The 57671-nt window shown below is 38.8% G+C and carries 57 protein-coding genes and 1 tRNA gene (1 of these 58 running past the window's edge); 26 read left to right on the forward strand and 32 right to left on the reverse strand.

Features of this window, described 5'->3' with window-relative positions; all coding sequences use genetic code 11:
• Positions 1–229: 229 nt before the first annotated feature.
• Both TH67_RS09485 and TH67_RS09490 read right to left on the reverse strand, forming a co-directional pair.
• Entirely contained in the window at positions 230–574 is a 345-nt protein-coding gene (locus TH67_RS09485) for a hypothetical protein (RefSeq protein WP_072595345.1), read from the reverse strand.
• A gap of 3 nt (positions 575–577) precedes the next feature.
• Complete coding sequence (locus TH67_RS09490; protein WP_072595346.1) at positions 578–1900, reverse strand: NFACT RNA binding domain-containing protein; 1323 nt, start codon at positions 1898–1900, stop codon at positions 578–580.
• Between the two features lie 233 nt (positions 1901–2133).
• On the opposite strand from TH67_RS09490, the gene TH67_RS09495 reads away from it, so the two are divergent.
• From TH67_RS09495 to TH67_RS09505, 3 genes are all read left to right on the forward strand, one after another.
• Positions 2134–4245: a TonB-dependent siderophore receptor gene (locus tag TH67_RS09495; RefSeq protein ID WP_072595347.1), complete on the forward strand. Its 2112-nt coding sequence runs from the start codon at positions 2134–2136 to the stop codon at positions 4243–4245.
• An 83-nt stretch (positions 4246–4328) separates the two neighbouring features.
• Complete coding sequence (gene leuC, locus TH67_RS09500) at positions 4329–5594, forward strand: 3-isopropylmalate dehydratase large subunit (protein WP_072595348.1); 1266 nt, start codon at positions 4329–4331, stop codon at positions 5592–5594.
• Between the two features lie 195 nt (positions 5595–5789).
• Positions 5790–6071: a hypothetical protein gene (locus TH67_RS09505; protein ID WP_072595349.1), complete on the forward strand. Its 282-nt coding sequence runs from the start codon at positions 5790–5792 to the stop codon at positions 6069–6071.
• 65 nt (positions 6072–6136) lie between these two features.
• Here the strand turns inward: TH67_RS09505 and TH67_RS09510 are convergent, their stop codons facing one another.
• Positions 6137–6373 (reverse strand): SemiSWEET family transporter, encoded by a 237-nt coding sequence (locus TH67_RS09510; RefSeq protein WP_072595350.1) that lies wholly within the window; start codon positions 6371–6373, stop codon positions 6137–6139.
• A gap of 148 nt (positions 6374–6521) precedes the next feature.
• Between TH67_RS09510 and TH67_RS09515 the strand changes: the two genes are divergently transcribed.
• From TH67_RS09515 to TH67_RS09545, 7 genes are all read left to right on the forward strand, one after another.
• A complete protein-coding gene (locus tag TH67_RS09515) occupies positions 6522–7010 on the forward strand; it encodes a DUF7832 domain-containing protein (protein ID WP_072595351.1) in 489 nt (162 codons plus the stop codon).
• Positions 7011–7114: 104 nt separating this feature from the next.
• Positions 7115–7690 (forward strand): molybdenum cofactor guanylyltransferase, encoded by a 576-nt coding sequence (locus tag TH67_RS09520; RefSeq protein ID WP_072595352.1) that lies wholly within the window; start codon positions 7115–7117, stop codon positions 7688–7690.
• The gene (locus tag TH67_RS09525) at positions 7683–8648 is read left to right on the forward strand and encodes a phospholipase A (RefSeq protein ID WP_072595413.1); all 966 of its coding nucleotides are present in this window, start codon (positions 7683–7685) and stop codon (positions 8646–8648) included. The genes TH67_RS09520 and TH67_RS09525 overlap by 8 nt, the downstream gene beginning before the upstream one ends.
• 166 nt (positions 8649–8814) lie before the next feature.
• A complete protein-coding gene (locus TH67_RS09530) occupies positions 8815–10209 on the forward strand; it encodes a GntP family permease (RefSeq protein ID WP_072595353.1) in 1395 nt (464 codons plus the stop codon).
• Positions 10206–11339: a glycerate kinase family protein gene (locus TH67_RS09535; protein WP_072595354.1), complete on the forward strand. Its 1134-nt coding sequence runs from the start codon at positions 10206–10208 to the stop codon at positions 11337–11339. Before TH67_RS09530 ends, TH67_RS09535 begins: the two co-directional genes overlap by 4 nt.
• Positions 11340–11531: 192 nt before the next feature.
• Entirely contained in the window at positions 11532–12269 is a 738-nt protein-coding gene (locus TH67_RS09540) for a 4Fe-4S dicluster domain-containing protein (protein WP_072595355.1), read from the forward strand.
• Between the two features lie 13 nt (positions 12270–12282).
• Positions 12283–15273 (forward strand): molybdopterin dinucleotide binding domain-containing protein, encoded by a 2991-nt coding sequence (locus tag TH67_RS09545; protein WP_072595356.1) that lies wholly within the window; start codon positions 12283–12285, stop codon positions 15271–15273.
• Positions 15274–15497: 224 nt separating this feature from the next.
• Here the strand turns inward: TH67_RS09545 and TH67_RS09550 are convergent, their stop codons facing one another.
• The 11 genes from TH67_RS09550 to TH67_RS09600 all read right to left on the reverse strand — a co-directional run bounded on the left by TH67_RS09550 (position 15498) and on the right by TH67_RS09600 (position 24270).
• Positions 15498–16559 (reverse strand): tyrosine-type recombinase/integrase, encoded by a 1062-nt coding sequence (locus TH67_RS09550; protein WP_072595357.1) that lies wholly within the window; start codon positions 16557–16559, stop codon positions 15498–15500.
• A gap of 68 nt (positions 16560–16627) precedes the next feature.
• A complete protein-coding gene (locus tag TH67_RS09555) occupies positions 16628–17488 on the reverse strand; it encodes an AMIN domain-containing protein (protein ID WP_072595358.1) in 861 nt (286 codons plus the stop codon).
• 5 nt (positions 17489–17493) lie between these two features.
• Positions 17494–17784 carry a septum formation initiator gene (locus TH67_RS09560; RefSeq protein WP_072595359.1) on the reverse strand — a complete coding sequence of 97 codons (291 nt, stop codon included), beginning with the start codon at positions 17782–17784 and terminating at the stop codon, positions 17494–17496.
• Entirely contained in the window at positions 17781–19031 is a 1251-nt protein-coding gene (eno, locus tag TH67_RS09565; protein ID WP_072595360.1) for a phosphopyruvate hydratase, read from the reverse strand. Before eno ends, TH67_RS09560 begins: the two co-directional genes overlap by 4 nt.
• On the reverse strand, positions 19031–20128 hold the full coding sequence (recA, locus tag TH67_RS09570; protein ID WP_072595361.1) for a recombinase RecA: 1098 nt from the start codon (positions 20126–20128) through the stop codon (positions 19031–19033). Before recA ends, eno begins: the two co-directional genes overlap by 1 nt.
• Before the next feature lie 62 nt (positions 20129–20190).
• Positions 20191–20679 carry an addiction module antitoxin gene (locus TH67_RS09575; protein WP_072595362.1) on the reverse strand — a complete coding sequence of 163 codons (489 nt, stop codon included), beginning with the start codon at positions 20677–20679 and terminating at the stop codon, positions 20191–20193.
• A gap of 8 nt (positions 20680–20687) precedes the next feature.
• Positions 20688–21485, reverse strand: a complete 798-nt coding sequence (locus TH67_RS09580; RefSeq protein ID WP_072595363.1) for a UDP-N-acetylmuramate dehydrogenase — start codon at positions 21483–21485, stop codon at positions 20688–20690.
• Complete coding sequence (gene fliQ, locus TH67_RS09585) at positions 21482–21751, reverse strand: flagellar biosynthesis protein FliQ (RefSeq protein WP_223154533.1); 270 nt, start codon at positions 21749–21751, stop codon at positions 21482–21484. The genes TH67_RS09580 and fliQ overlap by 4 nt, the downstream gene beginning before the upstream one ends.
• Positions 21748–22620, reverse strand: a complete 873-nt coding sequence (locus TH67_RS09590; protein WP_072595365.1) for a menaquinone biosynthesis family protein — start codon at positions 22618–22620, stop codon at positions 21748–21750. The genes fliQ and TH67_RS09590 overlap by 4 nt, the downstream gene beginning before the upstream one ends.
• A 55-nt stretch (positions 22621–22675) precedes the next feature.
• Complete coding sequence (locus TH67_RS09595) at positions 22676–23173, reverse strand: chemotaxis protein (RefSeq protein ID WP_072595366.1); 498 nt, start codon at positions 23171–23173, stop codon at positions 22676–22678.
• 8 nt (positions 23174–23181) lie between these two features.
• Positions 23182–24270: a nicotinate phosphoribosyltransferase gene (locus tag TH67_RS09600; RefSeq protein ID WP_072595367.1), complete on the reverse strand. Its 1089-nt coding sequence runs from the start codon at positions 24268–24270 to the stop codon at positions 23182–23184.
• Positions 24271–24394: 124 nt separating this feature from the next.
• On the opposite strand from TH67_RS09600, the gene modA (TH67_RS09605) reads away from it, so the two are divergent.
• On the forward strand, positions 24395–25093 hold the full coding sequence (gene modA / locus TH67_RS09605) for a molybdate ABC transporter substrate-binding protein (protein WP_072595368.1): 699 nt from the start codon (positions 24395–24397) through the stop codon (positions 25091–25093).
• Between the two features lie 8 nt (positions 25094–25101).
• Positions 25102–25761: a molybdate ABC transporter permease subunit gene (locus TH67_RS09610; protein ID WP_072595369.1), complete on the forward strand. Its 660-nt coding sequence runs from the start codon at positions 25102–25104 to the stop codon at positions 25759–25761.
• 6 nt (positions 25762–25767) lie between these two features.
• On the opposite strand, the gene TH67_RS10425 is transcribed toward TH67_RS09610, so the two are convergent.
• Positions 25768–25865: transfer RNA gene (locus TH67_RS10425), tRNA-Sec, on the reverse strand.
• A 76-nt stretch (positions 25866–25941) separates the two neighbouring features.
• Here TH67_RS10425 and TH67_RS09615 point away from each other — a divergent pair.
• Positions 25942–26517 (forward strand): BON domain-containing protein, encoded by a 576-nt coding sequence (locus TH67_RS09615; protein ID WP_072595370.1) that lies wholly within the window; start codon positions 25942–25944, stop codon positions 26515–26517.
• 7 nt (positions 26518–26524) lie between these two features.
• On the opposite strand, the gene TH67_RS09620 is transcribed toward TH67_RS09615, so the two are convergent.
• From TH67_RS09620 to TH67_RS09630, 3 genes are read right to left on the reverse strand one after another with little or no spacing between them, the layout of a single operon-like run.
• Positions 26525–28969, reverse strand: a complete 2445-nt coding sequence (locus tag TH67_RS09620; RefSeq protein WP_072595371.1) for an efflux RND transporter permease subunit — start codon at positions 28967–28969, stop codon at positions 26525–26527.
• On the reverse strand, positions 28969–29571 hold the full coding sequence (locus TH67_RS09625; protein ID WP_072595372.1) for a Tgt2/MlaC family protein: 603 nt from the start codon (positions 29569–29571) through the stop codon (positions 28969–28971). The genes TH67_RS09620 and TH67_RS09625 overlap by 1 nt, the downstream gene beginning before the upstream one ends.
• A 2-nt stretch (positions 29572–29573) precedes the next feature.
• Positions 29574–30284: an MlaA family lipoprotein gene (locus tag TH67_RS09630; protein ID WP_072595373.1), complete on the reverse strand. Its 711-nt coding sequence runs from the start codon at positions 30282–30284 to the stop codon at positions 29574–29576.
• Positions 30285–30449: 165 nt separating this feature from the next.
• Here TH67_RS09630 and TH67_RS09635 point away from each other — a divergent pair, with 165 nt between their 5' ends.
• Genes TH67_RS09635 through TH67_RS09665 form a run of 7 tightly spaced genes read left to right on the forward strand, consistent with a single transcriptional unit; the run spans position 30450 to position 36018 of the window.
• Positions 30450–31232, forward strand: coding sequence for a TOBE domain-containing protein (locus TH67_RS09635; protein ID WP_072595374.1), 783 nt, complete (start codon positions 30450–30452; stop codon positions 31230–31232).
• Positions 31233–31988: a molybdate ABC transporter substrate-binding protein gene (modA, locus tag TH67_RS09640; RefSeq protein ID WP_072595375.1), complete on the forward strand. Its 756-nt coding sequence runs from the start codon at positions 31233–31235 to the stop codon at positions 31986–31988.
• The gene (locus TH67_RS09645) at positions 31985–32380 is read left to right on the forward strand and encodes a TOBE domain-containing protein (RefSeq protein WP_072595376.1); all 396 of its coding nucleotides are present in this window, start codon (positions 31985–31987) and stop codon (positions 32378–32380) included. The genes modA (TH67_RS09640) and TH67_RS09645 overlap by 4 nt, the downstream gene beginning before the upstream one ends.
• The gene (locus TH67_RS09650; protein WP_072595377.1) at positions 32377–33234 is read left to right on the forward strand and encodes a sulfate/molybdate ABC transporter ATP-binding protein; all 858 of its coding nucleotides are present in this window, start codon (positions 32377–32379) and stop codon (positions 33232–33234) included. The genes TH67_RS09645 and TH67_RS09650 overlap by 4 nt, the downstream gene beginning before the upstream one ends.
• The gene (modB, locus tag TH67_RS09655; RefSeq protein ID WP_072595378.1) at positions 33231–33908 is read left to right on the forward strand and encodes a molybdate ABC transporter permease subunit; all 678 of its coding nucleotides are present in this window, start codon (positions 33231–33233) and stop codon (positions 33906–33908) included. The genes TH67_RS09650 and modB overlap by 4 nt, the downstream gene beginning before the upstream one ends.
• 47 nt (positions 33909–33955) lie before the next feature.
• Positions 33956–34453: a redoxin family protein gene (locus tag TH67_RS09660; RefSeq protein WP_072595379.1), complete on the forward strand. Its 498-nt coding sequence runs from the start codon at positions 33956–33958 to the stop codon at positions 34451–34453.
• 8 nt (positions 34454–34461) lie between these two features.
• Positions 34462–36018, forward strand: a complete 1557-nt coding sequence (locus tag TH67_RS09665; protein WP_072595380.1) for a class I SAM-dependent methyltransferase — start codon at positions 34462–34464, stop codon at positions 36016–36018.
• On the opposite strand, the gene TH67_RS09670 is transcribed toward TH67_RS09665, so the two are convergent.
• Genes TH67_RS09670 through TH67_RS09680 form a run of 3 tightly spaced genes read right to left on the reverse strand, consistent with a single transcriptional unit; the run spans position 36015 to position 39267 of the window.
• Entirely contained in the window at positions 36015–36827 is an 813-nt protein-coding gene (locus TH67_RS09670; protein WP_072595381.1) for a 3'(2'),5'-bisphosphate nucleotidase CysQ family protein, read from the reverse strand. The genes TH67_RS09665 and TH67_RS09670 overlap by 4 nt on opposite strands.
• Positions 36824–38101, reverse strand: a complete 1278-nt coding sequence (locus TH67_RS09675; protein ID WP_072595382.1) for a citrate synthase — start codon at positions 38099–38101, stop codon at positions 36824–36826. The genes TH67_RS09670 and TH67_RS09675 overlap by 4 nt, the downstream gene beginning before the upstream one ends.
• A gap of 2 nt (positions 38102–38103) precedes the next feature.
• Entirely contained in the window at positions 38104–39267 is a 1164-nt protein-coding gene (locus TH67_RS09680) for a cation:proton antiporter (protein WP_072595383.1), read from the reverse strand.
• 117 nt (positions 39268–39384) lie between these two features.
• On the opposite strand from TH67_RS09680, the gene TH67_RS09685 reads away from it, so the two are divergent.
• Positions 39385–39867 carry a hypothetical protein gene (locus TH67_RS09685; protein ID WP_072595414.1) on the forward strand — a complete coding sequence of 161 codons (483 nt, stop codon included), beginning with the start codon at positions 39385–39387 and terminating at the stop codon, positions 39865–39867.
• Between the two features lie 81 nt (positions 39868–39948).
• Here the strand turns inward: TH67_RS09685 and crcB are convergent, their stop codons facing one another.
• The 3 genes from crcB to topA form a co-directional block, all read right to left on the reverse strand.
• On the reverse strand, positions 39949–40302 hold the full coding sequence (gene crcB / locus TH67_RS09690; RefSeq protein ID WP_072595384.1) for a fluoride efflux transporter CrcB: 354 nt from the start codon (positions 40300–40302) through the stop codon (positions 39949–39951).
• Positions 40302–41141: a biotin synthase gene (locus TH67_RS09695; protein WP_072595385.1), complete on the reverse strand. Its 840-nt coding sequence runs from the start codon at positions 41139–41141 to the stop codon at positions 40302–40304. Before TH67_RS09695 ends, crcB begins: the two co-directional genes overlap by 1 nt.
• A 596-nt stretch (positions 41142–41737) precedes the next feature.
• On the reverse strand, positions 41738–43852 hold the full coding sequence (gene topA, locus TH67_RS09700; RefSeq protein WP_072595386.1) for a type I DNA topoisomerase: 2115 nt from the start codon (positions 43850–43852) through the stop codon (positions 41738–41740).
• Between the two features lie 191 nt (positions 43853–44043).
• Here topA and TH67_RS09705 point away from each other — a divergent pair, with 191 nt between their 5' ends.
• Complete coding sequence (locus tag TH67_RS09705; protein ID WP_072595387.1) at positions 44044–45549, forward strand: flagellin B; 1506 nt, start codon at positions 44044–44046, stop codon at positions 45547–45549.
• Positions 45550–45862: 313 nt separating this feature from the next.
• Here TH67_RS09705 and TH67_RS09710 read toward each other — a convergent pair whose 3' ends face one another.
• The 8 genes from TH67_RS09710 to dcd form a co-directional block, all read right to left on the reverse strand.
• On the reverse strand, positions 45863–47884 hold the full coding sequence (locus tag TH67_RS09710; RefSeq protein WP_072595388.1) for a motility associated factor glycosyltransferase family protein: 2022 nt from the start codon (positions 47882–47884) through the stop codon (positions 45863–45865).
• A complete protein-coding gene (gene pseI, locus TH67_RS09715) occupies positions 47881–48912 on the reverse strand; it encodes a pseudaminic acid synthase (RefSeq protein WP_072595389.1) in 1032 nt (343 codons plus the stop codon). The genes TH67_RS09710 and pseI overlap by 4 nt, the downstream gene beginning before the upstream one ends.
• A 3-nt stretch (positions 48913–48915) precedes the next feature.
• Positions 48916–49374, reverse strand: coding sequence for a UDP-4-amino-4,6-dideoxy-N-acetyl-beta-L-altrosamine N-acetyltransferase (pseH, locus tag TH67_RS09720; protein WP_072595390.1), 459 nt, complete (start codon positions 49372–49374; stop codon positions 48916–48918).
• On the reverse strand, positions 49359–50231 hold the full coding sequence (gene pseG / locus TH67_RS09725) for a UDP-2,4-diacetamido-2,4,6-trideoxy-beta-L-altropyranose hydrolase (RefSeq protein ID WP_072595391.1): 873 nt from the start codon (positions 50229–50231) through the stop codon (positions 49359–49361). The genes pseH and pseG overlap by 16 nt, the downstream gene beginning before the upstream one ends.
• On the reverse strand, positions 50232–50909 hold the full coding sequence (gene pseF, locus TH67_RS09730) for a pseudaminic acid cytidylyltransferase (RefSeq protein WP_072595392.1): 678 nt from the start codon (positions 50907–50909) through the stop codon (positions 50232–50234). It abuts the gene before it with no gap.
• Positions 50910–50912: 3 nt separating this feature from the next.
• Positions 50913–52025 (reverse strand): UDP-4-amino-4,6-dideoxy-N-acetyl-beta-L-altrosamine transaminase, encoded by a 1113-nt coding sequence (gene pseC / locus TH67_RS09735; RefSeq protein WP_072595393.1) that lies wholly within the window; start codon positions 52023–52025, stop codon positions 50913–50915.
• Positions 52022–53017, reverse strand: coding sequence for a UDP-N-acetylglucosamine 4,6-dehydratase (inverting) (gene pseB / locus TH67_RS09740; RefSeq protein WP_072595394.1), 996 nt, complete (start codon positions 53015–53017; stop codon positions 52022–52024). The genes pseC and pseB overlap by 4 nt, the downstream gene beginning before the upstream one ends.
• Positions 53018–53234: 217 nt before the next feature.
• On the reverse strand, positions 53235–53795 hold the full coding sequence (gene dcd / locus TH67_RS09745; RefSeq protein ID WP_021091674.1) for a dCTP deaminase: 561 nt from the start codon (positions 53793–53795) through the stop codon (positions 53235–53237).
• 118 nt (positions 53796–53913) lie between these two features.
• Here dcd and TH67_RS09750 point away from each other — a divergent pair, with 118 nt between their 5' ends.
• The 4 genes from TH67_RS09750 to TH67_RS09765 form a co-directional block, all read left to right on the forward strand.
• Entirely contained in the window at positions 53914–54756 is an 843-nt protein-coding gene (locus TH67_RS09750) for a DUF3737 family protein (protein ID WP_072595395.1), read from the forward strand.
• A 109-nt stretch (positions 54757–54865) separates the two neighbouring features.
• Positions 54866–55318 (forward strand): acetyl-CoA carboxylase biotin carboxyl carrier protein, encoded by a 453-nt coding sequence (accB, locus tag TH67_RS09755; RefSeq protein ID WP_072595396.1) that lies wholly within the window; start codon positions 54866–54868, stop codon positions 55316–55318.
• Positions 55318–56649 carry an acetyl-CoA carboxylase biotin carboxylase subunit gene (locus TH67_RS09760; RefSeq protein WP_072595397.1) on the forward strand — a complete coding sequence of 444 codons (1332 nt, stop codon included), beginning with the start codon at positions 55318–55320 and terminating at the stop codon, positions 56647–56649. Before accB ends, TH67_RS09760 begins: the two co-directional genes overlap by 1 nt.
• A gap of 77 nt (positions 56650–56726) precedes the next feature.
• Positions 56727–57671, forward strand: the 5' portion of a protein-coding gene (locus TH67_RS09765) for an MATE family efflux transporter (protein WP_072595398.1). It continues 414 nt past the right edge of the window; only the first 945 of its 1359 coding nucleotides appear in the window; the start codon lies at positions 56727–56729; its stop codon lies beyond the right edge, outside the window.

Here is a 57671-nt window from a genome sequence, read left to right on the forward strand (position 1 = left end):
AAGTAATACTTCTTAAACTATCCTCTAAAGCTTCTTGTGCTTTTAGGAGGTGGTTGGTTAAGAGTCCCTCGATCTTGCCACCAAGCGGGCAGGCTTTAGGTGAGTCAGAGTGGATCTTAAAAAGTTTTTCTTTATCATTTACTGCGTTAAAAATTTGAAGGAGGGTTAGGTGTTGGGGAGTATCACTGACTTGAGATGTGGTGTTTGTTGGGCTTGGAGTGTTTAGGCATTAAATAGTTATGTCAAGCATATGATGTTCGCTAGGCACTATTTCCTCATTATCTGCTATATCGTCCAAATCTTCCTCGTCACTATCTCTTGAATTTTGTTTTTCGCTCTCAAACTCACTTGCCTCTTCTTCATTTTTTTGGCGTTCATGTTCCTTTTCGGGGTCTATTTTATAAGACTCTTCCATCGGACGAACCTCTTTGATCTCTTCACTTTGCTGCGAGGCAAGCTCAGCTGCCATCAAAGATTGCATATCAAATCTAGCTTGTTGATTTGCATGCACTTGCGATACTACTGGGGCATTTTGATTTATAAAGTTACTATTTCCTAAAGGTGTTACAGCCATTTTTTAGCCTTTATTTATGATGATAGTTTTATAGTTCGTATAAGTGACATTTGCTCCGTTTTCACGTTTTAAATTTTCACGCTTAGTATAGTCTACCTCATATCTACCGGCTCCCTTTACACTAAATTCCACGCAAAATTTAGCTGCCATCTCTAGCACATCTTCTGGCACTTTGCTCTTGTTTGTCTTGATGATGACGTGAGCGCTTGGGGCGTCTTTTAGATGAAGCCAGATGTCATCTTTTTTAGCAAGATCAAGTAAATTTATATTGCCTTTTTCGTTTCTACCAACTAGTATTTTAAATTCTCTAACGTAAAAAATTTCAGCATTTTCACTCACATCTTTTACATGACGTTCTCTTTGTTTTGCCTTGTTTTTTGGGCTTAAAATTTCAAGCTCATAAAGACTGCTCGCTTTTTTTAAAAGAGATTTTAGTCCTTTAAAAAACTCGATTTTTTCTTTTAAATTTCTCTTTTCTATATCTACACCAACGGCTTTTGCGCGAAGCTTTTTTGATCTTGCGTAAAATTCATTTGCACTATTTTTTGGTGTATCGCTAAGAGTTAGTTTTATCTCGTTGCCATCAAAATCTTTCAGACAAATTTCTCTCTCATAGCCCTTAAAATTCCCCAGATTTGCAAGCAAAAGCGATCCTAAATTCGCAGCTTCTTCACTCTTTCTCATTAGCTCATCTTTGTCTTCAAGTGAGTTTAAAATTTCGCTCATGCTACCTATCTTTTTTTGTACGCTTGCAAGCTTCGCCTCTTTTAAGCTAGCTATCCTGGACTCATTTACTCTAGCTGCTTCGCTTTTAAAAAATGCCTCAAAGTCAGTTATGGGCTCGCACATTTTTTCATTGATAGTGATAGCTGGAAGCTCTCTTAAAACTTCGCTAGTTTCTATCTTTCGGTAGCTATTATCGATGTGTCTTAACGCCTCGATTATCACGTTGTTTTCGTCAGTTATCACAGCATTTGTAAAGCGCCCAGTGAATTCAAGATAGAGGATAAAATTTTCACTTTTATATGCGCCACTTTGCGTGCAGATAAATTTTAAAATTCTATTATCTTTTAAGCACTCAACGTTTTTTATATGCGAGGCGTTAAAGCGCTTTTTTAGGACATTATCAAAAGGTGCTTGATAAATTTTTGCTTCTTTTAACTCGTCATCTTTGTAGATAGCAGAGTTTGATTTGTTTAGATCAAAGATGATCTTCTCACCATTAAATTCGATTAAAATAGCCATATCATTAATGCGTTTTGCTTGGTTTATCTTTGTAAAATTTGATAAATAACTTGCTATTTGAACTAAATGTGCGTACTTCATGTGGGGATTATATCAGAAATGTTGCAAAAATGTTTTAATAAAAGCTTTATCGCTAGCTATGACAAGAATAGTAAAAATCTGTTTTCTGATCTATGTTTAATTTTCCAAATGTTTTATTTGTAATGTTATTAAAATATAAATTTTTCGTAAATTTTTTTCATAAAAATTTAAAATATATTTTTATATAATGATAACTATTTTTATAATATTAAATTTTCTTTAAGGGATGATAAATGAATAAATTTCGCACTAGTGCGGTGCTTTGTTTTGCTATTTCTGCTTTAAATGCTACTGATGTAAGCTTAGATGGAATTAACATTGAAGATAGCGCAGATGACGGTTACAGAGCCACAACGAGTGAGGTTGGTAAAACCAATACGCCTATCTTAGAGATCCCGCAGACGGTAAACGTCGTAACCCAGCAGCAACTAAAGGATAAAAAGCCAGAGACTCTAGCTGAGAGCCTTCAAAACGTAAGCGGCGTTAGCTACGGAAACACCACGGGCGGCATCTTTGACTCGATCATAAAAAGAGGATTTGGTGGCGGACGCGACGGCTCGATCATGCGAAACGGGGTGCCCGCTAGCGTCATGCATAGCTTTAACAAAACCGTAGAAAGCGTCGAAGTGCTAAAAGGCCCCTCTAGCTTGCTCTACGGCGCGCAAGAGCCAGGCGGCATCATAAATATGGTCACTAAAAAGCCAAAATACGACTTCTCAAACGAAATTTGGGCAGGCATCGGCAACCGCAACTACTGGAATACAGGCTTTGACACCACAGGACCTATTGCGGAGAGCGGGTTTGCATATAGATTTATATTTGATACTATGCAAAAGGACTACTGGAGAGAGTTTGGCGAATATAAAAACGTTCTCTTTGCACCCTCACTTTCGTATAAAGGCGATGATTACCGCATAAATTTGGCTTATGCGCACACACGCTCGACCGATCCGATTGACCGAGGCATGTATCTCATTCCAAGCACTGGCAAGCTACTACCCATAGATAAGAAAAGACGCCTTGACGAGCCATTTAATAAGCTAAAAACAAAGCTTGACACGCTAGATGTAAATTTTGAGAAAAATCTCGGCGAAAACTGGCTACTAAAGGGCGCTTATGCATTTTCTCGCTCAAAGCACGAGTATGGCCACATCAGGCTAATGAATGTATTAAATAATGGCACAGCAACTAGGCGAAACGAATATTACGACGGATTTATCCACCGCACACATGCTGGATCACTAAATTTAAACGGCTATGTTAAAACAGGTGAGATAGAACACAACTTGCTCTTTGGCATCGACGCAAAGGAATACTACCGCTATAGACCAGGTGGCCTAAAAGATACGGGTAACCACTTAAGCATAAACATATATCATCCTATCTATGGAAGAGTAGGACTACCAACTGCCAGGGAGTCAAGCATCCAGTACCAAAAGCTAAAAACTATCGGATTTTACGCACAAGATAGCATAAATTTAACTGAAAACTTAATCTACTCTTTAGGAACTAGGTATGAATACTACGACCAAGTAGCTCGCGGCACAACTAGTGGACCAAATAGCACAGATCAGCAAGATGGCAAATTTACGTGGCAAACTGGGCTTTTATATCTACTAACGCCTCAGTGGTCGGTCTATACCAACTACGCACAAAGTTTCAATCCGCAAATGGCTATGAAAGGCGATATCGGCGATATAAAGCCTGAAGAGGGCAAAAGTGTCGAGCTGGGAACTAAATTTCAAAACGATAGCATAACGGCTAGCGCGGCGGTTTTTAATATCAATAAGAAAAACATCATGCGCACCGTAAATAGCGTAAGTACGCCAGTGGGCGAGGCGCGCTCGAGAGGATTTGAGTTTGACTTTAACGGCCGCGTGACGCAAGGGCTAAGCGTGGGCGCTAGCTACGCATTCACAAAAACTGAGGTGCGAAAGGATAGCGGAGCGTTTGCCGTGCTAGTGGGCAAACCGCTAGAAGCAACGCCAAAGCACCAAGCTAGTCTCTTTGCCAACTACGACTTTAGCCACCTAGGCGCAAAAGGCCTAAGGATCGGTGGCGGAGCGAGGTACTTTGGCTCGTGGTACACCTATTACATGAAGACAGATTTATCTGCAGTACCAGCAGGAACGGCATTTAAGATGGATAGTGCAGTTGTTTATGATGCTTTCATCAGCTACGATACCAAGATCGCGGGCTACGAGACGAATTTTTCATTTAACGTTAAAAACTTAACCGACAAGCTTTATTATACGTCCTCATCTACTGGTACGGATGCTAATATCATACCGATACAACCAGGCTATGCTCGTCAGTTTATGCTAACAGCTAGCGTTAAATTCTAAATTTACTAGGCCTTTTGGCTTAGTAAATTTTCTTTAAATTTAGCAATTTTCGTTAAAATCGCCTCAAAATTTAAAGGAAATTTATGAAACAAACTATCACCGAGAAAATATTTTCAGATCACGTTGGCAAAGAGGTAAGCGCAGGAGAGATCATCGAAAGTAAGATCGATATGATCATAGGCAACGACATCACGACACCTATTTCGATCAAGCAGTTTGAGCGAAGCGGCGCTAAAAAGCTAGCCAACCCAGACGGCTTTGCCATCGTTATGGATCACTACATCCCGACAAAAGATATCTTAAGCGCCAACCAAGCCAAAATTTCACGCGAATTTGCCTATAAACACGACCTTAAAAACTATTTTGATGAAAAAGATATGGGCATCGAGCACGCGCTTTTGCCTGAAAAGGGGCTAGTCATCCCAGGTGACGTCATCATCGGCGCAGACAGCCACACCTGTACACACGGCGCTCTTGGAGCATTTAGCACCGGCATGGGTAGCACCGACCTAGCTTATGCGATGATTACTGGTAAAAACTGGTTTAAAGTGCCTGAAAGCATCAAGGTCATATTTAAAGGTAAGCTTGATAAGCACGTCTACGGCAAGGATCTCATCCTTGAGATCATCCGCCAAATAGGCGTTGATGGTGCACTTTACAAGGCGCTTGAGTTTAGCGGTGAGGTGATAGAGGGCCTTAGTATGGATGATAGATTTTCAATGTGCAACATGGCGATCGAGGCTGGTGCAAAGAGCGGTATCATCGCGGTTGATGAGATCACAAAAGAGTTTTTGAAAGATAAAAATTTACGCGATAAACCAAAATTTTTCTACTCAGACGAGAGCGCAAAATACGACAAAATTTTAGAGATCGATGTGACCAATCTTGATCCAGTCATCGCATATCCATTTTTACCAAGCAACGGCAAGAGCGTAAGACAAGCGGTTCGTGACGATTTAGCCATTGATCAAGCATTTATCGGTTCATGTACGAATGGCCGTCTAAGCGACCTACGTATCGCAGCACAAATTTTAAAAGGCAAAAAAGTATCCCGTAAAACAAGGCTCATCATCACTCCAGCGACGCAAAAGATCGCAAGGGCTGCCGAAAAAGAGGGACTAATCGATATTTTCATTGATGCAGGAGCGGTCGTGAGCAATCCAACATGTGGCGCTTGTCTTGGCGGATATATGGGAATTTTAGGCGCAAATGAGCGCTGTATCTCAACAACAAATAGAAATTTTGTCGGACGTATGGGCGATAGAACGAGTGAAATTTATCTAGCTAACTCAGCAGTTGTGGCGGCTTCAGCCATAGCAGGTAAAATCGCCGATCCAAGGGACTTATAAAAAATAATATGGATAGTTTGATATCTGACTTATTGAAAATTGTACTTGGTGCAGTCTTAACAATGTGTGCGCAATGGGTGTATGCTAATCTAAACACGAAAAAAAGAGAAAAATAAACTCAGGCGACAAAAGCTAGAGGAAGCGTTTATTATAGTTGGGGATATTTTAGGGGGAATACATTACAAAGTAGCTTTGTTGATAAATCCAAATTTAAATATAGAAAATCCAAAATTTGAAATTGGTAAATTACACCCGCTTATCAGTTTTTACGCACCAGAACTGCAAGAGGACTATAAGGATTTTATGTCCACGTATCAAGAATTCGGTCCGCTTATCCTAAACAAATTCAGAACTTTAGATAGTGATGACAAAAGAATAGAGGCAACAACTGAGGAGCTAGTGCAAATGATCTTTTCGCTAAGCTCAAAAGGCAATATAATTAAAGAAAAGTTAGCCAAAATAGCGCAAACACTATAAATTAGTTGTTGCGGCGAAGCAAATAATGTTTTATTGTAAAATCGCCACAATAACTAAATGGTGCATTAAAACGCTGTTATTGTAGCCAAAAGACCAAAGATTATGCCTGGAAAGTTTGCGGCAGAAAGTGGATAGTCTTTTTTAGCTTTTAATAGGCCGTAACTTGTCCATATTGTGCAGTTTAGCGCAGCCGCTAGTGGCTGTATAAAAGGCGTTTTGTTACCGTTAAGGTTGCCCATTATTTGTGGGATGTATGAAAAGTACATAACAACTGATAGGCATGTGCCGATCCAGCCTAAAATTTGTAGATTTTTTCGCTCATTGCTTCTCCTTAAATAAAAGCGCCATTATATCTTTTTTTAATCATAGCAAGCAAATGGATAAAATGGCCATGATTTTTACTGCGATTAAGATGGTTTTAGTAAAATTGAGCATTTTAAAAGGATAAAAATGCCAGATATAGTATATGACAAAGCAAAATGGCACTGGGGTGCGAAAGATGCGCCGACTGATATACCGCATGAAAACGGTGCGACACACATTGCATTTTTCTTTCGCTGGTGCATGGAACACAAATTTTATTCAAAGGAATTTGCGGCAGATTTTGCGGATGATATAGCACAGATGGATGAAAATTTTAACTATCGTCAGTATCTTTTTGACGCTATGGACGGCGTACTTGGAAGCGCGGAGCTAAATACTGCTGGTAAAGCCTTTGCAAAAGCTTACTATACGACTGATCGGACAAAATTTGCCAAAATGTATGGTTGGTATTTGCAGGATTATACGGATTTTGTTTCGAAAAAATTTGGTGAAAAATACTTTGATAACGCCTATTTTTATATAGAAAACTCACAAGAAAACTATGCCTTGATCAAAGCTATCATTGATCGTCGCTACGAAGAATTTTTAACAATGAAAAGGGCAAGGCAGGCTTAAATTTTACAAGTAGCATAAACAAAAATAAATTTTTATCGCATATTTTTGGTAGATCAAAGCCGCTTTTAGCTAAATTTAGCCTCATAACTTTCTTAAGGGAAAAGATGCAAACTTGCGTGATTTTAGCAGGTGGCAAAAGCTCACGTATGGGGCAAGATAAGACACTTTTGCCATTTGGTGGTTTTAAGACGCTTACTCATTATGAGGTTGCGAAATTTAGCAAAGCTTTTGACGAAGTTTATGTAAGCTCAAAATTTGAGAAATTTAGCCCGCCACTAAAGCTTATAAAAGATGAAAATAGCGATAGCTATTCGCCAATGCTCGCACTTTACTCCATTCTTAAAAATTTTGATCATAGCATTTTTGTGATACCAGCTGATATGCCATTTTTTGATCTTTCTAGCCTTAAAGAGCTTGCTAAATTTAAAGATGAATTTGATATGGTTGTGGCCAGTGATAATGAGCACATTCACTCGCTTTGTGGTTTTTTTAGCCCAAGGCTTGTCACTTTGGCTCATGAGTTTTATTTAAAAAATGAGCATAAAATCGGACTTTTGAGAAAAAGCTGTAAATGCAAAGTCGTAAATTTTAAAGATAGTGAGCAGTTTTTTAATGTAAATTTCCCTGACGAATACGAAATGGCAAAGAAAATCCAAGAAAAGAAGATAAATGATGAGTAAAATTTTATTATTTTTAAGCCTTGGTCTTAGTTTTTTGATGGCAAGTGGGCTGGATGATTTTAAAAGAGCACAAGAGTTGGAGCAAAGTGGCGACATAAAGGCTGCGATGCAAATTTATAAAGAGCTAGCCAAAGGCTCTTTAAACGAGCAAGAAGCGATACAAAATGTGCAAGCAAGTGAGCCAGTACCAAGAGAGGCAAAGCTAAAGCAAGCCGATCTTTTAAGAGAAGATAAAAGTGGTAAAAATTTACAAAATGCGCTTGGTATCGAGCTTTATAAATTTAACTACCTTTTGCCAGTAACTTATGCCAAAAATGCGCCAAACGATGAGCGAAAGAGCATTGAAACTAAGTTTCAAATAAGCCTTGCAAAGCCGTTATTTTATGACCTGTTTGGATTTAGAGAGAGCCTTGTGGCAGCCTACACGCAGACATCTTGGTGGCAGATAACAAGAACTTCAGCGCCATTTCGTGAAACGAACTATCAGCCAGAAATTTTTCTAAATTTTGCTTCGCCAAAATATTTGGATCAAATAGGTGTTAAAAACCTAAAATTTGGACTTTTGCATGAGTCAAATGGACGAGATGGTAGCAATTCAAGAAGCTGGAATAGAGCTTATGTGCAAAGTGATTTTGTTTTTGGCAAGCTTAGCATTTCGCCAAGAGCTTGGATGGTAGTAGGCAATAAGGGCGATAATAAAGATATATTAAAATACATCGGGCATGGCGATGTAAGGCTTAGCTACAACCTTAATGATCACATTTTTAGCCTAATGCTAAGAAATAACTTACATTTTGATAAAACAAATAAGGGTGCTGCTGAAATTTCATATATGTTTCCTATCTTCTCAACCGGAGTTTATGGCTATTTGCAGTATTTTACGGGATATGGCGAGAGTTTGATTGATTATAATAGGCATACTGATAAATTTGGTCTTGGTTTTGTTATTTTAAAATAAGCTAAAAATTTTGAACTTATAAAATGGCTAAATTTAGGCAAATAATTATAAATTTACTCAAATATGTCAAAAAAATTTAATTAATCAAAAAACTTAAAAATATTAGAAAAAATACAAGCAAATTTTGCTAAAATCTTAAGCAAAATCTCAGAGCAAAGGAGTTTTTATGAGCGGAATCTCACTAATTGTCTGTTTTGTTGTAGCTATCATACTTATGATCGTTATGATCTCTAAGCTAAAAGTGCATCCATTTTTGGCACTTATGAGCATATCTTTGGTTCTTGCGATCGTCGCAGGCATCGATCTGTCCAAGATCCCAGCGATGATAGGTGTCGGCTTTAGTGGCACATTTAAGAGTATCGGTATCGTTATTATCTTTGGAACGATAATCGGCACTGTGCTTGAAAAAACGGGAGCTGCACTAAAGCTAGCTGATATGGTCGTAAAGCTAGTCGGACAAAAGCGTCCAGAGCTTGCTATGCTCATCATGGGCTGGGTTGTTGGCATTCCGGTATTTTGTGATAGCGGATTTGTCGTTTTAAACTCTATTCGCGAGGCACTTTATAAGAAAATTTCAGCAAGCCCAGTCGCGATGTCAGTCGCACTTAGTGGCGGCCTATACGCATCTCACGTCTTTATCCCGCCAACTCCTGGCCCAATAGCAGCCGCAGGAACACTTGGTCTTGGCGGAAATTTACTCCTTGTCATCATCATGGGAACAGTCGTTTCAGTGCCTGTGTTGATAGCTGTTTATTTCTTTTCAAAGAGTGTTGGCAAAAGTGTGACTATCAGCGACAAAGATGCTGACGCTACCATCACAGCTACCTACGAAGAGCTTTTAAAGAAATTTGGCACGCTACCTAGTGGATTTTTGAGCCTTGCACCTATCATCATGCCTATCATTTTTATGGCGATTGGTTCTATTGTCGATGTTTTAGCAAAACAAGGCATGTTTGATAAAACGGCACTCTTGCCAAAGATACTTTTATTTTTAGGAAATCCTATCATTGCTCTTGCAATCGGCGTGATCTTTTGCGTATTTTTATTAGTTGAAGCCAGAAAGATAAGAGAATTTGACCACATCACGAACGAATCTTTAAAGATCGCTGGACCGATACTCTTTATCACAGCAGCTGGCGGTGTTTTGGGTAATGTCATCACTGAGGCCGGCTTTGTAAATTTCATAAAAGAAAACGCAACCGCCATAAAAGCGATAGGAATTTTCTTCCCATTCATCATCTCAGCCGTACTAAAAACCGCTCAAGGAAGCTCGACCGTGGCTATCATCACGACAGCATCTATCATGGGTGCGTTTAGTGCCGACAACTCACTCATGCAAACACTTGGCTTTACGACCGAGCTTTCAGCTGCACTTTGCGTCATGGCAATAGCATCTGGTGCGATGTGCGTATCTCACGCAAATGACAGCTACTTCTGGGTTGTGACAAATTTTAGCAAGATGAGCGCAGAACAAGGATATCGCACACAAACAGCTATGACGTTTATAATGGGCATCGTTGGTATAATTAGCGTTTACATATTATCTTTGGTGCTTTTATGAGAATTTTAGTTGCGATTGATTCATTAAAAGGCTCGCTTAGCTCGCTTGAGGCGGGCCTTGCTGTAAAAGAAGGACTAGAAGAGATTGGCTGTGAGGTCGTTGTCAAGCCTATCGCAGATGGTGGCGAGGGTAGTGTAGAGGCGATGGCTGATGCACTTGGTGCAAAATTTATAGATACGATAGTTAAAAATCCACTTGGAATTGAAATTTTAGCTAGATATGCACTAAAAGATGACCTTGCAATACTTGAAATGTCAAGTGCTTCGGGCCTTACACTCATAAACCCAGACGAGAGAAATCCACTAAAGACTAGCACATTTGGCTTTGGTCAGATGATAAAAGATGCCATTGCTAAAGGCGCTAGAAAATTTATCATAGGTATCGGTGGAAGTGCGACAAATGACGCTGGTACAGGCATGCTTAGCGCACTTGGCTTTAAATTTTATGATAAAGATGGTGCTTTGCTTGAAGGAAAAGGTGAGAATTTAGCTAAAATTTGTGAGTTTACAGATGAAGAGGCGCTAAAAGAGCTAAAGGAGTGCGAATTTTTAATCGCCTGCGATGTAGATAATCCGCTTTATGGCATGAATGGAGCAGCCCATGTTTATGCTCCTCAAAAGGGTGCAAATGGCCGCATGGTAAAAGAGCTTGATGATGGGCTAAAACACTTTGCAACTCTTGTAAAAGAAAAGACTAATAGTAAATTTCACACACAAAAAGGCGCTGGTGCCGCTGGCGGGCTTGGCTTTGCATTCGTGGCATTTCTAGGAGCGAAACTTCGCCCAGGCATCGAGATCATTACGCAGACTATTGCACTTGAAGATGAGATCAAAAAGGCTGATCTAGTCATCACTGGTGAAGGCCGTATGGACTTTCAAAGCTCAATGGGCAAGACACCAACTGGGGTTGCAAAACTAGCAAAAAAGTATCATAAGCCAGTGATCGCATTTGCTGGAAGTGTGCAAAAATGCGCCAAAGCTTGCCACAAAAATGGGATTGATGCCTATTTTTGTATATTAAATGAGCCAGTAAGTCTTGAAGAAGCGATGAGAAAAGATGTCGCGATTAGAAATTTAAAGATGACAGCAGAGCAAGTCATTCGCCTTTATATGCTAAACTGCAAAGCATAAATTTAAGAAGATAGAAGTTTATTTTCTATCTTTTTCTCACTTCTTTCTAAATTCTACTATCCAAATTCTATCTTTTAAGTGCTACAAAAATTCTCAAAATTTAATACATTTTGCAAAAATATAAAATAAACTTTAGAAAAAATATTTACTATGCTAAAATAAGAAAAAATTCTAAAAAGAAAGGAGAACTTTATGCAACAGACCTTAAATTCTCGTCGCAGCTTCATTGCAGCTGCAGGATTATTTTTTGCTACGACCGCACTAAAGGCTGCACCAAAGGACTTTAGCGGTAGTAATGTTCGCTACGGCATGGCGATAGATCTAACAAGATGTGTTGGATGTCAGTCATGTACTATGAGCTGTATATTAGAAAACGACGTTCAGCCAGGCGCTTTTAGAACCATTGTTTCCGAGTACGAGGCAAGAGATAAGAGCGGTAAAATGGCAGTCATTGCGTCACTTCCAAGGCTTTGCAACCACTGCAACAATCCAGCCTGTATTAGCGTTTGTCCAACTGGTGCTAGCCATCAAAGAAGTAATGGCATAGTAAAGATTGATACAAAAGAGTGCATAGGCTGTGCGCTTTGCGTAGAGGCCTGTCCATATCACGCAAGATATCTTAGCCTGCATACCTACAAGGCCGATAAATGTACTTTTTGTGACCACAGACTAAGGGCAGGGCTTCAGCCGGCATGTGTAGAGAGCTGTGTGGGTGGTAGCCGTATAATAGGCGATCTTAATGATCCTAACTCAAATATTAGAAAATTTCTAGCCACACATGAGACTATGGTTATAGATAGCCCTAAAAATACAAATCCGCAGGTGTTCTACCACGGTGTTAGCGAAATTTTGGCTAAAAACAATAAAAAACTCGAGCTTGATAATGGATATAAAAAGGTTATCAGCTGGAGCGAAGAGATAGCACAGTAAAAGGAAATAAGTAATGCAAAGAAGAGAATTTTTAAAAAGATCAGCCGTGCTCTCAACACTAACCACGAGTGCTATGCTGGCAGATGAAGATAAGGACGACTATAAACCGCAGGCAAACTCACTAGAGCCTGAATTTCGAGTAAAGGACGGCAAAATTTCACTTAGTGATGGACATAGTGTTATTTTTTCGATGTGCCATGGCTGTACGACGAAGTGTGGCATAAGACTTCACGTAGACGACAAAAACGACCGCGTTTTAAGATGTAGTGGCAACCCATACCACCCACTCTCAAACGTACACTGGGCAAATTTTGACACATCGATAAATGACGCACTTCTTACCACAACACTAAGTGGCGAAGACGAAAAGCGAGCCACAGTTTGTGCTAGAGGAGCGATATTGCCTGAGATGATAGACTCACCTGCAAGGATACTAACGCCATTAAAAAGAGTTGGTAAAAGGGGTGAGGGAAAGTGGAAGAGCATAAGCTTTGAACAGCTAGTAGAAGAGGTCGTAGAGGGCGGAGATCTCTTTGGTGAGGGGCACGTAGATGGGCTAAGAGCAATATATAGCGACGAGCTAATAGACAGTGAAAACCCAGAGTACGGCACTAAGCGCAATCAATTTTTAAGTTTTTATCTATATGACGGACGCTCTGACATCGTTGATCGCTTTGTCAAAAAGTCATTTGGCACTATAAATCACTACTCGCACGGCGGAATTTGTGGTGGTGGCTTTAGGGTCGGCGGCAAGATCGCGCACAATGCAAAGGGTTTTGCACATACAAAACCAGACTATGAAAACTCTAAATTTGTTATCTACTGGGGCACTTCGCCCTCAAATGGTGGCAACCCTTTCCAAAAACAGGCAAAAATGCTCTCTTACGCAAGAGGCACGAGAGATGACTTTAGCTACGCAGTGGTCGACCCAAGCGTTACAAACGCTGTAAAATACGCCTCTTCAGATAAAGGCCGCTGGATAGCGATAAAGCCAGGCACCGACTCAGCTCTAGCCATGGCTATGATACGCTGGATCATAGAAAATGAAAAATACGCAACGAACTACCTTATCCAGCCAAATTTAGACCAGGCAAAGCTAGCAGGCGAGATACACTGGTGTAATGCCACGCATCTAGTCATCACCGAAAAAGACCACAAAGACTATGGCAAATTTGCACTTATCAACAATGAATGGCAGGTCTGCTCGCAAGATGGCAAGATACAAAGCCACAAGGTAAATGAACCAGCCAAGCTCTACTACAAAGGTAAAATTTTAATAGACGGCAAAAAAGTCGAGGTAAAAAGCTCAATGCAGCTTTTAAAAGAGTCAGCTTATAAGCATAGCTTAGAGGAGTACTCAAAAATTTGTGGCGTGAGCGTTGAAGATATCGTCTGGCTTTGCGAAAATTTCACCAAAAACGGCAGACAGGTGAGCACAAACGTGCATGGCGGTATGATGCATACGCAAGCTGGTATGACTACTTTTGCGATACTTTGTCTAAACACACTCATGGGCACTTATGGCTACAAAGGCGGCAACGTCAATGCAAGTGCCGGCACACACGAGTTTTTAAAGGGCAGATATGACCTTGAGGGCTTTGAGGGCGCTTATAAACCAAATGGTCTAAATTTATCAAGATCAGGCAAATACTACGAAACAAGCTCTGAGTATAAGCGCAAAGTAGCAGCTGGCGGCAGCGGCTATCCATCAACTCAGCCATGGTATCCTATCTCTATGCCACTTGTAAACGAAACGCTTACGAGTCATAAGGCTGGCTATCCATATAAAGTGAAAGTTTTCATAAACTACATGACAAACGTACTTTACGGCCAAGCAGGACTTGAAAGAGCGGTTTTAGACGTACTAAAAGATAGTAAAAATTTACCACTTTTTGTGGGGATAGACGCCTTTATGAACGAGACAAACGCCTATGCTGACTACATCGTGCCAGATGGGGTAAATTTAGAAAACTGGGCACTTCCAAACTCTCTTTGGGGAACGATAGCCAAAACCTCAGTCGTGCGCTATCCGGCTGTTAGCTCAAAGCAGGCAAAGGATAAAAACGGCGGCGCGATCGACGTTGAGGCATTTTATATAGCCGTAGCAAAGAGGCTTGGACTAAAAGGCTTTGGCAAAAATGCCTTCAAAGACAAAGATGGAAATTTCATGGACCTTGACGTAAAAGAGCAGTATTACGCGGCTGCACTAGCAAATTTGGCCTTTGACGGCGAGGGTGTGAAAGATATAAGCGACGAGGACAAAAAGCTTAGTAAGATATCAAGAGTGATGATAAAACTCGATCCTTATCTAAAAGACGAAGAGAAGCCAAAAGTAGCGCACATACTAGCAAAAGGTGGCAGATACGATAGCTACGAGAGCGCATATAAGGGTGATAAAGCAACCATAAAAGTGCCAGCGCCTACGCCAGCTTCTATCTACTATGAACCACTTGGTGGGCATAGACACTCAATAACAGGCGAATATATGCCAGGAGTGCCAAGTCTGATGCTACCAGTAGCAAGTGATGGCACACCGCTCGAGAAATTTTTCCCACGCTCTGAGTGGAAATACACAGTAAGCTCAAGAAAGTCAAATATCCAACACTTCTACACCTTTGTTAGCCCAAGGCTAAGAGCTGTTCATCCTAGCAACTTCATAAGGATAGCACCAGATGTTGCAAGTGAGCAGGGCATTCGCTCAGGCGATAAGGTCAAAGTGACTACTCCTTATGGTGCGCAAGTTGGTGAGGCGTTTGTGACGGATGGCGTTGCTAGCGGGGTTATTAGTATCGAGCATGGATTTGGTCATGATGAGTTTGGTATAAGAACGCACATCGTCGATGGAAAGCCAGCTTTTGGGATCGCAAATTTAGAAAAAGGGGTCAATCATAATAAGCTTGGACTTCTTGATCCAAAAAGAAATGGCGAATTTAGTTTAAATGACTGGTTGGTTGGCACTTGCGCTAGACAAGCACTTCCTGCAAAGATAAGGAAAATCAGCTAGTTTGATATAAATTTGGTGAGTAGAGTAAAATTTGCTTGCCAAATTTTATTTTTTGTAAGGGCTTTTGACTAGCGGATTGTAAATTTAGATACAGAGCAAACCTTTGGGCTGCTTGCAAGCCAAAATTTCCTCATATATTTATAGGGTTTCATAGTTAAATTTAATGTTTTAAATTTTACATGAGTTAAATTTAGTATTACTAGTTTGCTTTGGCTTTAAGCGCTCTAGTTTGCTAGATCCTCAGCCACTTTTGCAGCAAGTTTTAGCTTGTCGCTATCAAAGTGGGTGTAAATTCTTGAGGTATTTAAGCTTGCATGCCCTAGAGCTTCTTGCACTAAAACAAGGTCCTTTTGCTTTTTGTAAAGCATCGTTGCAAAGGTGTGGCGCAGCATGTGAGCACCATTTTTCTCTTTTCTGATGCCAGCTTTAAATAAAATTTGCTCAACTATGCGGCTAACATAAGCCTGCGTAAGCCTGGTGCCTTTTTTATTGATGAAAAGATAGCCTTCTTTGTTGATATAATTTATTGCGATCGCGTTTAGATGAGCTTCTATTAGGTGACGTTTTATCATAACAATGCGGTATTTATTGCCTTTGCCTCGGATCCTAATAATAAAAAGATCGCCATCTTCAGTGATGTCTTTTCGCTTTAAATTTAGAGCCTCGCTCACACGAATGCCAGTAAAAATTATCGTTTTTATTATGAGCTTATTGCGATTTGAGTTTTGCTTAAAGTCACTTTCTTCGATCGCATCTAGAAATTTTTTGACCTCATCTTCACCCATAAACTCAGGTAACTTTTGCCCTTTGTTGCCACTCACTCCGCCCCAGTTTTTTAAATTTATATCAAAAACATGGGCCTTGCCATCCTCTTCGTTTTGTTTGTCTAAAAACGCAAAGAAATTTATTACTGAGATGCGGTAATTTTTCTTACTAGCATCGCTTAGTCCGCCAGTCGTGCTAGCTAGTATTTCGCTTAGTAGCTCTTCATCGATCTGCTTTAGGCTGCTAAGCTCGTAAAATTTCATCGTTTCATATATTTTTTTAAGTGGATTAAAGTAGGTATTTATGCCGGTAAGCCCTGCGTTTCTCGCGCTTTTTACCAAGCCATCAAGCTGATCAATGTTTTTTACCTCGCGGCTTAGAGCGTAATTTACACTTTCAAGTGTCTTTGGATCCCTAAGCTCTTTATTCGAAAGTGAGCTAAGTTTAAATTTGACGTAGCGAGTGAGCCAAAATATAAATGAGTTTTCAAAATTATCTTTACAATCAAGCTGGTATTTCAAACCAATAACCTTAAATCTTTATTTTGAAAAGTATTATATTTGAAATTTTATGAAATAAAATTCAAAAACTATAAAAGCTTAAGCAAATATCCATTTTCAGCGGCTTCAATCTTATATTTATGCATCTTATCAAGCTCTAAAACCACTCTGAAATATCTATCATGCCAGCCTATGATTACATTTTTAAAATATTCATTTTCGAGTTTTAAGCTCTTAGTTTTAAAGCTTCTTGGCGACCTTGCAAAGTCAAGAACGATCTTATTTTTCTCATAAGTAAAATGCTTTAAATTTTTAGCTTTTGTAGCGATTTTTAGCTCTTTGTCGTTGGCTAGAAAGCTTATAAAACCTAGAAATTTAACATCTTTTCCATTTTTGACACTATCAACTGGCTTTGTAGTGGGCTCAATCTTTATCTCGACCACCTTTTGTTCAGGTTTTATGTTAGTTTCTTTTGCTTTGTCTGTGCTAAGATCGATCACTACAACACTTGGAGTTGGCATATCTGAAGTTTTGTTTCTATCTTTATTTGAAATTTTAGTTTCATTTTTTTCTATTATCACGGGAGTGCTTACTTTTTGGCTAGGCATATTTGCCATTGTGACTGAAACATCTAGCTTTTTTGCCACGACTGGTTCTGGATTTTTTACCTTATTTAAAGCAAATTCATCGCTGTAATCGATAGTTTTATTTATATCGGCTAGCCTTTTTTCCTTTATAGTACCGTCATTTGCTCTATATCTTATAGTGACATCTAGTAAAAGTGCCGCATCGCTTGGAAATTTAAACGAAAGAGAATCAAATCTATCAAATTTTTCTATGATATTTGTTGTCATAACGCTTGTATTTAGCTCGCTAATAGGCATAAATGGGTTCTCTCTAGCAAAGACGCTTGCTGCAAATATAGATAAAACTAACCAAATTTTTTTCATCATTCCTACTTTTTATTAAAGTCTGGCTCAAGGCCTTGTAATTCAAAATAATCTTTTTGCAGGCGCGCGTTCATTTTTTTTAAAATTTCCACGTCCTCGCTAAGTCTATCTTTTTTACTCTGAAGACTTAGCATAACATCAAGTGAGCGTTTGCCAAACATCATGTTACCTACATAAAAGGCAAACATAGCCACACAAATTGTGGCTATGACATATCGTAATGTTGGTCTAATATATTTTACAATTTTATGAAATATGCCATCGGTGCTGCCATATTCGTCTAAAATTTCGCTCAAATATTATCCCCCAAAAACTCTCCAGCCTCAAGCTCGATCTCAAGTAAGCGGTTGTATTTTGCATTACGCTCGCTTCTTGAAGTTGCACCTGTCTTTATCTCGCCAGTGTTTAGAGCAACTGCGAAGTCAGCGATGAACGCATCTTCGCTCTCGCCGCTTCTATGACTTATTATGCAGCGATATCCATTTCTTTGAGCAAGGCGGACAGTTTGCATAGTTTGCGTGACTGAGCCTATTTGATTTGGCTTGATGAGGATCGCATTTGCGATATTTTTCTCAATGCCTTCGCGTAAAATTTTCTCATTTGTGACAAAAAGATCATCGCCAACTAGCTGCACCTTGCTACCAAGCCTTTTTGTAAGCTCAGCCCAGCCGCTCCAGTCGTCCTCGCTAAGGCCATCTTCGATAGAAAATATCGGATATTTTTCGCAAAGTTTTTCATAGTAGCTAATAAGCTCGTCGCTGCTAAATTTCTTGCCCTCAAGCTCGTATTTGCCGTCTTTATAAAGCTCGCTTGAAGCGACGTCAAGTGCTAGTTTTATCTGGTTGCCTAGCTCATATCCAGCCTCTTTTACAGCTTGTGAGATGAGCTTTAGCGGCTCTTCGTTATCTTTTAAATTTGGAGCAAAGCCACCCTCATCGCCGACAGCCGTGCTGTGTCCAGCTGCGTTTAGGATAGATTTTAGCTTGTGATAAATTTCAGTTGCAGCTCTTAGCGCCTCGCTAAATGTGCTAAAACCAAATGGCATTATCATAAATTCTTGAAAATCAACGCTGTTATTTGCGTGTGCGCCGCCATTTATTATGTTAAACATCGGCACTGGTAAGATGCTAGCATTTGCACCGCCAAGGTAGCGATAAAGCGGGACATTTAGGCTCTTTGCAGCTGCGCGAGCTACCGCCATAGATACGCCAAGGACTGCGTTTGCGCCTAAATTTGAGTAGTTGTGCGTGCCATCAAGCTCAAGCATCTCATCATCAACTGCTCTTTGGTTGTAAGCATCAAGGCCGATTATCGCCTCAGCGATCTTTTCATTTACGTTTGAAACAGCTTTTAAAACGCCCTTGCCAGCGTATCTCTCGTCTTTGTCACGAAGCTCAAGCGCCTCACGCTTGCCAGTGCTTGCGCCACTTGGTACGATCGCACTCGCCTCGGTTCCATCACTTAGTCTAACTGTCGCACGAACTGTTGGGTTGCCTCTGCTGTCTAAAACCTCGTGAGCTTCTACATCTTCAATAAATACCATTATTCATCTCCTGCTTCGTTTGTGTCGTCGTCTTCGTCTTTTGTGCCGCTGCTTATTAGGTGATCGATCCCCATTGAGCCTTTGATCGCCGCTACTATCTCATCAGAAATTTCTGGGTGCTCTTTTAGATAGGCTTTGGCGTTTTCTCTACCTTGACCTAGTTTTTCGGCCTTGTAGCTAAACCACGCGCCTGATTTGTCGATAATGTCGAGCTTTACGCCATAGTCGATGATCTCGCCCTCTTTGCTCACACCCTCGCCAAACATGATGTCAAATTCAGCCACTTTAAATGGAGGCGCGACCTTGTTTTTAACCACTTTTGCTTTTGTGCGGTTGCCGATAGGCTCGTCATTTTGTTTAAGTGTGGCTATTTTTCTAACATCGATTCTTACAGATGAGTAAAATTTAAGCGCATTACCGCCAGTTGTGGTCTCTGGTGTGCCATATCCCATCATACCGATCTTCATACGAATTTGGTTGATGAAGATAACAGTTGTCTTCATCTTGCTTAAAATTCCAGTTAGCTTTCTAAGTGCCTGACTCATTAGTCTTGCCTGCAAACCAACGTGCTGATCGCCCATGTCACCATCTATCTCGCTCTTTGGAGTAAGAGCAGCGACGCTATCAACCACGATAAGATCGATCGCGCCACTTCTTGCAAGCGTCTCAACGATCTCAAGTGCCTGCTCGCCAAAGTCTGGTTGAGAGACATAAAGGTTGTCGGTATTTACGCCTAAATTTGAAGCGTATTTTACATCTAGTGCGTGCTCTGCATCAACAAATGCACAAATTCCACCAGCTTTTTGCGCTTCAGCGATGATGTGAAGTGTGAGCGTGGTCTTACCAGAGCTCTCTGGTCCGTAGATCTCGATGATCCTACCTTTTGGGACGCCGCCTATGCCAAGAGCCAGATCAAGCCCTAGCGAGCCAGTCGGTATCGACTCGATAGCCTCAACCTCTTTGTCGCCAAGTCTTAAAAGCGTGCCTTTGCCAAAAGCTTTATCGATCTGCTTTAGCGCAAGCTCAAGCGCCTTTTTCTTGTCCGCTTCGCTCTCTGGGATAGCTATCTTTTTGTCACTATCTTTTTCTTTTGCCATTTTTTACCTTATAGTTGAAATTTGGCTTGATTTTATCTAAAAAGAGATGAATTTTACTTGATTTACTCGCAAATTATAATATTTTCGCCAAGCAGTGCAGCGCTATCAATAAGAGCAAAAAGCTGCTCTTTTTCAAACAAAAATCCATAAATTTGATCTTCGTTTTTTAGTATCGCTAGCTTAAGCGGCTCTACAAGTGAGCTTGCGCAAAGGTTTAAAAAAGCTTCATCGATACTGTTTTGCAAAATTTGGGGTTTGGTTTTGAAATTTTCATCTTTTATAAAAGAGATAAACTCCTCTTGCGAGGTAGATTTATTAAATTTAAAAATTAGTTTTTCTTTTAAGGCCTGGGCCAAAATTTCATCAAATTTAACTAGGTCGATGTGATCTTTTACACCCAAAATTTTGGCAAAATTTAGCAAGTTTTTATCATAACTAGCCATATTTTTCTCATGCTCGCTTTGTGCCTTTTTAGCCCTATAAATGGCGTAAAAACCGATAGCTATAAACAAAAGTGAAAGGGTAAAAACTTCGCTCAAAAACTCACTCATCATCATCCTTATAAAATGCAAACTTCAGTCTTAAGCTCTACGCCAAATTTATCTAAAACTCTAGCTCTAGCCAAATTTATAAGGCTAGTGGCGTCTTCAAAGCTTGCGTGGTTAAAATTTATCAAAAAATTTGCGTGCTCTTCGCTAAATTTCGCTCCGCCGATAGCGTATCCTTTTAGTCCAACTGCCTCTAGCATTGCCCCTGCAAAGTGGCCCTCTGGATTTACAAAGCAGCTGCCAAAACTAGCCCCTTTTGGCTGGTTTGCCCTTTTTGCACTTATGGTCTCAGAAATGCTCGTATCAAAGCCATTACAAAGCTCAAATTTAGCCCCCAAAATAGCCTCGTCTATGCCGCTGTGACGGTAGCTAAAGCTTATCTCGTCTTTGCTAACCCAGCCACGAGCCAGACGCACATGCGTGAGATTATCGCTTATGCTAAATTTAAGCAGCCCGGCGTTCATTTTTATAAGTCCGCCAAGCGTGCCAGGGATATTTTTTAAAAACTCGAGGCTAGCTATGTTATTTTGTTTAGCGAAGTTGTAAATTTTGGCAGATTTTGTCGCAGCGCCTATCTCAAGATGGATTTTATCGCCTAAGCGTTCTAAATTTATATAGTCAAAACTCTTGCCAAGTATTGCCATTTTTGGAGGATTTGGCGAGATAAGAAGGTTATTGCCTCCGCCTATCATCACAGCGCCTAAAAACTCGGCTGAATTTAAATCTTCAAGGCTATTTACCTCGAAAATTTCATGCATGCCACCGATTCTAACTGAAGTAAATTTAGAAAAGTCAATGAGCCTTGTCACTGGATAAATTCCGGTATAAACTCAAACATGCGAGTAGTAAATTCAACCATCATCGAGATCATCCAAGGCATCAAAAATATGATGACAACGACAACTAGCAAAATTTTTGGCACGAAGCTTAGCGTAGTTTCGTTTATCTGCGTGGTCGCTTGAAAGATGGAGATGATAAGACCTGCGATTAGGCCGCTTAGCAGCATCGGAAGGCTTATATAAAGGGCGATCTTAAAAGTTTCAACTCCAAGCGAGACAAGCGTACTTTGCATCAGCTAAACCTTACTTCGTTGTACTCAGTAGGTATAAGGTAGTCGTTTACGTCGATTGGCTTTTCAAAAAAGCCTTTTTCGTAGCCTATTTGATAGAGCTTATTTAGCGCTTTTAACTGAGTTTCGTTCATGCTTATTGACTCGTCATTTGCGTATAAATTTAGATATGCTTTAAGCTCATCTTTGCCAACTCTGATGAGGTTTCGCTCCATTAGCATGTGAGATAAAAATGGCTTGTGCGAAGTGGCGATCCTAACGGCCTCGCTAAGCACTCTCTCGCACTCGATTGCATCAGTTATCGGTAGACTTCGTCTAAGCGCCATGCCGCCAAGTGGAAGCGGTAAATTTTCGCCGTTTAGCTCGCTCCAAATGTCCCAAATTTCACGCTCGACGCAGAGCTTGTCTGAGAAATTTAAGATACTTTCATGTATGAGCACCCCAGCATCGACCTCGCCGCTAAGCACGGCATTTTCGATCTCAAGGAAATTTTTATAAACGATCCTTGCCTCTGGGTAGGCTATGCGAAAGAGCAGGGCATTTGTCGTGTTTTTGCCAGATAGCGCGACCTTGAAATTTCGCTTTAGCTGCTTATCTTTTAGCTTGATAAGCTTTGGGCCATATCCATTGCCAAAGCTCACCGCGCAGCGTAAAAGTGCAAATTCATCGCAAATTTTTGGATAGAGTGCAAAGCTGATCGCCGTTGCCTCATAAGTGCCTTTTAGCGCCTCTTCGTTTAGCGTTTCTATATCAAGCACCTTTGATGTGAAGGCTAAATTTTTACTACCAACCCAGCCAAATTTGACCGCAGCATACATGAAAATATCGTCAGCGTCTGGCGAGTGAGCGACGTTTATGGTTTTTAGATTGTGCAAAGATGATCCTTTTTTTGATTACGCCATTTTAATGAAATTTATTTAAAATAAAGTTTTAAGGGCGGTTTTGAAACGATTTTACCAGCTTTGCCTCTTTGAAATTTAGCACGTATTTCACGTCTATGGCGTCTTTGGCACCTTTTCTTCGAGCTTGGAGCGTTGAGTAAAATGGATGCTTAAGTTCAAGCATCTTAATCAGTTTTTGATCGCTATCTTCTTTTTTTATATTTTCAACGATTATTGTCGTTATAAATTTGCCTTCAAACTCGTAAAATGGCCAGACTATCACGCCTGCATCGCTTGTTTTAAAGTCCGTAATTTTAGAATTTTTAGAGATATTTAGCATGGAGATGATCTTTTTGCGCGAGCTGTCCGCGTTTTGAACCGAGATCACCTTTACAAGCAGATCTTTTTTAACGCCGAGGCCATTTTGACTAAAGCGATAAACTCCGTCTTCAAGGATGCCAACCTTTTCAAAGGCCTTAGCGTAGTTTGCAGCGGTGCAAGTAGTCAGCAAAAGTGACAGAAACATTAAAATTTTTATAAATTTCATCTTTTCTCTTAAAATTTCACTCTCTTTAGCCTATCTGAGGCAAAATTTTGCCTACCAAATTTAGCCTCATCTTTGCCATTTAGCTCGACTAGATCGCCTGTAAAGCCACAAATGTCATTTTTAACAAGATAACTTCCCACGCCATAAGTATCAACCGGCGTATTATAAGCTTCAAATTCTTTTATAATTTTAGGGCTAAAGCCTGAGCTAACTACGATTTTAACGTATTTAAAGCCAGCTTTATCAAGCGCCTCTCTTAGAGCAAATATAAGCTCCTTGCAAACGCCATGTGGGTCAAATTTACTTGTATCTTTGTCCTCAAAATACTTATCTATCAAATTTTTACTAGTATCGACTCTAACCGCGCCAAGCCTTTCTTTTAGGGCATTTGCAGCCTTTAGTGCGTCTGTGATCACGTCGTTGTTATAATCAACCAAGGCCGTGATCTTCTCATTTTTAAAGGTTTTAGCATAAATTTCTGAGGCTTTTACTATATCCCCACCGCACATTTGAATGAGTGCGTGAGGCATGGTGCCGCCACCCTTTAGCCCCGTAAGCTCGCCCTGAGCATCTGTGGCGACCTTTTTGATGCCGCCTACAAATGATGCATAGCCGTCGCCTGGTTGCGTGCAGATGTCATCTTGCCTATCCGCCATACTAAAGACCACCTTGCCATTTGCCGCTCTTATCACGTCTCTTGAGTTTGTCGCTACGCAGCTTCTTCTAGTAAGCGTCGCATCGATCACATTTTCTAAAAAGCCAAAATTTTCATACTTGCCGCTTATTTTTAAAACTGGCTCATTTGCGTTTATGATATCGCCATCATTAAGCGCATAAATTTCAAGCTCACTTGGGTCTTTGGCAAATTTATTGATGACGGCTAAAACTTCGTCAATGCCGCAAAGCACGATATCATCACGCCTTTGAAAAAACTGCATCGTCACATGCTGATCTGGCAGGTTTTGCTTAATTATCTCATTTACTTTTAGAAAATATTTCGCAGTAAAGTAGCCCTCGCCGATCCTTGGATCTAGCTTAAAAGTCTTATCTGTTAGCCTATCTATCTTGCCTTGCAACTTTAGCTCAAGTTCGTTCATATTTGTCCTTTTTTGGTGTGATTATAGCATTTTGGTAGAAAAGTGAAAATTATAAAAATATATTTTAAGAATGTATAAGAGTATATTTTATAAAATCTTGAAATTTTACTTTTAAAGGAAAAATATGAAAAAGTTCTTACTTCTAATGGTTGCAATTTTTGCATTTGGCAATGAAAATTTGCTAGTAAGTGCAGGCGGTGGATATAAAAAGATAGTCGAAGCAGTCGCGCAAAATCTCAAAAAAGATGGCGTAAATATCGACACTTCTTTTGCAAACATCACAGCTATCATGGCTCAGGCAAAAGAGAGCAAAACTGACGTGATCGTGGGCGATGAAGACTTTTTGAAAAAGTCTGATCTAAAGATCGCTGAGTATGTAAATTTAGGCTCAGGCGCTTTGGTGCTAGCTACTAAAAAAGGTGTGAAAATTGAAAAAGTTGATGAGCTAAAAACTCTTTCTAAGATCGCTATGCCAGATGCAGTAAAGACAGTTTATGGCAAAAGAGCGAATGAATTTATGCAAAAAGCAAATTTAAGTGGCGAGCTAAAAGATAAAATTTTAGCAGTTGCTGGCGTGCCACAAGTCGTTACTTATATATTAAATGGCGAAGTTGAGGCAGGATTTATCAACCAGACCGAACTAAACGCACACAAAGACGAATTTGGTAGTTCTATCTTGATAGACAAAACCCTTTATGCTCCAGCAAACATCGTAGCTGCAAAGCTTGAAGGATGCGACAAAAAGGCTGATTGTGAGAAATTTTTAAATGAGTTAAAAAGTGAGAGATCAAAAGAAATTTACACTAAATTTGGCATAAGATAAGGCTAAATTTGCAAGAGCTCTCTTGGCTGTTTGATCCGCTATTTTTAAGTGTAAAGGTCGTTTTGTGCCAAGGGGCTTTGCTTATCATTTTTGGGCTGGCTTTGGCTTATTATTTAGCTTTTAGTAAGGCTAAATTTAGAGCTATTTTAGAGATGATCGTAACTTTTCCACTCATCTTTCCGCCCATTGCTACTGGATTTTTACTGCTTTATCTGCTTGGTAAAAATGGCATCGTCGGCAAGGCTTTAAATTTAGAGATTATTTTTAGTTTTAAGGCTCTTGTGTTAGCTGCTTTTATAGCTTCTTTGCCACTATTTGTAAAGCCTGTCGCTTCTGCTCTTGGCTCACTTCCAAAGAGCCTAAGTGAAGCAGCATATAGCCTTGGAAAAGATAAATTTCAAACAGCTATTTTTGTGCTTTTTCCATGTGTTGCAAAAAGCGTAGCAGCGGCTTTTATCTTAGCGATCTCGCGTGGGCTTGGCGAGGTTGGCATAACACTTATACTTGGCGGAAATATAATAGGAAAAACCGACACTATCTCGCTTGCCATTTATAATGCCGTATACGATGGTAAAAGCGATGAAGCACTAGTTTTAAGCCTTGTTTTGGTTGTGTTAAGTTTTATTTTGTTTGGGATTATAAATTTGCTTGATAAAAGTAAAATTTAAAGTGAGTGGCGAGAGGATGAGAGAATCGAACTCCCCACCAGACGGTCAACCGCCCAGTCATCGGGTTTGAAGCCCGTGAGCATCACCAGATTACTTTATCCTCCGTGCGCGTTATTTTAGCAGATTTAGATAAATTTTAGCCCATTTTATATAAACTTTTTTGAAATTACAAAAGGATTTCTGATTTTAAAATTTAGCGTTTTTGCATTTTTGGCTCTATTTTTTTTCTCTTGCTCTTCAGTACTAACCCCAGCAACCGCGCCACTAAATGTCTATGATGCGTACTCTATTTCACGCGATAAACGTGGTATTTACTCGATCACAAGAGATAAATTTATACAAAGCAAATTGCAAAGCAAAATTTTATTTTCAAAAGGTCTTAGTAATATTGATATCGAGATAGAGGTTTTTTACGGAGATGCTTATCTTATCGGACTCGTTGATAGCAAAGAGCTTGAAGATAAGCTAGTAGAATTAGCCAAAAGCACAGATGGAGTGCGGAAAATTTATACCTATCTTCGTATCAAAAAGCCAGAGTATCCATGCGATAGTCTAAAAATTCTTGCAAACTTAAAGCAAAATCTTTTTAAAGATAGTATAGTTGAGGGCACAAATGTGCGTGTTAGCATAGTTGGCTGTGATGTTGTATTTAGCGGCGTAGTTGATAGCATCGAGCAAGAAAAACATGCTATTTGGTACGCTAAACACATTGACAGCGTGGCCGATGTCTACTCGTTCATCAAAGTTATCAAATAAATTTAGCTCAAATATCGCTCTTCTTTACAAAGCTTGCTATTAGGCTTGGTAAGATGATTAGCGCGCCAAGAAGCATAAAAACCATAACAAGATCGGTTAGTAGGCCAAAATATATAGTTGGAATAAAATTGCTAGTTATCATCACGCTAAAGCCAAGAAAAATAGTGAATGATGTGTAATACATCGCATATCCGATGCTTGCGTGTGCGACTTTAATACTCTCAAAAACGCTTTTTGTAAGCATTTCTTCTTTAAAGCGGTGGATGTAGTGAATGATATCATCAACACCGATACCAATACTAATGGCTGCGATTGTGATACTCATCACATCAAGCGGAATGCCAAAAAATCCCATCACGCCAAAGAGCGTGCAAAGTGGGGTTAAATTTGAAACTATCGCAATGGTTGCTAGCTTTATACTTCTAAAAATAAAGCAAAATATGACAAAAAGTATAGCGACGGTTAGCCCAAAAGTATCAACTTGTGAGCTAAGTAAATTTTGAAGCATATTGTTATAAAGCACCATCATTCCGGCAACTTCTATGCTTACATTGTCATTTTTAGTAAGCTGTGCTAGCCCTTCTCTAAGCTCCTTTAGAAATAAATTTCGTCTAAGCTCGGAGTCGCTATCGACGATCCTTATACTAAATCTAAGCTCGTCATCTTCAACGCTCACATAAGGACTTAATAAGATGTTTCTATAATTTTGTGGCAATTTCTCATACATCGCAGCCAGTAAAAAATCATCACTCGCACCGTTATTTAGCTCTTTTATGGCTTTTATAAGGGTTGCTAGCGAGCTTACATGTCCGACAAATTTTTGCTCTTTTAAATAGTCGTGAATCTTCTCAGCAACCCTTGTGTGATAGCTATTAAACCAGTATTTCGCATCCTTGGCATTGCTTTCAAACTCATTTTCAAACTCATCTTGTTCAGCATTTTTATCTTGTTTTTGTTCTTTAAATTTCACTATCACATCAACTGGTATCGTGCCGCCAAGTTTGGTATCAATAACTTGCATTCCTTGGCGAATTTCTGTGCTTTCTTTAAAGTAGCCAATGAAGCTATTTTCAACCTTTATCTTGCTGATACCATAAACGCCAAAACAGACAACTAGCGCACAAACTATATAAATAATCTTTCTTGAGTTTAGGGCTAAATTTGCGCAGTATTTTGTAAATTTAAAGCTATTTTCAAAGGTTCTAATGGGAGCTAATTTTTCTAAATTTACATTTATCGCGCCAAATAGCAAAAACGCAAGCACAAGCGAAACGCTAATGCCAGTGCTCATCATAATGCCAAGCATGATAACTGGCTTTATGTCAGCACTCATGAGTGAGCTAAAGCCAATAACTGTGGTAAATATCGCCCAAAAAGATGGAGAGAATTTATCGCGAAGCGTTAGATAAATTAGCTGATTTTGGCTATATTTTGGATGCTTTGCGTAAAATTCTCGGTAGCTAACGACAAGATGAATCACAGTTGAAATGGTAATGATGAGCTGAAGTGCGATGTAGTTTGAGCTAATGACCGTCACTTCCCAGTCAAATATACCAAAAATTCCGGTCGTAAAAATGGCACTTACAGCACATATAAACATCGGCAAAACTATCCATCTAACCTGCCTGAAAAATAGCCATAAACTAAAGCTAAGAAGAGCAAGTACGCTTAATCCATAGACCAAAAGATCACTTTTTATAAAGCCTATCATATCATCGGCGATCATATTTGCACCGCCTAAAAATAGCTCGTCATTTGCATTAAATTTAGCTATGGTTGCTTTTATGGACTCAAGGTTTTCGTGATCACTTTTTCTAAGCTCATCTCGGTAGGCTTTAAACTCATAGGCAAGAGCCTCTAGCTTAAGTCGCTCAGCTTGTGTGATAGTGCCGTTTGACTCTTTTTGGCTAAGTAAATTTCTCTCATTTACAAGCTCGTTAAATTTCTCATCTTGTTTTAAATTTAGAGCAATCGCTGTGGTTTTTAGATCTTTGCTTATCAAATTTCCGCTGTAAATCGGGCTTTTGGCAAACTCAAGCTTTGCTTTTGAAATATTTATATCTTTATCTTGCAGCGTTGGAGTATGATCTAAGATACCAGTAATCCCGCCTTTTACACTATTTAAAAGCGGAATATTTATTATAGAGATGACGCTATTTACCATATCGTTTTTAGCTAGTTCATCGCCTAAATTTTTGATAAGTTCTAAATTTTTAGGTGAAAAAAGATCATCTTTTGGGGTAAAAGCAACCACTAAAAATCCGGGTGAGTCGTAGCGTTTGGCTATCTCCCTATAAGCTTTTAAGTCAGGATCATGCTCAAGCAGCAGCGTTTCAGCTGACGCATCAACGCTAAGCTTAGTGCTAAGATAGCCAAAAACTACGCTTAAAGCTAAAATTAGAGCAATAATAAGCTTATTTTTAGCAATGATAAATTTAAAAATTTGTCGCATTAAGGATTGGTTTTATTTTGATCAGGCAAAACAGCTTCGTTTAGCTTTTGTAAAAGAGTATTGAAATCAGCGTTATTTAGCACATCACCAAACTGACTTCTATAAGTTTGAAGGATGCTTACACCAACGATATCAAGATCGTAAATGAGCCAACCACGCTCTTTAGTGTCATAAAATTTATAGACAAATTCGTAGCTCTTGCCATCATTTATGAGCTCAGATGTGAGCCAATATCTATTTTTTTGAGGTTCGCTCTCGCCAGTTATACGTATCTCTTGATCTTTGTATCCTAAAAGTTTATCTATGTATGAGCTTTTTAGTTTTTGCTCAAATGCTGCGTCAAATTTAGTCTGCTCATCGCTACTTAGGCTGTTGTAACGTTTACCAAGGCTAATCTTTGCCATTTGTTTATAGTCAAAAAATGGATCAAGAAGAGCAAAAATTTCTTTTGTCTTTGCATTATTGTCTAAATTTGTATCTTTTAAAATTTCAATAACCTTTGTTGTTTTCATCTCTACTTCAGGTTTGATCTGCTCTTTTGAAATAGCAAAAAGGCTATTTGTAAAAAGTAAAATCATAGTTAGAATTTTTAAAATTTTCATATTTACTCCTTGATAAGCTTATCGCGTCTTTGCTCGTAAGCATCGCGTAAAAATGGATAAAGATCAATAGCATCTTTTCTTAGTTTTTCATAAGCAGTTGGATCTTGTGAAAAGCTATTAAACGCTCTATATGACTTGATACCAGTTGATAAAAGTATAGGATCAACGTAGCTAATAGGATCAGCAAAATAATCTCCGACCATGCCACCAGTATCTCTTAAATTTGATGGTCCAATAAGTGGCCAAACGATATGAAAACCGCTGCCAAGCCCCCAATATCCAAGCGTTTGTCCAAAATCTTCATCGTGAGGTTTTAGATTGTAGTATTTTGCTCCGTCTGTTAGTCCGCCAAAGCCTATTATCGTATTTGCTAAAAATCTCAATGTCTCTTCGCCAGCGTTTTGAAATTTAAACTGAAGTAAGTTATTTACAAAGCGAACCGGGAAAAGCAAGTTGTCAAAGAAATTTGAAACCATTGTTCTAGCTGTTTTTGGTACAACATAGGCATAGCCTTTTGCCACCGGAGTTAGCATATTTACATAGATAAAGTCATTTGCATGTGTCATCATTCTATTGTAACCACTAAGCGGGTCAAAAACATCTTTTTTTGCTTCAAATTCAATATCAAATTCGTCGCTTTCGCTATTCGTATTTATGTCCGTATTAGCACAGGCTAAAAGCAAACTAAAAAAGATAGAAAGCAAAAATTTCATACTAAGCCTTATTTTTATTTATAAAATGTAGCTCGATTTTATCTTTTAAAAACTTTACAAGAAATTAAGAGAAATTTATAAATTGGCTTAAATCTTTAAGCTTAAGGATTAATATAATTAGATATACTTCACAAATTATTCTCTAATATAGTAAAGGTAAAAATTTTGAAAGCAGATATAAATTTAGAACTATTTTTAGGCGAAGATACACAGGTTTTAGCTAAACATATTACATTATTAAAGGCCATAAAAGAGACAAAAAGTATCACAAAAGCAGCGGAATTGGTTGGTATATCGTATAAAAATGCTTGGGACTGCCTTGATACGATAAATAATAAAAGTAGCAAGCCGCTTATTATTAGAGCTGATGGAAATAAAAAAAATAGTGGCTCTGAACTAAGCGAGTATGCCAATAAACTGATAAAAATTTATGATGCCATTCTTGAGACTCAAAAGGATTTTTTGCAAAAAATTTGTCAAAAAGTAGATTTTGAGGATGTAGATATTATAAATCTTCAAAGAATGAATATGAACTTAAGTGCCAGAAATCAGCTCTCATGTGAGATTATTGGCATAAACCGCGGTGCGGTAAATTCTCAAATAGTTGCAAAACTAAGTAATGGCTGTACGCTTGAGTCAAACATTACAGTCGAGAGTGAGAAAAATTTAGGCCTAAAAGTTGGACAAAAAGTTATTTATATTTTTAAAGCTCCAGCTGTCATTTTGGCTAAGGATCTAGATATAAAAATAAGCACAAAAAATCAATTAAAAGGCGAGGTGATCGAAGCAAAGATAGGTGCTGTAAATGCTGAAATCACTTTAAAACTAAGCGATGAACAGACTTTAACTGCTATCATCACAAAAGATAGTGCTATCCAGATGAAAATAGGTGTTGGCGATACACTTTTAGCAATAGTAAAATCATCTCAAATCATTATAGGAGTTTAAATGAGAAAAGTTTTTAAATTTTTATGTGTGACAGCTTTGCTTGCCATAAATGCATTTGGCGCTGAAGTAAATGTATATGCAGCAGCAAACACAACATACGCATTTCCAGAGCTTATAAAAGAGTTCAATAAGCTTCATCCAAACGCAAAGATCAACTTAACCCTTGGTGCAAGTGGTGGTCTTGTTACTCAGATCCAAAACTCAGCTCCAGCTGATATATTCATGGCTGCTGATATGGGCTTTGCGCAAAAAGCTTATGATACAGGCTTTGCAGTAGCTGCTCCAAAAGTTTATGCACAAGGCGCTGTTGCTATTTTTTCTATCAGAGATGTTGATTTCAAAAAAGGTATCGAAGTTGTTCGTGGCTTAAAAGCGATCTCTATCGCAAATCCACAAACCGCACCATACGGCAAAGCTAGTATAGAGGCTCTTAAAAATGCAAAACTTTATGATGAAGTAGAAAAAAATATCGTCTATGCTCAAAAAATTTCTGAAACTCTATCTCAGGCGCTAAGTGCATCTGATGTAGGTTTTATCGCTGCTAGTGCACTTTTTGATGAGAAAATGTCAAAATACAAAGAGGGCGTTAATTACATCTTTGTTCCACAAGAGCTATACACTCCGATCGATCAAGGTATCGTTCTTCTAAAACATGCTGAAAAAAATGATGATGCAAAAGCATTTTATGAGTTTATCTTAGGTGATAAATCAAGAGAAATTTTCAAGAAATTTGGTTACAACGTTCCAGCTAAATGATAAGAGCAAAGATCGTTGGAATTTTAACTAAAGATGACGTTAGCTTATTTGAGCTAAAGGGTCTAAATTTAGAGGCGAATTTATTTATGCTAGTCTTGAATGAGGCTAGCAAATTTGCCTTAGATGATGAGATCGACTTAGGTTTTAAAAGCTCCGATGTTATCTTGGCAAAAGACAAACTAAGCAATAGCTCGCTTGAAAACGAGCTAAAGTGCGTGATTGAAGCTATAAATTTTGGTGAAATTTTAAGTGTTATTAGCTTAAAGTGTGGCGGAATTTACTTCGAAGCTATTATCTCAAATCACGCATTAAAAACTATGAACATAGGTGAAAACGATGAAGTCTTTGCCTATATAAAATCTACAAGCATTCACATAAGTACACAAAAATGATAGAAATTTCTTGTAAAAAAGAGCTAAATGGCGGTGGCGGAAAATTTTTACTTGAGGCCGACCTTAGCTTTGAAAGTGGTGATTTTGTCGCACTTTATGGAGCAAGCGGTGGCGGAAAGACCACCATTTTACGCTTGATCGCTGGCTTTGAAGCACCACAAAGTGGCTTTATAAGAGTTGGGGATAAAATCTTCTTTGATGAAAAGACAAATTTGGCTCCACAAAAGCGAAATATCGGCTTTTTATTTCAAGACTACGCACTTTTTGAAAATATGAATGTCTTTAAAAATTTACTCTTTGCAAAAAACGATCTAGCTCTAGCAAATAAACTTCTTGATATTTGTGGCCTAACAAGCCTAAAAAATGCAAAAATTAGCACTCTTTCTGGCGGCCAAAAACAACGTGTTGCTTTAGCTCGTGCGGTCATGAGAAAGCCTGAAATTTTACTACTTGATGAGCCGTTAAGTGCGCTTGATAATGCCATGCGTGAGAAACTTCAAGACTATTTGCTAGCACTTCATGATGAGTTTAAGATGAGCATTATTTTAGTAAGCCATGATATCGCTGAAATTTATAAGCTTTGCAATAAAGTCTTTGTCCTTGAAAACGGCAAAATTTCAAGATCAGGTAGTGCAAATGAGATATTTTTAAAGAGTGCAGGATCGCAGAAATTTGCCTTTAATGCTAAAATTTTAGAGATAAAAAAACGTGATGCTATTTACGTGGCAAATGTATTAATAAACCGCCAAATCTGTGAAGTGGTGCTAAGTAGTAGCGAAGCAATGAATCTAAAAGCAGGCGATATGGTAGTAGTTAGCACAAAAGCATTTAGTGTAAATTTGGAAAAAGCATGATAGACGAGTTAAGAAGTATCGATTACGAGCCATTTTGGCTATCACTAAAATTATCTTTTATAACAACTTTTATTTTATTTTTTGCCTGCATTGCACTTGCATATTTTATGTCGCAGAAAAAATTCTTTGGCAAATCATTTTTAGAGTCAATAATCTCACTGCCTTTGGTTTTGCCGCCAAGTGTTCTTGGCTTTTATCTGCTCATTTTTCTTTCGCCTTATTCGGCCTTTGGTAAATTTATTGAAGAAATTTTTGGAGTTAGGCTTGTTTTTAACTTCACAGGTCTTGTTGTGGCAAGTTGTATCTATTCATTGCCATTTATGTTTGGGCCGATTTATGCTGGGCTAAATAGCCTAAAAAAGAGCCTTTTTGAAGCGAGTTATAGTCTTGGTAAAAATAAGCTCACGACTATTTTTAGGGTGATTTTGCCAAGCATCAGATCAAATTTATTAACAGCTACTGTCGTTAGTTTTGCTCACACTATGGGCGAGTTTGGTGTTGTTTTAATGATAGGCGGTAGCGTAGCTGGAGAGAGCAAGGTTGCGAGCATTGCGATATTTGAAGCGGTTGAAATGCTTGATTACACCAAGGCTCATATCTATGCACTTTTGATGCTAATAATTAGCTTTTTTGTTCTTTTCGTAGTTTATCTTTTAAATTCTAAAAAAGCTTAAGACAAAGCTTATAAAGATATAATAGTAAAAATTTTAAAGGATGAAGTATGATAAACGTGCCTACAAGTATATATTTAAATACACTAGACGGTAAGGAATTTGATTTTTCCGCCTTTGCAAGAACGCATGACTGCGTTATTTTTATCTACCCAAAGATAGGCGAGGACTTTAATCTTTTAAGTGAGCAGCTGCAAAATACTGCGGGCATGAAGGGCTGCACCAAACAAGCGATAAACTATAAGAAATTTTTAAAAGATTTTAACGATCTTGGTTTCATGGTAGTGGCCATTAGCTCACAAGATATCGCAGCTCAAAAGAAATTTCAAGAAGAGACTTCAACTGGAGTCATGTTTCTAAACGATAGTGAGTTTATGCTTGAGAGAGCACTTGAACTTCCAGTTTTTTCTGCATCAAATGGACATAAATTTTACTTTAGACAAACGCTCATCATAAAAGATGGCAAGATAAGGCGCGCATATATAGTGGATGATCCTGAGAATGATGCTAAAAATATGCTAGAAAAAATCAAAGAAAAAGACTACTAGGAGCTAAAATGAGCCAAAATAGCAAAATCGAAAAGTCTTATGATGAGCTAACTTATAAATCAATAGCCTTTGCCCAATCATCGCCATATAGGCTTGAAGCTTGTGCGACACTTCTTGGCATAACTCCACCGCCATGCGAAAATGCAAGAGTTTTAGAGATAGGATGTAGCTTTGGCGGAAATTTGATCCCATTTGCAGTAAATAATAAAAATGCAAAAGTAGTTGGCATAGATCTTAGCGGCGAGCAGATAAGGCGAGGGCAAGAGATCGTTAAAGAGATGGGGCTTACAAATTTAGAGCTTATACACGGCGATATTTGCGAATTTAAAAGCGATGAGAAATTTGACTATATCATCGCTCATGGTGTTTTTAGCTGGGTGCCTGACTTTGTAAAAGAAGCTATATTAAAAGTCGTAAGAGAGAATTTAAGTGCAAATGGCGTGGCATTTATCTCTTATAATGTTTATCCTGGCTGGAAAGTAAAAGACATCGTAAGAGATATAATGCTACTTGCTGCAAAAGATAAAGAGAGCATGCAAGAGAGGTTAAAAGCAGCCAAAGAAGCACTTTTAGTCTATAAAGAATATTTGCTAACAAGAGATGAAGAAATTTATGAGGGGAAAATACCCCTTAAGATGCTTCTTTTTGTAACAGAACATGTGCTCTCAAAAGATGACTTTTACATAGCTCATGAGTTTTTAGAATATACAAATGATCCATTTTATTTTAAAGATTTTAATGCCATGCTTGCCAAAAATGAGCTTACTTATCTTTGTGAGTATACGCTTGATGATATTTTTACCCCAGATGTTGGCACGGCCGTAGTAGATGAATACAAAAATAACAAGTTTAAGGACAGAATCGATCTAGAGCAATTCATGGATATGATTAGCAACAAAGTCTTTAGACAAAGCCTAATAGTCCATAGCAAAACTTATGAGAGCATAGCCAATAAACAAATAGGCCCAAGCGATATCAATAAAATTCACGTTGTGGCAGATTTTATAAAGAAAGATAACCAGTGGCAAGATAGTTATGGTGCTATGCCACAAGATATATCATGGCTTTGCGAGGTCTTTTATAAGATGTATCCAGCCAGCATAAACCTTTCTCAGATTTTAGAAATTTTGCCAGAAGATAAGCTCATGGTTTATAGCGCTTTTGTAAGAATTTTAACAAACTCGTCTGATGCAATGATCTTAAAAGATGAGCAAAAAAATATCGAGTATAGGCCCGGCTACTCAAGGCTTAGTCAAAATTTAATAAATTATGTAAGATATTTTTTAAATCATAAAAATAATGCCGATGTTGTTTTTGCTAATAAATTTAGCATCTCAAGGAAGCTTAACAATATCGATTATTACATACTTTTATTGCTTGATGGTAAAAATAGCTTAGAAGATGTCGCAGCAAAAACCTTAAAATTTATTAAAGAGAACAACGAAAATATATTTGATATAAATGGCAAAGTGCTTAAAAAAGATAAAGTCGCAGCAAACATAATGAGCTACGTGCTAGGCACAGCAAAAATAGCTAGCATGCTTTATCTACTAGAAGAAATTTAAGGTTTAATTTTACTTTGCTTATATAGTTGTATGATTTTATCTTTTAGATTTAGTGTGTTTTTTGAGAGAGCTATGAAAAATGGGCTTTTTAAATCAGCAAGCTCGTAGCTCATCTCTTTGCCGCTATTAGCATCAAATACTTTTCCACCGCAAAATTTCACGAGCGCCTCTCCTGCTGCATTGTCCCAAAGGTAGCTTGGGGCAAATCTCAAATAAGCTCCACCAAATTCAACCAAACGGCAAAATTTTATAGCTGAGCCGATGCACCTTTGCTCAAAATTTAAGCTCTGTCCTATAAATTCTATCTCTTTGGCGTCGCCTCTTCTGCTTGAAAAGATTAGATTGTCTAAATTTTTATCTTTTTTATTTAGATCGATCCTCTTTATGATTTCATTATTGTCACCTAAAATTTCTTTAAAAGCGCCATTTTCATCAGCATAAAAAAGCTCTTTGCTAACCGGGATAAATATCACGCCAAGCACTGGTCTAGCTTTTTTTATAAGCGCTATGCAAACGCAAAATTCGCCGTTTCTAGCTAGAAATTCTTTCGTGCCATCAAGAGGATCTACGAGCCAAAACTCATCTTTGTCACTCTCTTGCAAGATGCTCTCTTCAGAGCAAATTTTTATCCCGCTTTTGCTTAGAATTTTTATTATCGCTTCATTTGCAGCTAGATCAGCGCTAGTTAGTGGCGAGCTGTCATCTTTTAGGCAGACTTTAAGAGCCGTATTATCTGCAGAGTAAAATTTCATTATTTGCACTCCAGCATTAACGGCTGCTTTGATGGCTAAATTTAGAAGCTCACTCATTTTGGTGTTCTGTTTGTCTCTCCAACATAAAGCTGTCTCGGGCGGACGATCTTTATCGTGTCTTGCTCTTTTAGCTCGATCCACTGGCTGATCCAGCCTGGCGTCCTGCCGATGACAAAGATAACGGCAAACATATTATTTGGTATGCCAAGCGCTTTTAGGATGAGCCCTGAGTGAAAATCAACATTTGGATATAAATTTCTACTTACAAAGTAGTCGTCATTTAGCGCGATCTCTTCGATGCGGTTGGCGATCTTGATGAGCTCTGAGCTAATGCCGATCTCATCCATCAGCTGATCTCTCATCTTTTTAAGCACCTTTGCGCGAGGGTCAAAGTTTTTATAGACCCTGTGACCAAAGCCCATTAGCCTAAATGGATCATTCTTATCCTTTGCTCTAGCGATGTATTTATCGACGTTTGCGACCGAGCCGATCTCTTCAAGCTGGCGGATGACGCCCTCGTTTGCCCCACCGTGAGCCCAGCCCCAAAGTGCGCCGATACCTGCGCTTATACATGCGTATGGGTGCGCGTGTGTAGAGCCAACAGTCCTAACGGTAGTCGTTGAGGCGTTTTGCTCGTGGTCAGCGTGGAGCATAAAGACCGTGTCAAGCGCCTTTATCTCGATAGGTTTAAGATCGACGTGCTCGTATGGATAGCCTCTCATCATATAGAGAAAATTTTCAGTAAAGCCACGATCTAAATTTGGATAGATGATAGGAAGACCGCGTGAGTAGCGGTAGCTAAAGGCTGCGATCGTTGGGATCTTGGCGATGATACGCATAGCCATTTCGTGATACTCTTCAGGCTTGTCCATATTTAGGTGGTCTGAGTAAAAAGCACTTAGCGCTGAGACTGCTGCTTGCAAGATCGCCATAGGGTGCGCCTTGTCTGGAAATGCATCAAATAGCTTCATCATGCCCTCATGTATGAAACTTCTTTTTTTAAGCTCGGTTTTAAAATTTATATACTGATCATTTGTTGGAAGCTCTTTGTTTAAGAGTAAATATGCCACGTCTAAAAATGTCTTATTTTCAGCCAAATACGCGATATCGTAACCTCTATACATTAGCTCGCCTTTCAAGCCGTCTATATAAGTTATCGCTGAGCGACACATCGCAGTTGAAGTATAACCTCTGTCAAAAGTAAACATTCCAGTATCACTAAAAAATGTCGATATGTCTATCACATCAGGTCCCATAGTCCCTTTTAGTATAGGAAACTCGTAACTCTTGCCGGTTCTGTTATCAGTTAGCGTAGCTGTATTTGATGACATTTTTACTCCTTACTTCTTGATTGCATTAGAAATTTTATAATTATTGTCCCTATTATAGCTTGAGCTAGGCTTGCTAGGATAAAAGATGAGTAAGAATAGTCACTTATCTCACCTGATCTGTGTGCGATAGTAGCAACTGCTACTAGAAGTGTTAGCGGCATGGATTGTGAGAGAGAAAACAAAAATATCCCCTTAAATCCTAATTTTCCTACAAATAACACACTTGAGAAAAGCCTTGTGGCAAGCATCGCACAAAATATAAAAATAGCATCTTTTATCACTTCATTTGAGCTTAGGCTTGAGAGCTTGAAAGTTGAGCCTATGTGTATAAAAAATATCGGTACCAAAAAACCAAATCCAAAGCTTGAAAGCTTGTGCGGTAAGTCTTTTTTGTGATCAAAAAATGTTGCTATAAACATACCTGCGATAAACGCACCAAAGGCAACTTCTAAATTTAAATAAAGCATAAGTGCAATCATCGAAAAAAATACAGCAATGCTTAGCCTAATATCTTTTTCATCCTTATCGTAGTGTGGCATAAGGATCACTTTAAGTCCCGGATACCACCAAAAAAGCACATCTAAAATTTTAAAGCTAAGTACGCTGATAGCTAAAAATAATATCAAATAGCCAATCGTTAGCCATAAATTTATACTAGCTCCAAACTGCAAATAGGCTGCTATAAATGTCAAAAGCGTAATACTTATAAGCTCGCCAATAGTTGCAATAAGCATGCTTAAATTTAGCCATTTTACATCTCTGCCATACTCTTTAAATAGCGTAAATATCATGCCAACGGCCATTATCGGGATAATGATGATATAGAGCAAACTAAGATCAAAACTAAATGTAAGTGCGGTTGCTAGCGAGTAGATGAGGGCAAGATAGATAAGCCCCAGACGTAAAATTTTACGGTCAATGTTTATAAGCATTCTAAGATCGATCTCCATGCCAGCTAGAAACATCAAAAAGAAAAAACCAACTTCGCTAATTAGCTTAAACATCTCATTTTCGCCGACAAGCCCGATGTAGCTAGCTAGTGCTCCAAGTATTATCTCAGCAGGAGCGACAGGAATGCGTAAAATTTTAGAAATATAAGGCGAAGCAAAGACGATAAATGCCAAAACGACAAGAATACTAAGCTCGCTAGCTTGATGTAACTGCAAAAAGATCCTTAAAATAAAAATGTTTGATTGTATAAAAAGCTTTGTTATTTTTTGATTAAGCTAAGCGATTTTTGGGCAAAATGGCGACAAATTTTTAAAAATTTGGAGTGTAAATTTATGCGTAAATTTCTATTTTTTGTCTTGACGTTTTTTGGAATTTTTGGCTTTGGGGATGAGCTAAGTTTGGTTCAAAGTTTTAAATTTGATGGAAGCATTTTTTATAAGAAAAATACAGCCAAAGATGAGAGCTTTTACTTTCTAAAAAATGAAAATTTTGATGAGCATTTTGTAAGCTTTAGAGTGAAATTTGACAAAAATATAAAAAGTGAAAGTATGCTTGCTGAGCTAAAAAAGAAGATAAAAGAGGCTAAAGAGGTGCTTTATAGTGAAGAGAATGATCAAATTTTAGCTCTTATAAAAGATGAAACTAGTAGTAAAAATATAGAAATAATCCACTTTTTACTTAGAAATGATGGAGTCTTAATACTTTCATATGAGAGAATTTATGATCCAAAAACTCTAGTAGATGGGCTTAAGCCTGTACTTTTAAGTGAAGCTAGAAATTTTATGCTTCAGATGCCAAAGGTAGAAGCTAGGTAGAAAGGTGGATGTGTGGTATTTTGCACTGCATGCGATTAAGAAAATCTAGCAAAATTTAAACTCTATTAAATTTGCAAACTCTCATAAACTCTTACCAAGCAAAATGCCAAGATAGCTTGCAAGTAGGCAAAGGACAAGGTTTAAAAAGATATTTAAAAAGCCTTTTACCAGCTCGCCTTCTAGTAAAAATTTCACACTATCAAGGCTAAAGCTTGAAAATGTTGTAAATCCGCCAAGTACACCAACGACCAAAAATACTCTCGCACTTTGGCTTAAATTTAGACAAAACAAAATGCCGATAATGAAGCTGCCAAGCACATTTACGCCAAGTATGGTTAGCGGAAAGTGGCTAAATTTTAGGAGCTCACCAGCTAAAAACCGGCATCCAGCTCCTATAAAGCCTCCAAGCCCTGCGAAAAGTAAATTTGCAAGCATTAATGGCAGATACTAGCGAAGCTAAAACCGCGCTTTGTAAGCTCCTCGATATCCTTGCTAGCTTTCTCGCCTTTTGCGGTGAGGTAGTCGCCTATCACGATCGCATCGGCGCCATTTTCAAAGATCTCGTATTGTCTATCACCCAAAATTTTCTCCCTACCGCCAGCTATCATCACTCTAGTTTCTGGTAGATCTCTTTTGGTCTCACGCACTATTTTTAGGGCTTCATTCGTACTAAGAGGAGGCAGATCAATAGTTAGAGCTTCGTTTTTTATGAAAAAATTTATCGGTGACGAAAACGGCTCAAGCTCTTTTAGACTAGCTCTAAAGCTCACTCTATCAGCCTCACTCTCGCCAACGCCGTAAATACCACCAGTACAAAGCATAAGACCTGCTCTTTTTGCATCTAAATTTGTCTGATATCTCTCGTCCCAAGTGTGTGTTTTACAAATTTTTGGGAAAAATTCTCGGCTTGTTTCAAGGTTGTGGTTGTAGCTAAAAACGCCAGCCTTTTTAAGCTCGCTAAGCTGCTCGTAAGTTGCCATGCCGTTACATGCGATGAGCATCAAATTTGGCACTTCTTTGCTCACAGCTCTTGCTAAAGATGCGATGTAGTCGGTCTTTTTGTCATTTAATCTAGCGCCACTTGTGACTAAGCAAAATCCAAGAGCGTGGTTTTTATAAGCCATTTTGGCCTCGTCCACCACCTGCTGCACGCTTTTTTCTTTAAATTTTGAGATATCGGCGCCAGCTTTGGCACTTTGCGTGCAGTAAGCGCAGTCCTCGGCGCAGTTTCCTTGAGTGACTGAACATATCGCACAGAGCATAATTGTTTTCATTTTTCATCCTTTTTTGGGGCGTATTATAGCTTTGATAGGTTTAAAATTTAAGTAGGATGGTTTATGAATTTGCAAAAAAAGTTTGATGAAATGTATAAATTTATTTTTATTCAAAGGGGGACAAGGGGTTTGAGTTACGGTTTACTTGTAGCTGTGAGCTAGCGAAGCAAAGAGCCGTCCCCTTATCCCCCTTTAAATCATCTAGGTCCTTCGCATGTTAGAAGTGCATGTGATAGCGATTTTGCACTGCATGCGTTCGTATATATGGCAAGTGTCAGATAAATTTTAAAATTTATGAGCACGATATAAATTTATTAAAAACTATGCGAAAAGCTTAAATTTTATGACATTACTTTCTCTTATAAATTTCCGCTCTCTCTTAAAAGACCAGTTTTTAAATTTAGCAAAGCGCTAAGCTCGCCAAAAAGTCCAAAAAGTGGGTGCTACGATGTGAAGCTACCCTCTAACTGAGTGTAGTTGGTGACGAGGTTTTTGCCCTTTATGCTGGCTAAGCTTAGCTGTGATATCAGGCATTTAAAGTCTAAATTTATAAAAGCCAAATTTAGGCTCAAGGGCTCAGATTTGGCTAGAATTTTTTAGTTTTCAGAGATAAGAGTCTTTTTCTTACACTTTGTACACTCTATAAATGTGCCTTTTTTAAGCTCTTTTTTTATCATATCGCCACCACATTCGTCGCATTTTTGCTCAACTGGCTCGTAGTTTGAGATGAAGTCGCATTTTGGATAGTTAGCACACCCGTAAAATTTACCGCGCCTGCTATATCTCTCGACGATCTCGCCGCCGCATTTTGGACATGGTACGTCAAGCTTTTTAAGCTCGCGTTTTGGCTTAGCTGCCCCAGTAGTGCCTGTCTCTGCGCTCTTTTCATTATCTTTTGCGATGTTTCTTGAGTATTTGCATTTTGGGAAATTTGAGCAAGCGATAAACTCGCCGTATCTGCCCTTTCTAAGCACTAGCTCGCTTCCACACTCTGGGCACTTCTCGCCGATTGGAGTGGCTGTTTTTAGGCTTTTTATGCCAGTTTTGCCAGCGCTTATTTTTTCCATAAATGGATAGTAAAAGTCGCTTAGTACCTTTTGCCAGTCAGCCTTATCAAGCGCGATTTCATCGAGCTTTTCTTCAAGATGTGAGGTAAATTCGCTATCAACGATATTGCTAAAGTGCTCTTCCAAAACGCCTATCATGCTAAATGCGATCTCGTTTGGTATGAGCTGCTTTTTCTCAACCCTCACGTAGTCTCTTGAAGTTAGCAGTGTGATAGTCGGTGCATAGGTACTTGGGCGACCGATGCCTAGACTCTCTAACTTCTTAACAAGTCCAGCTTCTGAGTACCTGGCTGGTGGCTCGGTGAAATTTTGCGTGCTTTTTATGCTTTGCAAGCTCATCTCGTCGCCCTTTTTTAAATTTGGCAAAATTTTATCCTTATCAAGCTCGCCATAAACCTTGTAAAAGCCGTCAAATAGCACCTTTCTGCCACTTATTTTAAATTCGCCTTTTTCGCTTGCGACATAGACATTTTGCGTTTGGCTCACACATGCGCTCATTTGGCAGGCTAAAAATCTATTGTAGATGAGCGTGTAGAGTTTGAGCGCGTCTTTTTCTAAAAATTTAGCGGCAATTTGCGGTGTGAAGTTTAAATTTGTAGGGCGGATCGCTTCGTGGGCTTCTTGCGCGCCTTTTGAGCTTGTCGTGTAGCTTATCGCTTTGGCCGGCAGATACTCTTTGCCGTAGTTTTGCAATATATGCTCTCTAGCGGCCGCGACAGCCTCTTTGGCTAAATTTAAGCTATCCGTTCTCATGTAGGTGATCGCACCCATGAAGCCTTCGTTTGTTTGTACGCCTTCATAGAGGCTTTGTGCGATCATCATTGTCTTTTTAGGGCTAAAGCCAAGGCGGTTGCTCGCACTTTGCTGAAGAGTTGAGGTCATAAATGGTGGGCTTGGCTGTATCTTTCTATCTTTACTCTCGATCTCACGGACGCTAAATTTCTCATTTTGTAAATTTTCGATGATGTATTTTGCGCGGTCTGGGTTTTGGATAGTGAGCTTTTCGATCTTTTGGTTTTCAAATTTAACCAGCTCAGCGTCTAAATCTTTTTTGAAAATGGTGTCAATAGTGTAGTATTCAACTGGCTTAAACGCCTGAATTTCACGCTCGCGGTCAACTATTATTTTTAGCGCTGCACTTTGCACACGTCCAGCGCTTAAGCCTTTTTGTATCTTTAAATTTAAAAGTGGGCTTAGCTTGTAGCCAACGATGCGGTCTAGCAAGCGCCTTGTTTGCTGGGCATTGACGCTGTTCATATCGACGTGTCTTGGGCTTTTTAGAGCGTTTTGTATGGCGCTTTTGGTGATCTCGTGAAAGACGATGCGAGGTAGACTGGTTGGCTCTTTGCCGATGGCGTTTGCGATATGAAACGCGATCGCCTCACCCTCTCTATCCTCATCGGTCGCGAGGTAAATTTCATCTGCAGCTTTGGCGAGTTCTTTTATCTCTTTTACAATAGCGGAGTGATCACTGCTGATGCGGTACTCTGGGGTAAATTTATCATCCTCTATCTTGATGCCAAAGCTTGTTTTTGGCAGATCTCTGATGTGACCTTTTGAGGCGATGACGTTGTAATTTTTGTCTAGGAAATTCTTTATTGTCTTTGCTTTTGCGGGGGATTCTACGATAATTAAGCTCTTCATTTATATATAGCCTTTGATTTTTTGGCGTAATTGTAGCAAAAATAATTTTTAAAGTATCAAGTCATAAAAAATCAAATCCGTCTTCATTATTTTAAAAATTTTTCATTCATGCCTATAAAGTTTTTAGAAAATTTCACGATATAGTTTTTGTGCGACAAGAAGTCGTAACTAAAAAATTAAAAGGATTTACAATGAGTTTTCGTATTAACACAAACGTAAACGCACTTAACACACACGCTAACGCAGTTAGCAACAACACTGACCTATCTAAGTCACTTAACAAACTTAGCTCAGGTCTTAGGATTCAAACAGCTGCAGATGATGCTTCAGGTCTATCTATTGCAGATAGCTTAAGAAGTCAAGCTTCAGCTTTAGGTCAAGCTATTGCAAATGGTAATGATGCTATTGGTATCATTCAAGTTGCCGATAAAGCTATGGACGAGCAGCTAAAAATTCTTGATACTATCAAGACAAAAGCTACTCAATCAGCTCAGGACGGCCAAACAACTCAATCACGCCAAGCATTGCAAGCTGATATCGTTCGTCTAATGGAAGAGCTTGATAATATCGGTAACACTACTTCATTTAACGGTCAGCAACTACTAAACGGAACATTCTCTAATAAAGAATTCCAAATAGGTGCTTACTCAAACCAAACTGTTAAAGCAAGTATTGGTGCGACTACATCTGATAAGATCGGTCTTACACGTTTTGAGAGTTCAAGACTACTTACAGCTATGGGTGAAGTAAACCTTAAATTCTTAAACGTTGATGGTGTAAACGATGTAGGTGTTACAGGCGCTACTATCTCAACAGGTATCGGTAAAGGTCTTGGTGCCCTAGCTGAGAATATCAACAAAGTTGCTGATAGAACAGGCGTTAGAGCTACAGCTGATGTTACTTGGAAAGCAAGTGCTGCTATTGGCGGTGGTTTAATTCAGTCTTTAACAATCAACGGTGTTAAAATTGGCGACTTAGAAGTTAAAGCAAATGATGCAAACGGTGCACTTGTAAATGCTATCAACTCTGTAAAAGATCAAACTGGTGTTGAAGCTTCTGTTGATGCTGAAACAGGCAAAATGGTATTAACAAGCCGTGATGGCCGTGCTATCGTAGCTTCTGGTAAAGACATCTCAAAGGGTCTTGGCGGTAAAGGTGCAGCTGCTAAAGGTACATCTTTAACCGGTTTCGTAGGTAGACTAAACCTTGTTCGTCTTGATGGTAGAGATATCAAGCTAAATGCTGGTGGCGTTGCTAAACTATCGCTAGCATTCTCTGCTAATGGTGGTGCTCAACAATCAGTATCTCTAAGAGATATAAGAGGACAAATAGATAAAACCCTAGCAACAGCTATGGGCTTCCAAAGAATGAGTGGAGCTTTATCAGTAGCTCAATCCGCTGGTGTTATGACACTTCGCGGTGCGATGGCTGTTATGAGTATCGCTGAGTCTGCTCAAAAAACACTAGATCAAGTTCGTTCAGACCTTGGTTCAGTTCAAAACCAACTTCAAGCTACAGTTAATAACATCACTGTAACTCAAGTTAACGTAAAATCAGCAGAATCTCAAATCAGAGATGTTGATTTTGCTAGCGAGTCTGCTAACTTCTCAAAACATAACATCCTAGCTCAATCAGGTGCTTATGCTATGAGTCAAGCAAACAGCGTACAACAAAACGTAATGAAGCTTCTACAATAGTAGGAACTGAGTGAAGTTTCCTCGAAAACGTAATGAAGCTACTGCAATAGTTTCATTAAGGTTTTAGATAGAGGCTTTGTCGCAGCAACAAAGCCTTAAGAGTGTTAATGCTTTTACAATACGCAAACCCACGCCCCAGAGTTTAACTTTGGGGCTTTATCTACTAAAATAAATAGTAATGTATCTATTTTATCTTTGCTCTAGTGGTTTATAATGGGTTGTGTTATAAATTTATAATTGTGATAGAGGCTTACTAAAACTAGTAAGCCAAATAAAAAGACTGTAAGTAAAATAATTCTATTTACAAATTAGCTTATATACTCAGTATAAAATTTTCTTTTGCTTTTCCTATCTCGTTTTTAGTTATTAGTTTTCTCTTTTTTAGCTCAGCAACAAGTGCTTTTGAAGCTTTTTTAGTAACTTCAATGTCGGCATTTAGTCCGCCAGCTGCGGAGAACATCCAGTATTTGTGCATATTTACCCACATAAGAAGCTTATTAGTTTTTTGGATAGTTGTGTCACTTGGCGCTACAGAAATTTTTGCAAGCTCAAGTTCTTGATAATAGACTGAAATTTGCAATATATTATCTACATATTTTTGATAATTACGTTTCGCGATTACATCTTTTAGTTTATCTATCTTTTTTGTTATTTTAAGAAGCTCATCAAAGTGCTTTTTTTCTATTTTATTTTCTTTATTGAGCTCAAGCAATTTATCTATACTAGGCACTACTTCTAAAAAGACTTTTTCTATTTGTTGTTTGACTTCACTTTGAGCTTTTATCTTTGCAAGTATGACTTTATAAGCTTTTAAAAGGTTTTTATTTACCGTCGTTTCACTGTCTTTTTTGATATTAGGCAGTTTTTTAATCTCTTTGTCTTTGCATAGCTCATACATTACTTCTAAAAACGGCCTTTCTATAGTTCCTTCTATTCTAGCACCACCTTCGGTACAGTTATATGATTTTATATTCTCTAAGCTTGATTGGGCGATGTCATTTTCAAACTGGTTTTTAAATAGAGTCCAAACATACGTTGTTTTAACCTCTCCCTCTCCGCCATAAGCTTTAACATATAAATTTTCATCCGCTTGCGCAAAAGCGTGACCTTTTGCATGGCTCGCCCCATCTTTACCAAATGCTAGATCCTGTCCTATGAAAACGATATTTTTATGTCCTAAGACATAGGCTAGCTGGTAGGCCATGTTTGCACAACTATGTCCTACGCCCAAATACCCATATCTTTTTAGACCAAACATATACTCCTCTTGTTGAGGTCTCATGGTTAGCACTAGTTTTCTTGGCAAGATGTTTTTAATAGTTTGTTTGTGTGTAACTGAGGCAACAACAAAGTGTATATTATCATCAATGTTTGGATGCTTTTTTTCAAAAAAACTAGAAGTTGGTTCTATTCTTTCAATCGACATTACATAATCAGGCTTGATATCATGCCTTGCAAGGATTGGATAAGAGGCATCAACGCTTATAATGCTAACATATGGAGCAAATTTTTTAAGTGTATTAAGCTGTTTATCTAGGCTTGGACCAGTTGATACAATTATAGCTGTATCCATAAGACCATATCTTTTTTTAACAAGACTTGTGTAGCAATAATTGCTAATCATGGGTACTAAATTTTCACAATTTTGTCTTGTGCCTAATAAAAGATCGTCTATGCTATTGCCGTGAGCAACTACTATTTGAGAAAATGCTCTTGTAATCTCTTTATTTATTCTTATGTAGTCCTCTTCAAATTGATCATAAAAAGGCATATGAATCATAAGATTATCATAGGTTTTTGCATATGAGTTTAGTTTTGCTTCTGTAACCAGATAATAAAAATGTGTATAGGTTGCAAATTTTGAATAAAAAAGTATTATCTGCCCACTTTCTAGTTCGCTTGATAGATCAATAACGTTTAAAACAAGATATATGATCTCGATCTCTGGCTCTATGACCACGATTTTTTGGTGTGTTTCATTTTTTGCTAATGCTTTATAGAGTACGCCATTGCCTAGTCCATAAAAAAATAGTATCGGATAACGTTTATAGTCACTTTCTATATCTTCAAGTAGCTTTAAAATGTCTGCTCCAGGATTTTCATAGATATATTTAAAAGTATGCTTGTTTATTAAATTTATATCAATTGGATCTTTTCCTATAAAAATTTCATAGTCTTCATTACCAGCAATAGACCAAAGCCTTGCTGCTAGAATTTCATCTTGTTGAAATAGTGCTTGAAGATTTTTTTGAAAGATAGGATTTTGGATATTTGATACATTATCTTTAGATGGTTTTGCCTTTTTATTAGATGCCTTATCGTTTTTATTGTTCATATCAAATCCTCCTTTGTTAATCTCTCGCTAAATTTTATATCTCTTTTTGCTTTTTTGCCGATCAGCTCTTTTAGAAATTTAGGGTGTAAGCCATATCCTGGGCGCACGCTCCTTATATTTTGCTCGCTAAAAATTTCACCCTTTTTTATATCTGCACTTGCATAAAGCGAGCGTGAAAATCTCCTGTTTAAAACCGCTTTTTCATCTAGCTCGTAGTTTACCACGCCCAAAAGCTCCTCAGCCTCTCTAACGCATTTTGTCATAAGAGTAAATTCGCTCTCATCAAGGCTAAATGCGCTATCAACGCTTTTTACGCTTTTATCAAGTATAAAATGCTTTTCAATTATCCTAGCACCCAAACTAACCGCAACAACCGGAGCTGTCACACCTAATGTGTGATCTGAAAAGCCGACCTCTACGCCAAATTTCTCTCTCATATCAGCTATCGTTTGTAAATTCATGCCATTTAGCGGTGCTGGGTAGCTTGAAGTACACTTTAAAAGAGCAATATCGCTATTGCCTGCATTTTTACAAATTTGCACCACATCTCTTATCTCTTCTTCATAGGCTATGCCAGTTGAGATGATAATGGGCTTGCCTTTTTTAGCTATAAACTCTACAAAATCATAGTCCGTTACCTCAAAACTTGCGATCTTGTAAGCTGGCGGGTTAAACTGCTCTAAGAAGTTGGCGTCGTCCTTGCAAAATGGGCTTGAAAAGCAGATAAGCCCTTCTTCTTCTGCTACTTTAAAAAGCTCAGCGTGCCACTCTCTTGGCGTTAGCGCCTCTTGATAAAGCTCGTATAAATTTCTCTTGTCCCAAAGTCCGCCTTTTATGACAAAGTCGTCCAGGTGCGAATTTAGAGTCAAACTATCAGGCGTATATGTCTGAAGCTTTATCGCGTCAGCTCCAGCGCGCTTAGCTGCCTTTATCGTATCTACCGCCGTTTTTAGGCTGCCGCTGTGATTAGCGGAGAGCTCTGCTATTATAAAGACCTTTTTGTCTGTATCAAAATTTCCTATTTTCATCCGTTAGTCCGTTTTATTTTTAAGCTCAAGATAGCTAAACTCGTCATCTTTTGCATAAATCTTAAAGCCAAAATTTTTATAAAGTGCGAGTGCTTTTTCGTTGTTATTATAAGCTTTTGCCTTTAGCAAGTTAACCTTTAGCGTAAAAAAAGCGTAGTCTTTTATGAGATCAAGCAGCTTTTTGCCCACACCTTTTAGCTCTGGGTTTTTATAAACACCAAATTCGCAACTTTCTTTCGTTATATCAACAAAGCTTATCACTCCGATAAATTTGCTCTCATCTTTTACTAGAAAATAGATCTTATCTTGAATGCTCTTTAATCTCTCTAAAAAAGCAAAATGCTCCTCTTTACCAACGCTTTTGTTTTTCATAAATTTGGCTATACGCTCATCGTTTCGCCACTTTAAGACTATCAGCTTTTGCTCGCCACTAAGCGAGGTAAAATTTATAAGCTCAAGCAAATTTCATCTCCCCAGTAGGCTTCATGGCCATTTTCTTTAAGCCAAGCAAAGATCTCTTTTTGATTATCAGCTACGCAAACGGCTTTAAATTTAGCTCCCAAAACGTAAGCTTCATTTACAAGCGAGCTTGCTGTTATGATGAGCATTTTGGCTTCGTTCATGAGCTTTGCTACGTTTTTACTATCCACAAAAAGGCTAAAATTTTCGTTTTTACTAGATATCTCTTTTAGAACGCTTAAGTTTTTATTTCCGCTAGTTGTTATGACGGCTGTTTTTAGCTTTTTAAGAAGCAGTTTTTCTGAAATTTTAGCGCTTAGCCCTGAAATATCAGTGCCTCCAAGAATGATAGCGTAGTCGTAAATTTTCTCCCTTTTTGCCTGCGCTTCTTCATAAAACTCATCTCTAACTAGCAAAAACTTACCCCCACAAAATACCCCGCAGCCTTTTTCTACCAGCCCTTCATATCTTGCTTTTTGCGCATATAAATTTACGTTTAAAATGTAGTCTGAGCAATGTTTTTCATAAGTGTCGTCAAATGATAAAATTTTAACGCCAGTTTTTTCTTTTATAGCTCTTTCGTTTTCAAAGCTAAAGCCGTAGTGGTCGATGATAAGAAGCTCAAATTTATTATCTTTTATAAGCTCGCAAAGCTCATCTATCTCGCCACTTCTTAGGGTAAATTTGGGGTAGTTTATCTCATCAAAAATGTCACCATCTAGCCTCAAAGACGCAAATGAGATGTTACTAAATTTTTTAGCAAGCAAAAGGTCTCGCCTGATGTGCCCATGCCCTATCTTGCTGCTACTATCAGCGCGCACGAGCGTTTTTAGCAAGGGGAGTCCTTTAAATTCTTTCAATCAGATCTTTCCATTATTTATCAAATAAAGCTTTTTAGCAAACTCAAAATCCTCTAGCGTGTCGATGTCACAGACTAAATTTCTTGGCAGCAAATATGCTTTTGAATGTGGCGCAAACAAAGCACTGCACTCCAGCCAAGCCTCTTTTTTGCCAAAATAAAATGCCCCAGCGTCATGAAACGCAGGCTCAAGATCTTGTGAGCGTGTCTTTTCAAACTGCGGATAAAACATGCTAACTCTAGCATTTTCATCAAGTTTTATAGCCCTTTGTATAGGGAAATCAAACGCAGTCGCTGAAAATAAAAATTTACACTCCTGCTTTTTAAACTCTCCTGCGGCCTCTTTTAAAATTTCAGCCGTTATGAGTGGTGCTGTCGCGTAAAGGCAGCAGACGTCAAAGTCAGAATTTACGCGCCTTATCGCGTCTTTTACCACGTCAGTGCTTGTCGCGTAGTCATCGCTTAGGCTCGCATCTCTAAAAAATGGCACGCTAGCTCCAAATTCTCTAGCCACATTTGCGATCATTTCATCATCGGTGCTTACGATCACTTCGCTAAAAACTTTAGAATTTAACGCAGCCTCGATGCTATATGCGATTAATGGCTTGCCTAAAAAGTCTTTTATATTTTTGCCAGGTATTCTCTTACTGCCGCCTCTTGCTGGTATGATGCAGATCATTTTTTACTCGCTAAAGCTTTTTAGCACATCAAAAAGCGTGCTTGCAACAAATTTAGCATCATCCACGCTCATACCATGGTGGCATGGGATACTAAGCTCGGCGCTATAAAATTTCTCCGCATTTGGCAGCGAAATTTCGCCAAGTAGCGCTTTATAAAAGCTAAATTTATATGTTGGCTTATAATGCACCTGTACGCCAACGCCTTTTTGCAAAAGTGCTTCAAAAATTTGCTCTTTTTTATCCCAAAATTTCTCATCCAAAAGCACTGGATATAGGTGCCTTGAGCTAGTTGTATTTGCTGGGATTTTTATAGTTTTAAGATATTCACACCCGCTAAATTTCTCATCATAAAATTTAGCTATCTCGTTTCTTTTGGCAATAAAGCCATCTAGCCTTTTTAGCTGGCTAAGCCCCAAAGCGCAGGCCACGTCTGTGATCCTGTAGTTATATCCAAGCAGGCTCATGTCGCTATCCCAAAGCTTTGTTTTAGCGATGCCGTGGCTTCTATATAGCCTTGCTAGCCTTGCTAGCTCATCGTCGTTTGTAGCAAGCGCGCCACCCTCAAGTGTGGTGATAGGCTTTACAGGGTGAAAGCTAAATATACTAATATCAGCCTTAATGCCCACTTTTACGCCGTTTTGCACGCTACCAAGGGCATGAGAGGCGTCATCTATCACTTTTATGCCGTGTTTTTTAGCTAAATTTATGATCTTATCTAGCTCCACGGGGTTACCGCCGTAATCAACCGCAGTTATCACCTTTGTTTTTGGCGTGATAAGAGCTGGAATTTTCTCTTCATCGATGTTGCCATTTGCTTTTATATCGCAAAATTTGACCTGCGCTCCGGCCATCAAAGCTGCATTTGCAGTGGCTGCAAAGGTGATAGGCGTCGTGATCACTTCATCGCCAGCCTTTACGCCAAGGCTAAGATAGGCTACGTGAAGGGCTGAAGTGGCTGAGTTCATAGCGATCACGTGCTTTACGCCAACATAGTTTGCTAGCTCCTCTTCAAATTTACTGACCTTTTGGCCACCTGTTAAGATGTCGTCTCTTAGCGCATCTGCTACTACTTTGATATCTTCTTCTGTGATCTGCTGGCGGCTGTAAGGGATCATTTAGCATCTCCTATCATCTCAAGAAGGCCTACTCTATCGAGCCAAATTTTATTTGTATTTGAGCTATATTCAAAGTCCTCGCTCACTGGTTTGCCCTTTTGATGAAGAGCATTTGTCGAGAAGTCTTGCGCTGTTAAAAACTGAATAGACGGACTAATAACGTAGTAATCATCAAATTCGTATGTAAGATGTGCGTCGTCTCTTGAGATCATCATCTCATGCATCTTTTCTCCTGGGCGAATGCCTATGATCTTGACGCCAAGGTCTGGTGCAAGGGCTTTTGCAAGATCCATCATCGTCATTGATGGTATCTTTGGTATGAAAATTTCGCCGCCTTTCATCCTCTCAAAGTTTTTAAGGACGAAATTTACCCCTTGCTCAAGTGTGATCCAAAACCTAGTCATCTTCTCATGCGTGATAGGAAGCTCTTTTTCGCCTTGCGCGATCATCTTTTTAAATAGCGGTACGACTGAGCCACGAGAGCCAACGACGTTTCCATATCTTACGACGCTAAATCTTGTCTTTTTATCTCCAACAATGTTATTTGCAGCAACAAAGAGTTTATCGCTGGCCAGTTTTGTGGCCCCGTATAAATTTACAGGATTGCAAGCTTTGTCGGTTGAGAGAGCGATGACCTTACTAACGCCACACTCCAAAGAGGCGTCGATGACGTTTTGAGCGCCATCTATGTTTGTTTTTATGCACTCCATTGGGTTATATTCTGCTATTGGTACATGTTTCATCGCAGCTGCGTGGATGACGTAGTCTATGCCGTTCATCGCGGTTCTTAAGCGCTTATAGTCCCTCACATCGCCGATGAAAAAACGCATCGCTTTATCTTTAAAGACTTGAGCCATTTCGTATTGCTTTAACTCGTCGCGTGAGTAGATAACTAGCCTTCTTGGCTTGTATTTTTTTAACAAAATTTCGGTGTATTTTTTACCAAAACTTCCTGTTCCGCCGGTGATTAGTATTGATTTATCATTAAACATTATTGCGCCCTTTACTAACTATTTTTGGGGTATAAATAGCTAAATCTAAATTGTATTTTATAAAAATTTAAGCAAAAGCTATACCAAAGTTTTAAAATTTATTAAAAATTTTTTTATCTTTCTAGATTCTATTTCGTCAAATTTTAATTAATGTTTAGAGGAAATCATAAAAGTAGTGTTTAAAATTTAGCCTTTGCAAGGTCGCAAAGGCATAAAATTACTTCAAAATTCTTGGCAGTGTGATGCCTTCTTGGGCTTGGTATTTGCCATTTTTATCAGCATAAGTTACCTCGCAAGGCTCGTCACCCTCGATAAATAGCACCTGTGCGATGCCTTCGTTCGCATAAATTTTTGCAGGAAGTGGCGTCGTGTTTGAAATTTCTATCGTGATGTGCCCCTTAAATCCGGGCTCAAAAGGTGTCACATTTACGATGATGCCACACCTTGCGTATGTACTCTTGCCAAGGCAGATCGCTAGAACATTATCAGGCATGTTAAAGTACTCGATCGTGCGCGCTAGAGCAAAAGAATTTGGCGGTACGATGCAGACGTCGCCTTTAAAATCTACTACGTTTTTTTCGTCGAAATTTTTTGGATCGACCACAGTTCCGCCGATGTTTGTAAAAATTTTAAACTCATCACCAACGCGGATATCGTAGCCGTAGCTAGAAACGCCGTAACTAACGACGCCACGACCCACTTGCTCCTCGGCAAACGGCACTATCATATTTTTCTCAACCGACATTTTTCTTATCCAAGAATCTGACTTTAAACCCATTTTTGCTCCTTTTTTGGGCGATTATAACGCTTTGCGTCTTTAAAGTAAATTTAATAAAGCGAATAAATTAGATGAAAATTAGTATAATTTTAACAGCAAAAATTAATAAAGGACAAAAATGCAAGAGAAAAATGCAGAAATTTTTACTGGCGAGCGTGCGATGTTTGGGGCAAAAAGTGTAAATTTTACAAACTGTATCTTTGAAGATGGCGAGTCGCCGCTAAAGCATAGCTCAAATTTAAAGCTAAATGAGTGCGTTTTTGCCTACAAATATCCACTTTGGTACGCAAGCGATGTCACGCTAAATGGCGGATACTTGGAGTCTCTAGCAAGAGCTGGCATGTGGTACAGTGCAAATTTAAGCTTCAAAGACGCGCTCATCAACGCTCCAAAAAGCTTTAGAAAAAGCTCGCAAATTTCGCTAGAAAATATAAATTTTTCAGATGCTAGTGAAACACTTTGGGGATGCACGGATGTGAAGATAAAAAATGTCTTTGCCAGGGGCGATTACTTTGGGGCAAATAGCGAAAATTTAGAGATCGATGGGCTAAATTTAGATGGAAACTACTGCTTTGATGGTTGTAAAAATGTTCATATCACAAACTCAAAACTTATCTCAAAAGATGCTTTTTGGAACTGCGAAAATGTGACCGCACAAAACTGCCTCATCTCAGGCGAATATCTGGCTTGGAGCTCAAAAAATGTGACGCTTATAAACTGCACGATAAAGAGCTTGCAAGCACTTTGTTACGTGGAAAATTTGGTCGTAAAAGATTGCATTTTTATGGATACGAGTCTTGCGTTTGAATATTCAAGTGTCGATGTAAGCACAAGTGGAGCGATAAAAAGTATAAAAAATCCAAAAAGTGGCGTGATAAGGGCAGCAAAGATAGATGAGATCATCATCGATGAAAATTTAGTGGATACTAAAGGCATTAAGATAATTATTACTGAAAAATAACTTAGTAAAAAAGAGTAACTTTGAGTTCTCGTTTTTGCTTCATAAAAAAATTTTTTATCTAATTTTCGCTACAATTAGACGCTTATATAAAAATTTAGGAGAATTTTCTATGAAAAAAGAAGATATAAAAGAGCTTATCGAATTTTTTAATGGTATGGAGATGAATCATATCAAGATAAAAAGTGGTGATTTTGAGGTCGAGGTAGAGAAATTTGCTGATTATTGCGCGCCTGCAAAGCCAGCGGTACAAGCAGCAGCTCCAGCGCCAACACCTGTAAATGTTGTCGTTAGCTCAGAGGTAAAACCAGCTGCAAATTCGCCAAAAGATAGCATAAAATCTCCTATGGTAGGTACTTTCTACGCTGCTCCAAGCCCAGGCGCTGCACCATTTGTAAAAGTAGGTCAAAGAGTGAGAAAAGGCGATGTAGTGGGCATCATCGAGGCTATGAAGATCATGAACGAGATCGAGGCTGAATTTGACTGCCAGATCACTGAGATGCTAGTCTCTGACGGACAGCCAGTTGAGTTTGGATTGCCGTTATTTGGCGTGGAGAAAAATTAATGGAATTAAAAAGAATTTTAATCGCAAACCGCGGTGAGATCGCTCTTCGTGCTTTGCGAACGATAAAGGAGATGGGTAAAGAAGCCGTTGTGGTTTATTCAACCGCTGACAAAGACGCGCTTTACGTAAAATACGCTGACGTGGCCATTTGCATCGGTAAAGAGCGTTCAAGTGATAGCTACCTAAATATCCCAGCTATCATAAGTGCAGCTGAGATCAGCGAAGCAGACGCTATTTTTCCTGGTTATGGCTTTTTAAGTGAAAATCAAAATTTTGTTGAAATTTGCTCACATCACAAGATCAAATTTATAGGACCAAGCGTTGCTGCGATGGCTTTGATGAGCGACAAGAGCAAGGCAAAACAGGTCATGCAAAGAGCTGGCGTGCCAGTCATCCCTGGCTCAGACGGCGCTGTGGCTGATACAAAAGCTGCAAAAGAGCTAGCCAAAAAGATAGGCTACCCTGTCATCTTAAAAGCTGCGGCAGGTGGTGGCGGACGCGGTATGCGCGTTGTTGAAAAAGAGGCTGATTTAGAAAAAGCATTTTGGTCTGCTGAGAGCGAGGCGATGAGTGCATTTGGCGATGGCACAATGTATATGGAAAAATATATCCTAAACCCACGCCACATCGAAGTTCAAGTAATTGGCGATAGCCATGGCAATGTGCTTCACATCGGCGAACGTGACTGCTCCATGCAGCGTCGCCACCAAAAGCTGATCGAAGAGAGCCCAGCTATTTTACTTGATGAAAAAACAAGAGAGAGACTTCACGAAACAGCCATAAAAGCGGCAAAAGCGATCGGCTACGAGGGAGCTGGTACGTTTGAGTTTTTGGTCGATAAAAATTTAGACTTTTATTTCATCGAGATGAATACAAGACTTCAAGTTGAGCATACAGTGAGCGAAATGGTAAGCGGACTTGATATCATCGAGCTTATGATAAAAGTGGCTGAAGGCGAGGCACTACCATCACAAGAGAGCATCGAGCTAAAAGGTCATGCGATCGAATGCAGGATAACAGCTGAAGATCCAAATACATTTACGCCGTGTCCTGGCAAGATCACAAAATATGTCTGCCCAGGTGGCCGCAATGTAAGAATGGATAGCCATATCTATCAAGACTACTCTATACCGCCGTATTACGATAGTATGATCGGCAAACTCGTGGTTTGGGATACTGATAGAAATAGGGCGATCCATAAGATGAAAGTAGCTCTTGATCAACTCATAATAAATGGCATCAAAACAACAAAAGATTTTCACATCGCTATGATGGAAAACAAAGACTTTTTAAGCAATAACTACGATACAAATTATCTTTCAAGACACTAAAATTTTTAAGTCAGGATTTGCAAAAAGCAGATCTTGGCTTAAATATTAAAATTTTTTAAGTTTATCTTAGGGGAAGTATGGTAAACAAAATCAAAGATCAAAATACAAAATTTTTCTCAAATGCCGACCTTGCAAAGCTATTTTTCCCTATTGCAGTTGAGCAGTTTTTAGAGTATAGCTTGGGGCTTGCAAACTCGCTAATGGCAGCAAGTGTTAGTGAAAGCGCTGTAAGTGCGATTAGTCTTGTGGAATTTGTCATGGCGCTATTTATTAGCATTTTTACAGCTATCGCTACTGGTGGCTCGGTGGTTGCTAGCCAGTATCTAGGTAATAAACAAAGTGGCAACGCCAAAATCACAGCAAATCAGCTCGTTTGGTTTAGTTTTATCTTTGCCCTTTTTATCGCAGCGGTCATCATAGTTTTAAAAGATATTATCCTAGATTATGTCTTTGGCGATATTGGTGAGCAAGTAAGGCATGATGCTAGTCACTATCTTGTTTTCTCTGCCATTTCTGCACCATTTTTGGCTGTCTATGCAGCAGCTGCGGCGATCTTTCGCACGATGTCAAACGCAAAGCTACCTATGTATATTATGGCGGCTGCAAATTTATTAAACGTACTTTTAACAGCCATTAGTATTTATACATTTCATACTGGTATTTTAGGTATCGCCATTAGCACGCTTATAGCCAAGATGCTTGCTTGCTTTGTTATAGTCTATTTGCTTCTTGATATAAGGCTAAAGCTTCACATAAGAAAGAGCTTTGTCTATAAATTTGACTACGAGATCATCAAGAAAATTTTAAATATCGGAGTGCCTTATGGTTTTGAAAATTCGATGTTTTACGTAGGGCGCATTATTGTTTTAAGTTTAGTTTCTCTCTTTGGCACAGCAAGTATCGCTGCAAATGCCGTGGGTGGGACGATCGTGATGTTTCAAGTGCTCCCTGGTATGGCGATAGGAACAGGGCTTAGTGTGGTTATCTCAAGGTGCGTTGGCGCAAACGACTTTACTCAGGCT

This window comes from Campylobacter concisus, from assembly GCF_001891085.1.
Lineage (GTDB): Bacteria > Campylobacterota > Campylobacteria > Campylobacterales > Campylobacteraceae > Campylobacter_A > Campylobacter_A concisus_O.

Bases quoted from the DNA above. Each gene is read 5' to 3' on its own strand.
- topA (WP_072595386.1), bottom strand. From the start codon at position 43,852: ATGAAGAGCTTAATTATCGTAGAATCCCCCGCAAAAGCAAAGACAATA.
- leuC (WP_072595348.1), top strand. From the start codon at position 4,329: ATGAAACAAACTATCACCGAGAAAATATTTTCAGATCACGTTGGCAAA.
- modB (WP_072595378.1), top strand. From the start codon at position 33,231: ATGATAGACGAGTTAAGAAGTATCGATTACGAGCCATTTTGGCTATCA.
- TH67_RS09670 (WP_072595381.1), bottom strand. From the start codon at position 36,827: ATGAGTGAGCTTCTAAATTTAGCCATCAAAGCAGCCGTTAATGCTGGA.
- pseI (WP_072595389.1), bottom strand. From the start codon at position 48,912: ATGAAAATAGGAAATTTTGATACAGACAAAAAGGTCTTTATAATAGCA.
- recA (WP_072595361.1), bottom strand. From the start codon at position 20,128: ATGGCAAAAGAAAAAGATAGTGACAAAAAGATAGCTATCCCAGAGAGC.
- TH67_RS09710 (WP_072595388.1), bottom strand. From the start codon at position 47,884: ATGAACAATAAAAACGATAAGGCATCTAATAAAAAGGCAAAACCATCT.
- modA (WP_072595368.1), top strand. From the start codon at position 24,395: ATGAAAAAGTTCTTACTTCTAATGGTTGCAATTTTTGCATTTGGCAAT.
- TH67_RS09490 (WP_072595346.1), bottom strand. From the start codon at position 1,900: ATGAAGTACGCACATTTAGTTCAAATAGCAAGTTATTTATCAAATTTT.
- TH67_RS09665 (WP_072595380.1), top strand. From the start codon at position 34,462: ATGAGCCAAAATAGCAAAATCGAAAAGTCTTATGATGAGCTAACTTAT.
- pseF (WP_072595392.1), bottom strand. From the start codon at position 50,909: ATGATCTGCATCATACCAGCAAGAGGCGGCAGTAAGAGAATACCTGGC.
- TH67_RS09485 (WP_072595345.1), bottom strand. From the start codon at position 574: ATGGCTGTAACACCTTTAGGAAATAGTAACTTTATAAATCAAAATGCC.
- TH67_RS09675 (WP_072595382.1), bottom strand. From the start codon at position 38,101: ATGTCATCAAATACAGCTACGCTAACTGATAACAGAACCGGCAAGAGT.
- TH67_RS09760 (WP_072595397.1), top strand. From the start codon at position 55,318: ATGGAATTAAAAAGAATTTTAATCGCAAACCGCGGTGAGATCGCTCTT.
- TH67_RS09620 (WP_072595371.1), bottom strand. From the start codon at position 28,969: ATGCGACAAATTTTTAAATTTATCATTGCTAAAAATAAGCTTATTATT.
- pseB (WP_072595394.1), bottom strand. From the start codon at position 53,017: ATGTTTAATGATAAATCAATACTAATCACCGGCGGAACAGGAAGTTTT.
- TH67_RS09705 (WP_072595387.1), top strand. From the start codon at position 44,044: ATGAGTTTTCGTATTAACACAAACGTAAACGCACTTAACACACACGCT.
- TH67_RS09695 (WP_072595385.1), bottom strand. From the start codon at position 41,141: ATGAAAACAATTATGCTCTGTGCGATATGTTCAGTCACTCAAGGAAAC.
- crcB (WP_072595384.1), bottom strand. From the start codon at position 40,302: ATGCTTGCAAATTTACTTTTCGCAGGGCTTGGAGGCTTTATAGGAGCT.
- eno (WP_072595360.1), bottom strand. From the start codon at position 19,031: ATGGTATTTATTGAAGATGTAGAAGCTCACGAGGTTTTAGACAGCAGA.
- TH67_RS09600 (WP_072595367.1), bottom strand. From the start codon at position 24,270: ATGAACGAACTTGAGCTAAAGTTGCAAGGCAAGATAGATAGGCTAACA.
- TH67_RS09515 (WP_072595351.1), top strand. From the start codon at position 6,522: ATGCCAGATATAGTATATGACAAAGCAAAATGGCACTGGGGTGCGAAA.
- TH67_RS09685 (WP_072595414.1), top strand. From the start codon at position 39,385: ATGCGTAAATTTCTATTTTTTGTCTTGACGTTTTTTGGAATTTTTGGC.
- TH67_RS09630 (WP_072595373.1), bottom strand. From the start codon at position 30,284: ATGAAATTTTTGCTTTCTATCTTTTTTAGTTTGCTTTTAGCCTGTGCT.
- TH67_RS09535 (WP_072595354.1), top strand. From the start codon at position 10,206: ATGAGAATTTTAGTTGCGATTGATTCATTAAAAGGCTCGCTTAGCTCG.
- TH67_RS09530 (WP_072595353.1), top strand. From the start codon at position 8,815: ATGAGCGGAATCTCACTAATTGTCTGTTTTGTTGTAGCTATCATACTT.
- TH67_RS09750 (WP_072595395.1), top strand. From the start codon at position 53,914: ATGCAAGAGAAAAATGCAGAAATTTTTACTGGCGAGCGTGCGATGTTT.
- modA (WP_072595375.1), top strand. From the start codon at position 31,233: ATGAGAAAAGTTTTTAAATTTTTATGTGTGACAGCTTTGCTTGCCATA.
- accB (WP_072595396.1), top strand. From the start codon at position 54,866: ATGAAAAAAGAAGATATAAAAGAGCTTATCGAATTTTTTAATGGTATG.
- TH67_RS09545 (WP_072595356.1), top strand. From the start codon at position 12,283: ATGCAAAGAAGAGAATTTTTAAAAAGATCAGCCGTGCTCTCAACACTA.
- TH67_RS09660 (WP_072595379.1), top strand. From the start codon at position 33,956: ATGATAAACGTGCCTACAAGTATATATTTAAATACACTAGACGGTAAG.
- TH67_RS09625 (WP_072595372.1), bottom strand. From the start codon at position 29,571: ATGAAAATTTTAAAAATTCTAACTATGATTTTACTTTTTACAAATAGC.
- TH67_RS09645 (WP_072595376.1), top strand. From the start codon at position 31,985: ATGATAAGAGCAAAGATCGTTGGAATTTTAACTAAAGATGACGTTAGC.
- TH67_RS09540 (WP_072595355.1), top strand. From the start codon at position 11,532: ATGCAACAGACCTTAAATTCTCGTCGCAGCTTCATTGCAGCTGCAGGA.
- pseC (WP_072595393.1), bottom strand. From the start codon at position 52,025: ATGATCCCTTACAGCCGCCAGCAGATCACAGAAGAAGATATCAAAGTA.
- TH67_RS09650 (WP_072595377.1), top strand. From the start codon at position 32,377: ATGATAGAAATTTCTTGTAAAAAAGAGCTAAATGGCGGTGGCGGAAAA.
- TH67_RS09595 (WP_072595366.1), bottom strand. From the start codon at position 23,173: ATGAAATTTATAAAAATTTTAATGTTTCTGTCACTTTTGCTGACTACT.
- TH67_RS09495 (WP_072595347.1), top strand. From the start codon at position 2,134: ATGAATAAATTTCGCACTAGTGCGGTGCTTTGTTTTGCTATTTCTGCT.
- TH67_RS09525 (WP_072595413.1), top strand. From the start codon at position 7,683: ATGAGTAAAATTTTATTATTTTTAAGCCTTGGTCTTAGTTTTTTGATG.
- TH67_RS09520 (WP_072595352.1), top strand. From the start codon at position 7,115: ATGCAAACTTGCGTGATTTTAGCAGGTGGCAAAAGCTCACGTATGGGG.
- TH67_RS09575 (WP_072595362.1), bottom strand. From the start codon at position 20,679: ATGAGTGAGTTTTTGAGCGAAGTTTTTACCCTTTCACTTTTGTTTATA.
- dcd (WP_021091674.1), bottom strand. From the start codon at position 53,795: ATGGGTTTAAAGTCAGATTCTTGGATAAGAAAAATGTCGGTTGAGAAA.
- TH67_RS09555 (WP_072595358.1), bottom strand. From the start codon at position 17,488: ATGAAAAAAATTTGGTTAGTTTTATCTATATTTGCAGCAAGCGTCTTT.